Origin of the sequence: Streptomyces sp. NPDC014870, from assembly GCF_043081505.1 — a bacterium.
Lineage (GTDB): Bacteria > Actinomycetota > Actinomycetes > Streptomycetales > Streptomycetaceae > Streptomyces.
The window spans coordinates 335,429-393,099 of sequence record NZ_JBIBWQ010000010.1 but is presented as its reverse complement, the minus strand read 5'-3'; the positions used below and the strand labels follow the sequence as shown (position 1 = coordinate 393,099).

General features: G+C 72.9%; 36 protein-coding genes and 1 pseudogene (2 of these 37 running past the window's edge). 17 read left to right on the top strand and 20 right to left on the bottom strand.

Features of this window, described 5'->3' with window-relative positions:
- Both ACF09C_RS28515 and ACF09C_RS28510 read right to left on the bottom strand, forming a co-directional pair.
- Window positions 1-527: the 5' portion of an NAD(P)H-binding protein gene (locus ACF09C_RS28515; RefSeq protein WP_392095540.1), read on the bottom strand. Its footprint begins 316 nt before the window's first position; only the first 527 of its 843 coding nucleotides appear in the window; its start codon is at window positions 525-527; its stop codon lies off the left edge, out of view.
- A complete protein-coding gene (locus ACF09C_RS28510; RefSeq protein WP_392095538.1) occupies window positions 524-970 on the bottom strand; it encodes a nuclear transport factor 2 family protein in 447 nt (148 codons plus the stop codon). Before ACF09C_RS28510 ends, ACF09C_RS28515 begins: the two co-directional genes overlap by 4 nt.
- A gap of 90 nt (window positions 971-1,060) precedes the next feature.
- Here ACF09C_RS28510 and ACF09C_RS28505 point away from each other — a divergent pair, with 90 nt between their 5' ends.
- Window positions 1,061-1,660, top strand: coding sequence for a TetR/AcrR family transcriptional regulator (locus ACF09C_RS28505; protein ID WP_392095536.1), 600 nt, complete (start codon window positions 1,061-1,063; stop codon window positions 1,658-1,660).
- Between the two features lie 362 nt (window positions 1,661-2,022).
- Here the strand turns inward: ACF09C_RS28505 and lysA are convergent, their stop codons facing one another.
- From lysA to ACF09C_RS28490, 3 genes are all read right to left on the bottom strand, one after another.
- Window positions 2,023-3,354 carry a diaminopimelate decarboxylase gene (gene lysA, locus ACF09C_RS28500; RefSeq protein WP_392095580.1) on the bottom strand — a complete coding sequence of 444 codons (1,332 nt, stop codon included), beginning with the start codon at window positions 3,352-3,354 and terminating at the stop codon, window positions 2,023-2,025.
- Between the two features lie 45 nt (window positions 3,355-3,399).
- Window positions 3,400-3,804, bottom strand: coding sequence for an SAV_915 family protein (locus tag ACF09C_RS28495; protein WP_392095534.1), 405 nt, complete (start codon window positions 3,802-3,804; stop codon window positions 3,400-3,402).
- A 255-nt stretch (window positions 3,805-4,059) separates the two neighbouring features.
- Window positions 4,060-5,061, bottom strand: coding sequence for a multicopper oxidase domain-containing protein (locus tag ACF09C_RS28490; RefSeq protein WP_392095532.1), 1,002 nt, complete (start codon window positions 5,059-5,061; stop codon window positions 4,060-4,062).
- A 195-nt stretch (window positions 5,062-5,256) separates the two neighbouring features.
- Between ACF09C_RS28490 and ACF09C_RS28485 the strand changes: the two genes are divergently transcribed.
- Window positions 5,257-7,752, top strand: a complete 2,496-nt coding sequence (locus ACF09C_RS28485) for a ThuA domain-containing protein (RefSeq protein WP_392095530.1) — start codon at window positions 5,257-5,259, stop codon at window positions 7,750-7,752.
- 65 nt (window positions 7,753-7,817) lie between these two features.
- Window positions 7,818-9,968, top strand: coding sequence for an OmpL47-type beta-barrel domain-containing protein (locus ACF09C_RS28480; protein WP_392095578.1), 2,151 nt, complete (start codon window positions 7,818-7,820; stop codon window positions 9,966-9,968).
- Window positions 9,969-10,053: 85 nt separating this feature from the next.
- Here the strand turns inward: ACF09C_RS28480 and ACF09C_RS28475 are convergent, their stop codons facing one another.
- Together ACF09C_RS28475 and ACF09C_RS28470 are read right to left on the bottom strand one after the other, a co-directional pair.
- Window positions 10,054-11,790 carry a SpoIIE family protein phosphatase gene (locus tag ACF09C_RS28475; RefSeq protein WP_392095528.1) on the bottom strand — a complete coding sequence of 579 codons (1,737 nt, stop codon included), beginning with the start codon at window positions 11,788-11,790 and terminating at the stop codon, window positions 10,054-10,056.
- A gap of 165 nt (window positions 11,791-11,955) precedes the next feature.
- Complete coding sequence (locus ACF09C_RS28470) at window positions 11,956-12,528, bottom strand: dihydrofolate reductase family protein (protein ID WP_392095527.1); 573 nt, start codon at window positions 12,526-12,528, stop codon at window positions 11,956-11,958.
- 191 nt (window positions 12,529-12,719) lie between these two features.
- On the opposite strand from ACF09C_RS28470, the gene ACF09C_RS28465 reads away from it, so the two are divergent.
- The gene (locus ACF09C_RS28465) at window positions 12,720-13,847 is read left to right on the top strand and encodes a PP2C family protein-serine/threonine phosphatase (RefSeq protein WP_392095525.1); all 1,128 of its coding nucleotides are present in this window, start codon (window positions 12,720-12,722) and stop codon (window positions 13,845-13,847) included.
- Window positions 13,848-13,849: 2 nt separating this feature from the next.
- On the opposite strand, the gene ACF09C_RS28460 is transcribed toward ACF09C_RS28465, so the two are convergent.
- Both ACF09C_RS28460 and ACF09C_RS28455 read right to left on the bottom strand, forming a co-directional pair.
- A complete protein-coding gene (locus ACF09C_RS28460) occupies window positions 13,850-14,635 on the bottom strand; it encodes a class II aldolase/adducin family protein (RefSeq protein ID WP_392095523.1) in 786 nt (261 codons plus the stop codon).
- Window positions 14,632-15,624, bottom strand: coding sequence for a C-terminal binding protein (locus tag ACF09C_RS28455; protein ID WP_392095521.1), 993 nt, complete (start codon window positions 15,622-15,624; stop codon window positions 14,632-14,634). The genes ACF09C_RS28460 and ACF09C_RS28455 overlap by 4 nt, the downstream gene beginning before the upstream one ends.
- Window positions 15,625-15,820: 196 nt before the next feature.
- Here ACF09C_RS28455 and ACF09C_RS28450 point away from each other — a divergent pair, with 196 nt between their 5' ends.
- From ACF09C_RS28450 to ACF09C_RS28415, 8 genes are all read left to right on the top strand, one after another.
- Window positions 15,821-16,720: an Lrp/AsnC family transcriptional regulator gene (locus ACF09C_RS28450; protein ID WP_392095519.1), complete on the top strand. Its 900-nt coding sequence runs from the start codon at window positions 15,821-15,823 to the stop codon at window positions 16,718-16,720.
- Between the two features lie 217 nt (window positions 16,721-16,937).
- Entirely contained in the window at window positions 16,938-18,599 is a 1,662-nt protein-coding gene (locus ACF09C_RS28445; RefSeq protein ID WP_392095517.1) for an amidohydrolase, read from the top strand.
- Between the two features lie 172 nt (window positions 18,600-18,771).
- Complete coding sequence (locus ACF09C_RS28440) at window positions 18,772-20,109, top strand: MFS transporter (protein ID WP_392095515.1); 1,338 nt, start codon at window positions 18,772-18,774, stop codon at window positions 20,107-20,109.
- 211 nt (window positions 20,110-20,320) lie between these two features.
- A complete protein-coding gene (locus tag ACF09C_RS28435; RefSeq protein WP_392095514.1) occupies window positions 20,321-21,694 on the top strand; it encodes an AMP-binding protein in 1,374 nt (457 codons plus the stop codon).
- 84 nt (window positions 21,695-21,778) lie between these two features.
- Window positions 21,779-23,095 carry a ricin-type beta-trefoil lectin domain protein gene (locus ACF09C_RS28430; RefSeq protein WP_392095512.1) on the top strand — a complete coding sequence of 439 codons (1,317 nt, stop codon included), beginning with the start codon at window positions 21,779-21,781 and terminating at the stop codon, window positions 23,093-23,095.
- A gap of 65 nt (window positions 23,096-23,160) precedes the next feature.
- Window positions 23,161-23,361 carry a DUF5988 family protein gene (locus ACF09C_RS28425; protein ID WP_362418495.1) on the top strand — a complete coding sequence of 67 codons (201 nt, stop codon included), beginning with the start codon at window positions 23,161-23,163 and terminating at the stop codon, window positions 23,359-23,361.
- Window positions 23,362-23,415: 54 nt separating this feature from the next.
- Window positions 23,416-24,498, top strand: a complete 1,083-nt coding sequence (locus ACF09C_RS28420) for an ABC transporter substrate-binding protein (RefSeq protein ID WP_392095511.1) — start codon at window positions 23,416-23,418, stop codon at window positions 24,496-24,498.
- A gap of 133 nt (window positions 24,499-24,631) precedes the next feature.
- Window positions 24,632-25,591, top strand: a complete 960-nt coding sequence (locus tag ACF09C_RS28415; protein ID WP_392095510.1) for an ankyrin repeat domain-containing protein — start codon at window positions 24,632-24,634, stop codon at window positions 25,589-25,591.
- Between the two features lie 92 nt (window positions 25,592-25,683).
- Here the strand turns inward: ACF09C_RS28415 and ACF09C_RS28410 are convergent, their stop codons facing one another.
- From ACF09C_RS28410 to ACF09C_RS28400, 3 genes are all read right to left on the bottom strand, one after another.
- Window positions 25,684-27,063 carry a M1 family metallopeptidase gene (locus ACF09C_RS28410; RefSeq protein WP_392095508.1) on the bottom strand — a complete coding sequence of 460 codons (1,380 nt, stop codon included), beginning with the start codon at window positions 27,061-27,063 and terminating at the stop codon, window positions 25,684-25,686.
- A gap of 42 nt (window positions 27,064-27,105) precedes the next feature.
- Window positions 27,106-31,011, bottom strand: a complete 3,906-nt coding sequence (locus ACF09C_RS28405; RefSeq protein WP_392095506.1) for a Pls/PosA family non-ribosomal peptide synthetase — start codon at window positions 31,009-31,011, stop codon at window positions 27,106-27,108.
- Between the two features lie 248 nt (window positions 31,012-31,259).
- On the bottom strand, window positions 31,260-33,098 hold the full coding sequence (locus ACF09C_RS28400; RefSeq protein WP_392095504.1) for a glycoside hydrolase family 15 protein: 1,839 nt from the start codon (window positions 33,096-33,098) through the stop codon (window positions 31,260-31,262).
- A 192-nt stretch (window positions 33,099-33,290) separates the two neighbouring features.
- On the opposite strand from ACF09C_RS28400, the pseudogene ACF09C_RS28395 reads away from it, so the two are divergent.
- Window positions 33,291-34,451 (top strand): annotated as a pseudogene (locus tag ACF09C_RS28395) (serine hydrolase domain-containing protein).
- 96 nt (window positions 34,452-34,547) lie between these two features.
- Complete coding sequence (locus tag ACF09C_RS28390) at window positions 34,548-35,102, top strand: hypothetical protein (RefSeq protein ID WP_392095502.1); 555 nt, start codon at window positions 34,548-34,550, stop codon at window positions 35,100-35,102.
- A 34-nt stretch (window positions 35,103-35,136) separates the two neighbouring features.
- Here ACF09C_RS28390 and ACF09C_RS28385 read toward each other — a convergent pair whose 3' ends face one another.
- From ACF09C_RS28385 to ACF09C_RS28365, 5 genes are all read right to left on the bottom strand, one after another.
- Window positions 35,137-36,342 (bottom strand): cytochrome P450, encoded by a 1,206-nt coding sequence (locus tag ACF09C_RS28385; RefSeq protein WP_392095501.1) that lies wholly within the window; start codon window positions 36,340-36,342, stop codon window positions 35,137-35,139.
- Entirely contained in the window at window positions 36,339-38,015 is a 1,677-nt protein-coding gene (locus tag ACF09C_RS28380; protein ID WP_392095577.1) for a phytoene desaturase family protein, read from the bottom strand. Before ACF09C_RS28380 ends, ACF09C_RS28385 begins: the two co-directional genes overlap by 4 nt.
- A 38-nt stretch (window positions 38,016-38,053) precedes the next feature.
- Window positions 38,054-39,724, bottom strand: a complete 1,671-nt coding sequence (locus tag ACF09C_RS28375; protein ID WP_392095499.1) for a phytoene desaturase family protein — start codon at window positions 39,722-39,724, stop codon at window positions 38,054-38,056.
- Window positions 39,714-49,349 carry an amino acid adenylation domain-containing protein gene (locus ACF09C_RS28370; RefSeq protein ID WP_392095497.1) on the bottom strand — a complete coding sequence of 3,212 codons (9,636 nt, stop codon included), beginning with the start codon at window positions 49,347-49,349 and terminating at the stop codon, window positions 39,714-39,716. Before ACF09C_RS28370 ends, ACF09C_RS28375 begins: the two co-directional genes overlap by 11 nt.
- Window positions 49,350-49,572: 223 nt before the next feature.
- Complete coding sequence (locus tag ACF09C_RS28365) at window positions 49,573-50,442, bottom strand: sterol desaturase family protein (RefSeq protein ID WP_392095575.1); 870 nt, start codon at window positions 50,440-50,442, stop codon at window positions 49,573-49,575.
- Between the two features lie 392 nt (window positions 50,443-50,834).
- Between ACF09C_RS28365 and ACF09C_RS28360 the strand changes: the two genes are divergently transcribed.
- A complete protein-coding gene (locus tag ACF09C_RS28360; protein WP_392095496.1) occupies window positions 50,835-52,238 on the top strand; it encodes an FAD-binding protein in 1,404 nt (467 codons plus the stop codon).
- A 105-nt stretch (window positions 52,239-52,343) separates the two neighbouring features.
- On the top strand, window positions 52,344-53,387 hold the full coding sequence (locus ACF09C_RS28355) for a LacI family DNA-binding transcriptional regulator (RefSeq protein ID WP_392095494.1): 1,044 nt from the start codon (window positions 52,344-52,346) through the stop codon (window positions 53,385-53,387).
- Between the two features lie 20 nt (window positions 53,388-53,407).
- Here ACF09C_RS28355 and ACF09C_RS28350 read toward each other — a convergent pair whose 3' ends face one another.
- From ACF09C_RS28350 to ACF09C_RS28340, 3 genes are read right to left on the bottom strand one after another with little or no spacing between them, the layout of a single operon-like run.
- Window positions 53,408-54,118 (bottom strand): TSUP family transporter, encoded by a 711-nt coding sequence (locus ACF09C_RS28350; protein ID WP_392095492.1) that lies wholly within the window; start codon window positions 54,116-54,118, stop codon window positions 53,408-53,410.
- The gene (locus tag ACF09C_RS28345) at window positions 54,115-55,533 is read right to left on the bottom strand and encodes an amidohydrolase family protein (protein WP_392095490.1); all 1,419 of its coding nucleotides are present in this window, start codon (window positions 55,531-55,533) and stop codon (window positions 54,115-54,117) included. Before ACF09C_RS28345 ends, ACF09C_RS28350 begins: the two co-directional genes overlap by 4 nt.
- Window positions 55,530-56,999, bottom strand: coding sequence for a uracil-xanthine permease family protein (locus ACF09C_RS28340; RefSeq protein ID WP_392095488.1), 1,470 nt, complete (start codon window positions 56,997-56,999; stop codon window positions 55,530-55,532). Before ACF09C_RS28340 ends, ACF09C_RS28345 begins: the two co-directional genes overlap by 4 nt.
- Before the next feature lie 149 nt (window positions 57,000-57,148).
- Between ACF09C_RS28340 and ACF09C_RS28335 the strand changes: the two genes are divergently transcribed.
- Window positions 57,149-57,671, top strand: partial view of a 4'-phosphopantetheinyl transferase family protein gene (locus ACF09C_RS28335; protein WP_392095487.1) — the 5' portion only. It continues 227 nt past the right edge of the window; only the first 523 of its 750 coding nucleotides appear in the window; the start codon lies at window positions 57,149-57,151; its stop codon lies beyond the right edge, outside the window.

The window sequence follows — 57,671 nt, the reverse complement described above, 5'->3', positions numbered from 1 at the left end:
ACGGCGACGGCCGCGATGTCCTCGGCGTCGACGAAGCCGACCCGGCCGGTCCCGGTGGCGGTGCTGATGACGCCTTCGGCACGGATTCCCTGTGCGTGCACATGGTCGCCGGTGAAGTTCTGCATGAACCAGGACGGCCGCAGTACCGCCCATTCGTCGAAGACGCTCGGCAGCGCCTGGTGCACCTGGCCCACGGCCGGCCCGCCCTCGGGGACGGCGGAGGAACTCAGCAGCACCGCGCGCCGAACGCCGGCGGCGCGGGCCCTGCGCAGGAAGGGCAGGACGACGCCTGCCGGATCGGGGTCGCCCACGGGCGGGATCACGTAGACGCGCTCGATGGTGTCGAGGGCGGCGGTGTGGCTCGCGGGGTCGTACCAGTCGAAGCGGACCGGCTCGGCTCCGGCGACGGGCGTGCCCCGGCGGCTCGCCGCCCTGACGGCGTGGCCCGCGGCGGTCAGCCGCACGCAGGTGCGGCTGCCCGTGGTCCCGGTGGCGCCGATGACGAGGGTGGTTCCGGCGGTGGTCATCGGCTGCTCCCGGCGAGGTCGACGCCGGCGTCGAGGACGGCGAGGGGGTTCCAGTAGTCGCGGTAGGAGGTGAAGCGGCCGTCCTCGACGGTGACGACGGCGATGTACGTCATGTCGAAGGGCCGGTCGCCGTCGACGAGCCGGCCGACGCCGCGCATCTCGACGACGAGCGTGCGCGGGTCGGTGGTCTCGTGGATCCGCAGGTCGGCCTCGGGAAAGTCGTGGAGGTCGACGGTGGCCGGGTAGGGGCGCATGTAGGCGGCGATCGCCTCGCGTCCGTCGAGTCGTGACGGCATGCCCGGGGGCGCGAAGGGGAACTCCATCACGCCGTCCTCGGCCCAGAGGCCGACCCAGCCGGGGATGTCCTTGTCGAGCAGGAGCCGCAGGCTGTGGCGGTAGAGCTCCGCGGGCGGGGTCGACGGGGGTGACGGGGTTACGGACATGGGTATGCTCCGTTCACAGAGAATACGGACCGGCGGTCCGCTTGTACGAACGATACGGACCCCGGGTCCGCTTTTCAATCGGAGGAGTTCGTGACCCTGCCTCAGCCCGAGCGGAGGACCCGCAAGGACGCGGCGCGCAACCGACAGGCCGTCCTGGAGGCCGCCGACGCCCTCTACGCCCGCTCCCGGAGCCCCGAGGAACTGACCATGGCCGACATCGCCGCTGCGGCCGGCGTCGGCAAGGGCACGCTCTTCCGCGCCTTCGGCGACCGCGCGGGCCTGCTCCGCGCGCTGTACGAGGCCCGCCTCGAGCCGCTCCGCGAGGCCGTCGAGACGGGCCCTCCGCCCCTGGGCCCCGCCACCCCGCCGCAGGACCGCGTCCCGGCCCTGCTCGACGCCCTCGTCTGCTTCAAGCTCGACAACCGCCCGCTCGCCCTGGCCCTGGAGGAGAGCGGGAGCACGACCGGCCCGTACCAGGCCGCGCACTACGACGACTGGCACGACCGGCTCCGGTCCGTCCTGGAACAGATCCCCGGCCTCCCCCACCCCGCCTTCACCGCCCACGCCCTCCTGGCCGCCACCCGCGCCGACCTCGTCGAGCGCCTGGCCACCCAGGAGGAAATCCCGCGGGAGCTCCTCCGGGCCCAACTGGCGGCCTACGCGAGCAGAGTCGTGGGCACGGACGGGTAGCCGAGCGGAGATCCGGAGCGTCGGGGGCGCGGTTTCTCGTGAACGGGGACCGCCCGGCCTTGCCCCTCGCTCGGCCGGGCGGTCCTCTCCGGGGTCGACCGTCCCGGTGGCAGGTTCCTCACGCCCGTCCGGGCCCCCGCTTCCGGACCGGGCGTTCTCCGGCGGTGATGGTCGATCACCCTCCGGCCCACGCCACGGACGGTCGCCCGTCCCCCACGTCGATCATCCTGCGATCGATTTCGGTCGACAACGGTCCTCCCTGACGGGGTCCTGACGGTGCCAGGGTCCGGATTCACGCGTTGTTGACGGCCCTCGCCCGCGGCGGCGCCATTCCCGTACCTCGGGGGTCCGTGCCCTGCCCCCTACAGGCCGATGTCACGGCGGTTCATGTCGTCGAGGGACTCGCGACGGACGAGGGTGCGGGCCGTGCCGTCCTTCACGGCGACGACGGGCGGGCGGCCCACCAGGTTGTACCCGGAGGCCATGGACAGGTGGTACGCGCCGGCCACCGGCACGGCGAGCAGGTCGCCGGGGTGGACGTCCTCGGGCAGCGGGACCTCCTCCGCCAGCACGTCACCGGCCTCGCAGTGGCGGCCGACGACGGTGACGAGCCGGGGCGCGGACGTGGGCTGACGGCCGATCAGGCGGGGTGTGTAGCGGACCCCGTAGAGCGCAGGCCTGGGGTTGTCGCTCATGCCGCCGTCGACGGCGACGAAGGTGTGCGACCCGGTGCGCTTGACCGAGAGGACCCGGTAGACGCAGACCCCGGCCGGACCCACGACCGCCCGGCCGGGCTCGATCGTCAGACGTGGCACGGCGAGCTTCGCCCTGCCGCAGCCCTCGTGCAGTTCGGCCAGGACGCGGCCCGCGAGCACCCGCACGTCGAGGCTGGCCTCGCCGGGCCGGTAGGCGATGCCGTGCCCGCCCCCGATGTTCAGCTGCGGCAACTCCAGACCGTACTGCTCCCTGATCCGGGCCATCAGGCCGATCAGGCGCCGCACCGCGGCGACGTACGGCTTGGCGGAGGTGATCTGCGAGCCGATGTGGCAGTGCAGTCCGACGAGTTCGAGCCGTGGCTGGTCGAGCGTCCGGGCGACCGCGTGCTGCGCGGAGCCGTCCGTGATGGACAGACCGAACTTCTGGTCCTCCGTCCCGGTCCGGACCTTGGCGTGACCGCCCGCCGCGACCCCGGGCACGACACGCAGCATGACCCGCTGGCGGGAGCCCCTCGGCACGATCGCGGCGAGGCGGGCGATCTCCGAGGTGCTGTCGACGACGATCCGGCCGACACCGAGGCGTACGGCGGTGTCGAGGTCCTCGGGGCTCTTGGCGTTGCCGTGCAGCACGATCTTCTCGGGCGGGAATCCGGTGGTGACGGCGAGCGTCAGCTCCCCCGCCGAGCACACGTCGAGGCCCAGGCCCTCCTCCTGGACCCAGTGGGCCATGGCCCGGCACAGGAACGCCTTCGCGGCGTAGACGACATCGGCCTCGGGGAACGCCGTGCGATACGTACGGCAGCGCTCCCTGACCTCGTCCTCGTCCAGGACGTAGACGGGGGTGCCGAACCGCGCGGCGGTCTCGGCCAGCGACACACCGGCGACGCTGACGTCGCCGCCGTGCTCGGGGCGCGTCGAGCGCGGCCAGACCGACAGCCCGTCGGTCTCGGTCTCGCGCGGGGCGGGCGCCGGCACCAGGGGTGACGTCGAGGACGACGTGGTGGAAACGGACACGACGCCCCCTCAGCCGATCAGAAGGTGGACGCAGGAGACGAGGGCGGCGGCGCCCGTCACCCGGAGGACGCCGACATGCCCCGGATCCCACCTCCGCAAGGAGTTCTCGTCGTCGTGGGGCTTGGCCACCCTGGGGGCGCAGAGCTGCGGATCGACGGTGAGGGCGGTGACACCGAGGGGCGCCACGAGGGAGCGCAGTGCGGGCTCGGAGAGCCTGACGCGTGCGTGGTCCGGGCCGAGCGTGGCGGTGAGCCTGGCCTCGGACGTGAAGGCGACGGCCGTGCGGTCACCCAGCGGGGTACGGAAGAGGCGGGCGCACAGGCCCGCGGGTCCCGACCGGACGGGGACGAGAAGAGGTCCGGCCGGGACGCGATCGGAAGGCTCGGGATCCTCGGAGAATTCGATCTCAGACATGACGCTGCCCCTCGAAGACGGTGTCGAAGACGTGTGCCGCACGGCCGGCCGGCCGTGCGTGCTCCGAGACGAAGCTATGCCCGCCGGTCCGGGCGCCGACCACCCCGCTGACGGGCGCTTGACGGGATTCGCCGGAGCCGTAACGCGCTCCTGACGGGGCCCGGTTCGGCTCGACGCCGGGCCCCGGCGGGCCCGGTCGGGGCCGGGCCCCGGCGGGCGCCCGGCCGTGGCGCGTGCCGGGAGCCCGCCTCCGCCTCAGTGCTGGTGCGCACCGCCCGTGGTCTTCGCGGCCGCCGCGCCGTGGGACCCGTGGTCTCCGTGGCCGGGGACGGTTCCGTCCGGCTTGGCGACCAGGAAGAGGCCGGCCATGCCCATGTCGGAGTGGCTCTGGACGTGGCAGTGGTACATCCAGGCGCCCGCCCCCACGTGCTCCCCCGCGATGACCTGGAAGCCGAAGGAGTCCGCCGGGCCGGTGATCTTGTTGTCGATCACCCGGCTCACGTCCTCCGGGCCGGCCAGGAGGCCCGTGCGGTTGTCGGCCCAGCGGTGACCGTGCATGTGGAAGGTGTGGTAGTACTCGCCGTGCGTGATCATGATGATCTCCACCCGGTCCCCCACCGTGGCGAGGAAGTTCGGTGGGTCGGCCGCGGGCCGGTTGTTGATCGTCATGTCGTTGAAGACGATCGTGAACTGCTTGTCCGGCAGGACATCGCCCTTGCGGCGCACCACCAGGCCGCCGTAGAGACCCTTGCGGATGCCTCCGGTGCCGTGGTCCGTGCCCACGACGTGGTCGTGGTAGTGCCAGTACCCGGCGCTGCCGGGGCGCCAGGTCCCGTCGGGGCGGCGGCCGGGCGTGTGGGTGCGCCAGGTGTACGTGCGGGTGGCGCCCGGCTCGACGTGACTTCCGCTCATCCGCGTGCCGTCGTTGTCGATGTCGTAGTCCACGCCGTGCGGGTGGAGGCTCACGGCGACGTCCATCAGGTTCTCGAACTCGATGTGCAGGGTGTCACCCTCGATGATCTCGATCAGCGGTCCCGGCACCGTTGCCTTGCCCTTCTCCAGGCCGTACGCCATGCGGCCGTCGGCCAACTTCTCGGCGTACAGCTTGAGATGGCGTATCTGGCCGCCCGCCGGGGCAGTTCTGGGTGGTGCGGCCGGTGCGGCGTTGGAGGCGGAAGCGAGAGACAACGATGTCACGCCGGTCGCGGCGACGGCCCCGCCCGCGAGCAGGCGGCGGTTGAAGCTGCGTCTGTCCATGTCGAACTCTCCGGGCTTCGGGGGAGATTGACGGGTGCGGAGCCCCTGGGGACGGCCCACACGGTAGCGGGGCGGCCGTCGTTTATCCACATCCAGGACAAAGTCGGTCCGGTTGCGGTCATAGCCCTTGGCGAACCGCGCAAAGAGGTCTAGCTTCAACGGCTGTTGTCGTGACCTCAGAGGGATGGGTGACCCATGATGCGCACACCACATCACCGCGCGAGATCAAGAACAGGCCTCGCCGTGGCGGCACTTGGGGCAGGCGTGCTGACCGCCTCCCTGCTCGGCACGGACCCCGCCTCGGCCAGACCGTATCCGGATCCACCGTCGGCCATGGCGCCGACAACGTTGTCTCTCCCGTCTCCACCGGGCGGCGCGAACGTACGGGTCCTCGTCTTCCACGCCTCGGCGACCGCCGAGTCCCCGACGGTCGACGCGGGGATCGCCGCCGTCGAGTCCATCGGTCTCACGGGCCCGACGGCCGGGCGCTTCCGTACCGAGGCCACCGACGACCCGGCCGTCTTCACCGACGCCAGGCGCCTCGGCCGCTTCAACGCGGTGGTGTTCCTGACCGGCGGCGGCGATGTGCTCGACCCGGAGCAGGAGGCGGGGCTTGAGGCCTACATGGAGGCCGGCGGCGGGTTCGTCGGCGTCCACGAGGCCGCGCGCACCGAGCCGTACTCGTCCTGGTTCACCGGACTCGTCGGCGCACGGCCGACCGGCGCGCCGAGCGGCACGCAGCGCGCGGTGGTGGAAGTCGGCGACCGGCAGCATCCGGCCACCAAGTCCCTTCCGCTGGAGTGGAAGCGGCCCGACAAGTGGTTCAACTGGGACCGCAACCCGTCCGGCACCGTGCACACCGTGGCGCGGGTCCGGGAGGGCTCGTACCAGCCGGCGGCCAAGCCGAACGGCTGGGACCACCCGGTGTCCTGGTGCCGTGACTACGACGGCGGCCGCTCCTTCTACACCGCGATGGGCGGCACCGTCGACAGCTACGCGGAGACGGACTTCCGCGACCATCTGCGCGGCGCGATCGCCTGGACGGCCCGTATCTCCCAGGCGGACTGCAAGGCGACGATCGACGCCAACTACACCGCCGAGCGGGTCACCCAGCCGAACAAGCCCGGCCAGAACGACCAGATCGGCGAGCCGCACGGCCTGGTCGCCGCCCCCGACGGGCGGATCCTGTACATCGGCCGCGGCGGCGCCGACTCGAGCGTGCCGGTGGTCACCGACTGGAACAACCCGGACATCGGCAAGGGCAACGGCGAGATCCACGTCTACGACCCGAAGACGAAGCTGGTCACCAAGGCCGGCGCGCTCACCGTCTTCGGCAACAAGGGCGGCGGGGACGAGCTGATCAAGAACGAGGAGGGCCTGCTCGGCATCGAGCTCGACCCCGACTTCATGACCAACGGCTGGGTCTATCTGCACTACACCCCGCACTCCCGGATCGACCGCGCCGCGCACATGGGCGAGCGCAGGGTCTCCCGCTTCACCCTCGACCTCGCGACCAACAGGCTCGACCTGGCGAGCGAGAAGGTGCTGCTGAGCTGGCCCGTGCAGATCCACAGCTGCTGCCACGCGGGCGGCGGGATGGCCTGGGACTCCAAGGGGAACCTCTACATCGCCACCGGGGACACCAACTCGTCCGGATCCAGCGGCGGTTACTCGGGCAACAACCCGGCGCCGAACTTCCAGGGCGTCTCCTTCGCGGACGCGCGCCGCACCGCGGGGAACACCAACAACCTCAACGGCAAGATCCTGCGGATCCACCCCGAGGACGACGGCACCTACACCCTCCCCGCGGGCAACCTCTTCACCGGTGAGGAGACCGAGGAGGGCGGCGGGAAGACCCGCGGCGAGATCTACGTGATGGGCGTGCGCAACCCGGCACGGATCTCCGTCGACAGGACGACCGACATCCTCTACGCGGGCTGGGTCGGCCCCGACGCGGGCGCGCCGTCGACGACCTGGGGCCCTGCGAAGTACGACACGTTCGCCGCGATCACCAAGGCGGGCAACCACGGCTGGCCGTACTGCATGGGCAACAAGCAGCCCTACCGGGACCGCGGTCTGACCGATCCGAGCAAGCCGCTGGGCTGGTACGACTGCAACGCCCCGAAGAACGAGTCTCCGAACAACGACGGCCTGGTGAACCTGCCGCCGGTCACGTCCAACACCATCTGGTACTCGCCGCAGGGCGGCGGAGTGGACTACCCGCGGGACGCGAACGGCGTCCCGAGCTACAAGCAGGAGGAGCAGAAGCTGCTGCTGCCGTGGCTCAAGGGCGGTGGGCAGGCCACCATGAACGGTCCGCTCTACCGCTACGACGCCGCGAGCGACTCGACGGTGAAGTGGCCGTCGTACTGGGACGGCAAGTGGTTCGTCGGTGACTTCTACGACGGGGACCAGCCGCGGCACGCCGTGCTGACCGATCCGAGGACGGTCGGCAAGGGCGGACTGCCGGTGCACGCCGAGTCGTTGAAGAAGATCGTGCCCGTGGGGCAGGGCGGCATCCGCAACCTGATGGACTGGAAGTTCGCCCCGGACGGCTCGCTGTACGTCCTCGACTACGGGCGGGGCTTCTTCACCTCGCACCCCGACTCCGCGCTCTGGCGCGTGACCTACAAGGGCGGCGGGCCCACCCCGGCCGCGGACCAGCTGGCACGGAAGGCGGCGGCGCAGTGACCAGGAGACCGAGTTCGAGACACCGGGGCCCGAGCCTCTGGGCGGCGCTCCTCGCGGCCCTGGCGATGGTCGTGGGGCTGACGTCGGCGTCCGCCTACGGCCGGAGCGACGACGGCCGCAGGTCGGCCGCGGCGCAGGTGCTGACCTGGAAGGCGGGCGATCCGATCGACCGCTACCTGGAGTTCCCGACCACGGCGGTGGCGGGCGCGACGACCATCGTCTTCGAGAACAGCACGGCCAGTGGCAACACCACCGGCATGCCGCACACCCTGACGTTCGACGTCTCCGACCCCGAGTACAACAACGACGTCCCGCTGAACATCCTGGCCAACCCGAGCGACGCGAACGGCGGCCGGCACACGGCCGAGGTGACGCTGACCCCGGGCCGGTACCTCTTCAAGTGCACGATCCCGGGCCACGGTCAGATGCAAGGCATCCTCACGGTCACCGAGGGCGGCGGCGAGGACACCACCGCGCCGGAGACCACGGCGAAGGTCGAGGGCGACCGCAACGGAGACGGAGCGTACGTCGGGCAGGCGACGGTCACCCTCGGCGCGACGGACGCCGGTTCGGGCGTCGACAAGGTCGAGTTCGCGGTCGGCGCGGACGGCCCGTGGCAGCCGTACACCGTCCCGGTCGTCGTCGACCGGGTCGGGGCGCACACGATCCGGTACCGGGCGAGCGACAAGGCGGGCAACACGGCCGCCGAGAGGACCGCCGCGTTCACGGTCGTCGCCCCGCCCACCGACGACACCACGGCGCCGGAGACCTCGGCGACCGTGACCGGCGAACAGGACGACCAGGGCCGCTACCTCGACATGGCCACGGTGACGGTGACCGCGTCCGACACCGGCTCGGGCGTCAACACCATCGAGTACGCGATCGGCGACGGCGCCTGGCAGCCGTACACCGCGCCCGTGATGGTGCACGAGACGGGCACGCACACCGTCCGCTACAAGGCGACCGACAAGGCGGGCAACGCCGCCACGGCGAAGACGGTGAACTTCGCGGTGGTCCCCACGCCCGATCCCGACACGACCGCCCCCGAGGTCTCCGCCACGGTCTCGGGGCAGCGCGACTCCGACGGCGCGTACCTCACGAGCGCCATCGTGACGCTGTCGGCGACCGACGCGGGCTCGGGCGTCGAGCGGATCGAGTACTCGCTCGACGGCGGCCCCTATCTCGCCTACACGGCCCCGGTGTTCGTCGACCGCGTCGGCCGTCACACGGTGCTGCACCGGGCGACGGACAAGGCAGGGAACACCTCCACGGCCGGCAGCGTCGCGTTCACCGTCGCCGAGGGCGGCGGGGTGCCCGCGCCCCAGTGCCCCGAGTTCGACGAGCGGTCGACGGTCATCGTCGGGACGGTCGACACCGGTGTCCCCAACCGGATGACGAACCGCCGCTGCACCATCAACGAACTCATCGAGGACGAGAAGGACTGGTCCTCGCACGCGCTGTTCCTCAAGCACGTCGACACGGTGGTCGACCGGCTGCTCGCCGACGGTGTCATCGACACCCGCGAGCACAGGAAGATCTACCGTGCCGCCAAGCAGTCGGGCATCGGCAGGCCGGGCCAGACCGAGGGGTACCGCGATCTGTTCGACGGCACGCCCGCGTCCTTCTCGAAGTGGCAGCACGTGGGCGGCGGAAAGTTCGACCTGTCCGCGGACGGCGCCATGACGAGCAGCACCACGGTGCCGGGCATGGGCATGCTGTGGTTCCCGCAGCGGCAGTACGGCGACTTCTCGCTCAAGCTCCAGTGGCGCGACGACGCCCCGGGCGCCGCGAACGCCAACGGTGGTGTCTTCGTGCGTTTCCCGTACGTCCACGACAACCCCGAGGAGTCGCGCCCGGAGTGGGTCGCCATCAAGTACGGCCATGAGATCCAGGTGCTCGACCGGCCCGACGGGGACATGTACAAGTCGGGTTCGATCTACGGCTTCGACCGCGTGGGCCTGGCCGGCGCGGGCGTGACGCCCAAGGGCACCTGGAACGACTACGAGATCCGGGTGGAGGGCCAGCACTACTCGGTCTTCCGCAACGGCAAACTGATCAACGAGTTCGACAACATGGGTGGGCAGCTCTTCCAGCCGCCGCGGGGCGACGACCCGGGCACGGACGGACGGCGGTACGCCTCCGGCTACATCGGCCTCCAGGTCCACGGCACGACGGACGTCATCTCGTACCGCAACATCCGGGTGAAGCAGCTCTAGGACCTGATCCGCCGGACAGGCCCTGAGCCCGGGCGAACCGCGGAGCCCCTCCCCCGGACCGGGAGGGGCTTCGCCGTGCCCGCGTTCAGGACGGCAGGTTCTGCTCCGCCCAGACCACCTTGCCCGTCTCGGTACGGCAGGTGCCCCAGCGGCGGCAGAGCATGTTGATGAGCTGGAGGCCCCTTCCGCCCTCGTCGCTGAGGTCCGCGTGCTGGATCTGGGGCAGGTCGGGGCCGGTGTCCGAGACCTCCACGAGGAGGCGTTCGCCCCGCAACAGCCGCAGCCTGCCCGGGCCGTTGCCGTACCGCAGGGCGTTGCCCACGAGCTCCGACACGACGAGTTCGCAGACATCGGCGAGCTCCGTCAGCTCCCACTCGGACAGCTGGTCGGTGACCAGGCGCCGGGCGACGGACGCGGCGCGCCCCTCCCTCGGCAGCTCCCACTCGCGCAGCTCGTCCGGGGTGCCCAGGGCGGTCGTCGCGCCCAGGAGGACTGCCTCGTCGAAGCGGGGTGCGTCGGCCGGGGCGCGCTCGAGGAGGCCACCGCGTTCGAGTGCCTCGGGTGTCAGACCGGCCGCCGCGGCCCGCAGCCGCTCCAGCTGGTGGTCCAGGTCCGCCCGCCGGGACTTGACGAGACCGTCGCTGTAGAGCACGAGTCGGCCGCCGTCCGGCACCTTCAGCCGGATCGGGTCGTACGGGATCACCCCGGCGCCGAGCGGGGCGCCGACCGGTACGTCGACGAACTCGGCGCCCCCGTGTCCGTCGAGGAACAGCGGGGGCAGGTGCCCGGCGCTGGCCAGGGTGTACGTGGCGTCGGCGGGGTCGAAGACCGCGCAGAGGAACGTGGCGACCTGCTCGTCCTCCAGGTCACGGGTGGCGAGGTCGAGCCGCGCGAGCACGCGCTCGGGCGCCATGTCCAGGGTCATCAGGGTCCGGGCGACCGCCCGCAGCCGGCCCATCGTGGCGGCGGCGGGCAGCCCGTGGCCCATGACGTCGCCCACCATCAGGGCCGTACGCCCGCCGGGCAGGGCCATGACGTCGTACCAGTCGCCGCCGACGCCGTGGTGCGCGGTCGAGGGCGCGTACTCGGCGTGGACGCGCAGGCCCGGGGTCACCGGGGTCGCGCGCGGCAGCAGGCTGCGCTGGAGCGAGACGACGCGCTCGCGCTCGCGCCCGTACAGCCGGGCGTTGTCGATGTAGACGGCGGCCTGGGAGGCCAGGTGCTCCGCGAGCGCGAGGTCGGTGGAGGAGAACGGCGGGGTGCCACGGCCGCGCACGAAGTCCGCGCTGCCGAGCAGCAGGCCGCGGGCGATCAGCGGGACGGCCAGGTAGCTGTGCACTCCGGTGGAGCGCATCGTCTCGGCGGCGCTCTCGGTCGGCGCGACCCGGAGGAAGTCGGCGTCCCCCATCCGGCTCACGAGCACGGGCCTGCCCTGCCGCAGGCAGTAGCGGTGGAGCAGGGTCTCGTGGGCCTCTTCGGACCGGACGGAGGTCTCGCCCACGGGCGTGGCCTCCAGGGTGGACAGCTCGTCGACGGCGCACAGGGCGATGGCCCGCATGAGGGGCACGCCCGTGCCCGTCCATCGTGAGCCCTCGTCGCCCCGCAGGACGCTCTCCAGGATGTCGACGGCGGCCCCGTCGGCGAAGCCGGGCACGGTGAACTCCGCCAGCTCCTGGGCGGTGCGTTCCAGGTCCAGGGTGGTGCCGATCCTGGAGCCCGCGGAGTTCAGCCAGGCGAGCCGCCCCCGTGTGCTGATCCGGTCCAGGGGGACCTCGCCCGCGCTCGACGCGAGCCGCTTGAGGGCCCCGGCCGAACGGAACAACGCCGTACCGTTCCCGGCCGAAGCGCGGCGCGTCAGGCGCCGTCTCCCGTTGCCGCCACTCACTCTTTCGGCCTCCAGACAGGAATTCGACCGCTGTTGGTGCCCAGCATGCACCTCTTCCCCGCCGATTGGGACGATCTCGACGGGCAGCGTTCGTCGACGACGTCAGCGGACGACGTCGAAGACCTGCTTCTGCAGCCCGTTGGGGTAGGCCTCGTACTCGACGAGCTTCAGCTTCTGGACGTCCTTGTCGGTGGTGCTGAAGAGCCGCTTCCCGGCGCCGAGCAGGAGCGGGAAGACGAGCAGGTGGTAGCGGTCGATCAGGCCGGCGTCCGAGAGGGCCTGGTTGAGGGTCGCGCTGCCGTGGACGATGATCGGGCCGCCCTCGGTCTCCTTGAGCGCGGCGACCTCGTCGAGCGAGCGCAGGATCGTGGTGTCGCCCCAGTCGGAGACCAGCCGGTCGTCGGTGAGGGTGGTGGAGACGACGTACTTCGGCATCACCTTGTACTCGGCGAACTCCTCCATGGCCGGCCAGACGGGGCTGAACGCCTCATAGCTGACCCGGCCCAGCAGCATCGCGGCGGCTTCCCGCTGCTCGCGCCCCTTGATCTCGTACGCCTCCGGGAGGAACTCGGCGTGCTTGAAGGTCCAGCCGGAGTTGCGGTAGCCGGGCTCGCCGCCCGGCGCCTCGACGACACCGTCGAGCGAGATGAAGGCCGTGCTGATCAGCGTGCGCATGTGGTTTCCCTGACGGTCTTGGTCGTGGAGCCGGTCGATGGGCATCAGCATCACACCTCACCCCGGGCGACGCGGGGACGTCGCGGCATGGCGTCGCAGCGCTCCGTCCGGCAGCGCTCCGTCTCGCAGCGCCACCGGGCCGCCCGCATACTGGTACGGGAATCCTCCCCGCAGGAGGGCCAGGAGGGCCTGTGGACCCGAGACTCCGAGGCGTCTCCCACCGCCCCTGGGGCGACGCACCCGACGGCACGGCGTGGCGGCTCCTGTGCGTCCTGCCGTTCCTCCTGGTGGGCCTCGGGGTCGCCTTTCAGCTCGCCACGCCGAAGGAGCTGACCGGCACCCCGCTCTTCGTCTCCGCCCCTCTGCTCGCGGCGCCGCTCTTCACCGCGTGGACGACCGCGCTCTTCGGTGGCGCCGGGCTGATCGCGATCCTGCTCCTGCACACGTCGATGCCGACGATGGGCGGCAGCGGTGCGGATCTCGGGCTGCTCACGGAGTCCGCCACGATCGTCTTCGTGACGGCGATCGCCGTTCTCCTCCACCATGTCGTCCGGCGCAGCCGCGAGCGGCTCGCGACGGCCAGGGGTGTGGCGGAAGCGGCCCAGCGGGCCGTCCTGCCGACTCCGCCGAGCCGTGTCGACGGGCTGCGGCTCGGGGTGCGTTACGAGGCCGCCCAGGAGGACACCCTGATCGGCGGGGATCTCTACGCCGCGAGCGCCTGCCCGCACGGGGTCCGGCTGCTCATCGGCGATGTCAGGGGCAAGGGGCTCGGGGCGATCGAGACCGTGTCCGTGCTCCTGGGCGCCTTCTGGGAGGCGGTGGACCGGGAGCCGGAGCTGTGCGCCGTGATGGAGAGCCTGGAGCGCGCGCTGACCCGGGAGGGCGCCCGCCGCAGCGGCATCGACGACCTGGAGGGGTTCGCCACCTGCGTGCTCGTGGAGATACCGCCCGGTCACGAGGTCGTCCGCGTCGTCAACCATGGGCACCCGGAGCCGCTGCTGCTGACCGGCGGCGGCGTCACCGGCCTCACGCCCCGGGAGTTCGCCCTGCCGCTGGGGCTCGGGGGCGCCGACTCCGGCCCGGCCGCCGCCGACGTCTGGCGGTTCCCGCCCGAGGCCACGCTGCTGCTCTACACGGACGGGCTCTCCGAGGCCCGTGACGCCGCCGGAGCCATGTACGAGCCTGCCGAGCGGCTGCGCGGCCGCAGCTTCTCCTCGCCCGACCGGCTGCTGGCCGCGCTCGTGTCCGACGTGCGGCGCCACGCGGACGGCGGCGCGTCGGACGACATGGCGCTGCCGGCCGTGCAGCGACCCGCGTGAGGTCAGTCCTTGTAGTCGGGGCAGGTCCGGTCGAGCAGGCGCAGCATCGCCGCCCAGGCGAGGTCGTACGCCTCGTCGTCCTGGAAGTCCGCCGAGGCCTCGCCGGCCAGCTGGCGGGCGGTGTACTCGCAGATCTCGGCCGACGGGACGGTGAGGGCCGCGCCGCCCGCCTGCGCCGTGACCTGGATCTCGCAGGCGCGCTCCAGGTAGTACATGCGCAGGAAGGCCTGGGCCGCGCTCTCACCGACCGTCAGGAGGCCGTGGTTGCGCAGGATCAGGGCCGGGTGGCCGCCGATGTCGGCGACCAGCCGGCGCTGTTCGTCGAGGTTGAGGGCGACGCCCTCGTAGTCGTGGTAGCCGACGCGGTCGTAGAACTCCATCGACATCTGGTTCAGCGGAAGCAGTCCGCTCTCCTGCGCGGCGACGGCACAGCCCGCCTTGGTGTGGGTGTGGAGCACGCAGTGGGCGTCGGGGCGGGCCGCGTGGATGGCGCTGTGGATCACGAACCCGGCCGGGTTGACGGGGTACGGGGTCGGCTCGACCGGGTTGCCGTCCAGGTCGATCTTGACCAGGTTCGAGGCGGTGATCTCCTCGAAGAGGAGCCCGTAGGGGTTGATCAGGAAGTGGTGGTCCGGGCCGGGCAGCCGCAGCGAGATATGGGTGAAGATCAGGTCGGTCATCCGGAAGTGGGCGACGAGCCGGTACACGGCGGCGAGTTCGCGGCGCAGCCTCGTCTCCTCGTCCGCGGCGGCGGCCGTGAGCGGGGGAAGGGGTTCGGCGACGGTCATGCGGGGGCTCCTGCGGTGGTGGGGTCGACGACGGGCGTGAGGGGGCGCCCGGTGCGGTGCCAGGCGACGACGTTCTCGGCGGGGCGGCACACATAGCCGCGGCGTGAGGTGTCGGACAGGTAGGCGCTGTGCGGGGAGAGCTGGATCCGGGGGTGGCGGCGCAGCGGGTCGTCGGCAGGGGGCGGCTCGACCGGGAAGACGTCGAGGGCCGCGCCGGCCAGCCGGTGGGAGTCGAGGGCCGCCACCAGTGCGCCGGGGTCGACGAGTTCGCCGCGCGCGACGTTCACGAGGAAGCCGCCGGGGCGCATCCGTTCCAGGAGCGCAGCGTCGACCAGGCGGTTCGTGCCCGGGGTCAGCGGCACATGGAGGGAGAGGACGTCGGAGGCGGCGGCGAGTGCCCCGAGGTCCTCGTACCGTTCGACGCCGTCCGGCCAGTGGGCGGGGTCGGCGTGCGGGTCGTACGCCGCGAGCCGGCCGAAGACGGGGGCCGCGAGCGTCGCCAGCGACCGCGCGATCCGGCCGAGGCCGACCAGCCCCAGCGTCAGTTCGCTCGCGCGGCGCGGCAGAGGGGACTGTCCGGTGAAGTCCGCGTTCCAGCCGCCCGCGCGGACAACGGCGTCGGCCTGTGGCAGCCGCCGCAGCAGGGACAGCGTGGAGGCGAGCGCGTGCACGGCCACGTCCTCGGTCGCCACGTCGGGCAGGTTCGTCACCCACAGGCCCCTGCGGCGGGCCTCCTCCGTGTCGACCATGTCGTATCCGGCGGACATCGTGGCGAGGATCCGTACCCGGGGCAGCCGGTCGAGCAGCGCGGCGTCGATCCGCGCGTAGCCGACGATCAGGGCGTCGGCGTCGCGGGCGGTCTCGGCGAGGACGTCGGGATCCCGGCTTCCGGCGACGCGGACCTCGAAGCCCGCGTCCGCGAGCAGTCGTATGCCCGGCACCGGGTCCAGGTCCTCGGTGTCGGTGAACACGGCAACGGGACGGCTCACGGGACTCCCCTCTTCGCTCGGGTGGACGATTCGTTCGCCTGAATCGCCAACAAATTACGTTTCAGCAGTTTCAGATGTCCAGAGCAGCCAATACCGGAATCCTGTGACGCGTGTCACGATCGATTCAGCACCGTCGACCGGTGCCGGAGAATGACGACGGAACCCGCCCCGAGTCCCGAACGAGGGAGAACACCCTGTGGACCTGGACCCCATCGACCTGGCCATCGTGCGCGAGCTGCAGGCCGACGGACGCCTCACCTACGAGGCGCTCGCCCAGCGCGTCGGGCTGTCCCGGCCGGCGACCCGCGCCCGCGTGCAGCGCCTCTTGGAGCCGGGAACCGTCCGGGTGGTCGCCGTCGTCCACCCCGCGGTCCGCGGACTCACCGCCTCCGCGCACCTGTCGATCGACGTGCACGGCGAGGCGGAGCCCGTGGCGCGGGCGATCGCCGCGATGCCGCAGGCTCCCTTCGTCACCCTCACCGCCGGCCGGGCCGCCATCATGGCCGAGCTGCGCACTCCCGGCTTCGACGCGCTCGACCGGACGATCGAGGCCGTGCGCTCGGTCCCGAACGTCACGACGGTCGATCCGCTGATCAGCACCCGCCACCTCAAGGACCCCTACCTGATGGCGGACGACCCGACGGTCTCCGACCTCGACGACACCGACCTGCGCCTCCTCGACGCCCTGGAACAGGACGGGCGGCTGCCGTTCGCCGATCTCGCCGAGCGCGTCGGCCTCTCCCCCGGCGCCACCCGGGCACGCACACTCCGCCTCCTGGACGGCGGCGTCGTCAAGGTGCTGGCCCTGATCCGGCCCGAGGTCCTGGGCCTCGGCCTGCTCTGCGGCTTCGCGGTGCGTGTGGACGGCGCGCGCGAGCCGGTCGCCCGGCAGCTGGCGGACTGGGAGCAGGTCTCCTTCCTCTCGGCCTGCGTCGGGCGCGCGGAGCTGGTCGGCACCATCACCGCCGACTCCCTCGGCTCGGCGCGGGCCACGCTCGACGCCGCCCGCGCGCTGCCCGGCGTACGGGGGGTGGAGAGCTGGGTCCACCTGGACCTCGTCAAGGAGCGCTACGACCTCGGCACCCCCGCGCCGTAGCGGCCCGGACGCCCTTCCCACGATGCGCCGAGCACCCGCCTCGCGGCGACACCGTCGGCCGCGACACCCCACCACAGACGATCCGTAGGCGAAACGATCCCAGACCTACGAAGAGTTTTTTCCGTTCACCTCTGGCCAACGCGTCGTTCGTTCCCTATCGTCCTCACGAACGATTCAGCCGTTCTGGCACCCCCTTGGCCGAAAGCAGGCTCCCCTCATGCACCACCCCCTCCCCCGGAACCGCGCCGAGCGCACTCTCCTCGTCACCGGTGCGGCCGTCGCCGTGCCGGGCACGGACGAGCGGGCCGAGGCCCTCGCCGTCCGCGGCGACCGTGTCGTCCACGTCGGCACGGCCGCCGACGCCCGCGCCGCGCTCGGTGGCAGCCCGGACGAGCACCTGGAGCTCGACGGCGGCCTGGTCCACCCGGGCTTCGTCGACGCCCACTGCCACCCGGTGATGTACGGCCAGGCGCTCGCGTGGGTCGACTGCCGCCCCGAGCGCGTCCCGGACATCGAGACCCTCGTCGCGGTGCTGACCGAGGCGGCCCGCGAGCTGCCGGCAGGGGTCCCCGTCCGCGGCTTCGGCTACGAGCACCGCCGTCTCGCCGAGCGCCGCCACCCCACCTGCCACGACCTCGACCGGATCGCCACCGACCGCGAGGTGTACGTCATGAACGCCTCCGGTCACGGCGGCGTCGTCAACTCCCACACCCTGCGCGCCTGCGGCATCGCGGCCGGCACTCCGGACCCCGAGGGCGGCTCGATCGGGCGGTTCGCCTCCGGAGAGCCCGACGGGCAGCTGTGGGACGCCGCCTGCGACCTGCTGACCGGCCCCGGCGGCGTGAAGATCGGCAACCACGGCCCGAACTTCCACCTCTCCGAGCCCGACGCGATCATGGCCGACCATCTGATGCGGGCCCAGGAGACCTTCCTGGCCGCCGGGGTGACGACGGTCGGCGACGCCCAGGCCTCGCGCCGGGAGATGGAGACCTATCTGCGGGCCCGCGCGGACGGCTCGCTGCGCATGCGCGTCTCGGCGTACCTCACCTCCGCCCTGCTCGACACCGCCCTCGACCTCGGCGCGGTGCGCGGCTTCGGTGACGACCTGTTCCGCGTGCAGGGCGTGAAGTTCTACGCCGACGGGACGCTCGGCGGCTGGACCGCGTACTTCCCCGAGGGGTACGCGGCCGACTGCTGCCACCACGGGCAGCTCTACCACTCGGCCGAGGAGTACGCGGAGCTCGTCGCGAAGGCGCACCGGGCCGGGCTCCAGACCGCCACCCACGCGCAGTCCCCGTTCGCGATCGGCATGGTCCTGGACGCGATCGAGAAGGCCCAGGCGGACGTCCCGCGCGCCGACATGCGCCACCGCATCGAGCACTGCGGCCTGCCGACCGACGAGCAGATCACCCGCATGGGCGAGCTGGGCGTCGTCCCCGTCATGCAGCCGCAGCACCATCTCCGTACCGGCGACGGCACACTGACGGCCGTCGGCGACCTCGGCCACCGCTACAACCCGGCAGGCCCCTGCCTCCCGGCCGGCGTCCCGGTCGTGTTCAGCTCCGACGCGCCCGTCGCCCCGCCCGCACCGCTGGAAGCGGTCTCCGCGGCGGCGACCCGCCGCACCGTGCTCGGCACGGTCCTCGGCGACGCGTCGCTGCGCGTCTCCGTCGCCGAAGGACTGCACGCCCACACCGCCGCCGCCGCGGCGGCCCTGCACCGTGAGCACGCCGTCGGCGCCCTCGCGCCCGGGATGCTCGCCGACTTCGTCGTGCTGGACGCGGACCCGCTGCTCGCCGACCCGGCCGCGCTCACCTCGATCGGCGTGCGCGAGACCTGGATCGGCGGCGAGCGCGCCTGGGCGGCCCCGGGCCGCTGAGGCCCTGGAGGCCCCGTTGACCGCGTAGCCCCCGGTGCCCGGCAGCTCCCCCGCTCCCGGCCGCCCCGCTCCCTCCCCTCGCCCCACTCCCCCGCACCGCCGTCACCGCGTTCCCCCGCCGTACCCCCGTCCCCACAGCTCCCCCTGCTCACCGCCCAGCCGGAGGCCCCTCGTGTCCCAGTCCCCAGCGGCACGCCCGCAGAACCCGATGAGAGCCGCACTCGCCGCCCTCGTCGGCACATCCATCGAGTGGTACGACTTCTACGCGTTTGCGACTGCCGCCGCGATCGTCTTCGACGACGTCTTCTTCCCCGCCGACATGCCCCCGGCGCTGCGGACCCTGTCCGCGTTCGGCACCTTCGCGGTCGGCTTCCTGCTCCGTCCTCTCGGCGGCATCGTCTTCGGGCACATCGGTGACCGGGTCGGCCGTAAGAAGACCCTCGTCATCACACTGCTCATGATGGGCGTCGCCTCCTTCGCGATCGGTCTGCTGCCGACGTACGCCCAGGTCGGCGTCCTCGCCCCGATCCTGCTCATCGTGCTCCGCCTCATCCAGGGCATCGCGATCGGCGGTGAGTGGGGCGGCGCGGTCCTCGTCGCGGTGGAGAACGCGCCCAAGGGTCGAGCCACCTTCTTCGGCTCCTTCGCCCAACTCGGCTCCTCCGTGGGCGCCCTGCTGTCCACCGGCGCCTTCTCCCTGATGAACCTCTGGGGCGACGAGGCCTTCGACAGCTGGGGCTGGCGCGTGCCGTTCCTCGCCTCCGCCGTCCTCGTCGTCATCGGCCTCGTCATCCGGCTGAAGCTGGAGGAGGCCCCGGTCATGGAGGAGATCCGGGCCCAGAACACCGTCGAGACGAAGCTCCCGCTCGTGGAGGTCCTCCAGACCTCCTGGCGCACTGTCCTCGTCGGAGTCTTCGCGCTCGCCACGGCGACCGGCGGCTACTACGTGGTGACCAGCTACCTCCTGGCGTACGGGACGGGCGAGCTGGAGCTCTCCGAGTCGATGCTCCTGAACGGCCTCTCCCTGGCGGCCTTCCTGGAGCTCGTCGTCACCCCCGGCCTGTCCTGGCTCGGTGACCGCATCGGCGCGCACAAGGTCGTCGTGGCGGGCCTGGCGGGCGTCATCGTCCTGTCCGTACCCCAGTTCCTCGCGCTCGGCACCGGGAGCGTGGTCCTCATCTACCTGAGCATGCTGGCGATGCGGCTCGTGATGTCCGCGCTGTACGGGCCGATCGCGGCGATCCTCGCCGAGGGCTTCGAGCCCCGGGTGCGCTACACCGGGATTTCGCTCTCCTACCAGATCTGCAACATGATCTTCGGCGGCTTCGCCCCGCTGGCCGCGGTCTCGCTCACCGCGCTCGTGGGCGGCCACTACTGGCCGGCGGCGGCGCTGCTCATGGCCATCTCCGCGATCGGCATCTGGTGCACGCTGCGCCTGCGCCGACTGGGCGCGCCCGAGGCTGGCGACGTGGCACCGCGCCCGGCGAAGGCGACCGTGCCGGTGGCGTGACCGGAGGGGCGGACCGGGGTCATGGGCATCCGTGCCCGTGGCCCCGGCCGCGCCGTGTGTCCGGCGGAGCGGATTGGACGTTCCACCGAGGGAGTTCGGCGTCCCTGGTCGGGAACGCTCCTTGTTCGTCGAGGGCTTCGGCGTTTTGGATGGCCAAGATCGGAAGGATCCGCGGCGGTTTCGGATCCGAGGCAGGCACGGAAAGAAGCTCATGGCATCCATGCTCGACGGCTGCACGCCCTGGCCCGAGGAGTTCGTCGACCGCTATTGGTCGGTCGGGCTCTGGCGCGGCAACACGCTGGACAACCTGCTGCGCGGCTGGGCCCTGCAGTACGGACCCCGGACCGCGCTCGTCCACGGTGACACCCGCCTCACGTACGCGGCCCTGAACCGGCGCGTGGACCGCAGGGCCGCCGGGTTCCGGCTGCGCGGCCTGCGGCCCGGGCAGCGGGTGGTCGTCCAGCTGCCGAACGTTCCCGAGTGCGTCGTCACCGTCTTCGCGCTGATGCGCGCCGGGGCTGTCCCGGTGTTCTGCCCGCTCGCGCACCCCGCGTCCGGGGTGGCCGAGCTCGTGCGGGTCACCCAGGCCGTCGGCTATGTCGCCGCGTCGGACCACCCCTTCTTCGACCACACGGCGCTCGCGGCGGACATCGCGGCCCGGTGGCCCTTCCTCCGGCGGGTGTTCACCCTGGAGGCGCCCGGGGACGCGTCCCCGTACGGCGGTCTGACCACCGACCCGTCGGGCTGCCAGTACAGCCCCTTGTCCTCCGTCGACGCCGCCCCCGAGCCGGCGCTCGCGCAGAGCGCCGACCAGGTGGCCTTCTTCCTGCTGTCGGACCGCGGCACCGAGCGGCCGCCGCTCGTTCCGCGCACCCACGACGACTTCGCCTGTCAGGCACTGGCGGCCGCCGGTCTCGTGGCGCTCACCGAGGACGACGTCTGTCTCGTCGTGCCGCCCGCCGAGACGCCCTTCGCGCTCGGCTCCCCCGGCATCGTCGGCACCCTTTCGGCCGGCGGCACCGTGGTCCTGGCCGGCACCGCGGATCCCGCCGAGTGCCTGCCGGTCGCCGAACGGGAACGGGTCACGGTCATGTCGGTGCCGGCCGAGGTCGCCCGGGTCTGGCTCGACACCCATGCCACCGTCCCGGCCGACCTGGGCAGCCTGCGGCTCGTCCAGCTCGACGGCGCGCCCGCGGACCGGGCGACCGCCGAACGGGTCGCCGCCGCGTGGGGCTGCCGCCCGCAACAGGTCTTCGGCATGGCCGAGGGGGTGCTCCTGCTCACCCGGCCCACCGATCCGGACGGGACCGCGCTCGGCACACACGGCCGCCCGCTCTCGTCCGACGACCAGATCCGGATCGTCGACGCCGACGGCGCGAACGTGCCCGACGGGGAGCCCGGGGAGCTCCTCGCCCGTGGGCCGTCCATCCCGCGCGGCTACTACCGGGAGCCGGAGCGGAACGCCCGCTCCTTCACCGCCGACGGCTGGTTCCGGACCGGCCGGCTCGCGCGGCGCACGGCGGAGGGCGACCTGGAGGTGACCGGACACCTCCCGGGCCGTGACGCGGAAGAAACGCACACTTGACCTGAACACGACATGGACGGTTGACTCGCTTCAGGATCTGGTCCAGACCAGCACTCGAATCACGCACCCGAATCGAGGCCCCCCATGTCCCTGCTCTCGCGCGCCCGCCCCCGCGCCGCACGGCTCGTGGCGCTCGCCACCGCCGCGGTGACGCTCGCACTCGGCTGGGGGCCGGGGCCGGCCATCTCCGCCACCCCGCCGGCCACCTCCGCCACCCTCGGAACCGCTCAGCGCATCGCCCCGGCGGCGGGCGTCCAGGCCGTCACCTTCGAGGACACCTTCGACGGCCCGGCCGGCGCCGGGGTCGATCCCGGCAAGTGGCAGACCGAGACCGGGGACAACGGCGGCAACAACCACGAGCGCCAGTGGTACACGCCCGGCGCCGCCAACGCCGCGCTCGACGGCCAGGGCAACCTGGTCATCACCGCACGCCGCGAGAACCCGGGCAACTACCAGTGCTGGTACGGCCGGTGCGAGTACACCTCGGCCCGGCTGAACACCGCCGGCCGGTTCACCCAGACGTACGGGCGCGTCGAGGCCCGGATGAAGGTGCCGCGCGGGCAGGGCATGTGGCCCGCGTTCTGGATGCTCGGCCACGACATCGGCCAGGTGGGCTGGCCGAACAGCGGTGAGATCGACATCATGGAGAACGTCGGCTACGAGCCCTCCACGGTCCACGGGACCCTGCACGGCCCCGGCTACTCGGGCGGCGGCGGCATCGGCGCCGCGTACACCCTCCCGGGCGGCCGTGCCTTCGCCGACGACTTCCACACCTTCGCGGTCGACTGGTCGCCGGGCGCCATCACCTGGAGCGTGGACGGGCAGGTCTTCCAGCGGCGCACCCCCGCCGATCTCGGGGGTCGGCAGTGGGTCTTCGACAAGCCCTTCTTCCTGATCCTCAATCTCGCCGTGGGCGGTGACTGGCCCGGCAACCCCGACGGCTCGACGCCGTTCCCGAACCACCTGGTCGTCGACCACGTCCGCGTGACCACCTCGGACGGCGGAGGCGGCGGCCCCACCGGAACCTTCACCGGCCTCGCCGGCAAGTGCCTGGACGTGGCGGGCGCGCAGACCGCGAACGGCACCCCGGTCCAGCTGTACACCTGCAACGGCACCGCCGCCCAGCGCTGGACCCTGCCGGGCGACGGCACGGTACGGGCCCTCGGCAAGTGCCTGGACGTCGACGCGGCCTCCACCGCCCCAGGGGCCAAGGTCCAGCTCTGGGACTGCAACGGCAGCGGCGCCCAGCGCTTCGACCACAACGGCACCACCCGGGACCTGGTGAACATCCCGGCCGACAAGTGCGTGGACGTACGCGACAACAACCCGGCGGACGCGACCCCCGTCCAGACCTGGTGGTGCAGCGGCAACGCCAACCAGAAGTGGACCTTCACCGGCTGACCTCCCGAGGCCCCGGACGCCCTCCCCGGCATGCGGGCCACGGTGGAAGTCGCAAGACTGGTGCCATGGCGCACAAGGCATTCCTGGAGGGCGGCCCGGCCGACCTGCCGGCCCGGGTCGTCCCGATCGAAACCCCCGGCCAGGACCTGAAGATCCCGTACCGGGGCGGCTACGAACACTTCAGGGAGACCCCCCGCCGCGAGGACACGGCGGAGGGCACCCTGCGGGTGTACGAGTGGTGGGAGCGTACGGAGATCGCCGAGTGATCGACCGGGGACGGGGGTTGCCCGGAGGCACCGGCGGAGGATCCAATGTCCGGCATGATCACCCGGATCCAGCCGCACACGATCGGCGCTCTCGTTCCGCTCTCCCGCCCCGGCTGGGTCGAGGCGGGCCGCCACCTGCTCGCGGGCCTCGAACTGGCCGTCGGCGAGGTCAACGAAGCCGGCGGGGTCGCCGGTCGCCCCCTTGAGCTGGTCGTCCGCGACACCGCCGCCGATCCGCGGCGGGCCGAGGCGGCCGTGGACGAACTGGCCGAGCTGGGCGTGGCCGCCCTGGCCGGCGAGTACCACAGCGTCGTCGCCCGCGCCGTCGCCGCTCGGGCGGACGCGCTGGGGGTGCCGTTCCTCTGCTCGTCGGCCGTACTCGACGCGCTCACCGACCACCCGACGGACCGGGTGGCCCGACTGGCCCCGGCCCAGTCCCACGGCTGGCGGATCTACGCGGACTTCCTCCTCGGCGCGGGCCACACCCGCATCGCCGTCGCGGCGGAACCGAGCGTCTACTGGGCGTCAGGCACCCGCATCCTGCGGGACCACCTCGCGCCGCGCGGCGGCACCGTCGTCGAGCTCGACGCCCGCGCACTCACCCCCGAGGCCCTGTGCGACGCCCTCGTCGCCCAGCGCGCGACGGCGCTCCTCCTCCTGGTCGGTCACCCGGACCCGACGGTGCCGATCGTGACGTCCGTCCGCGACGACCCGCGCCTCGCCGACCTCCTCATCGGCGCGCCCGCCGGACAACCGGAACTCCCCTCCTGGGAGACGTCCCTGGGCAAGGCCGGCGCCGGCATCCCCTTCCTCCGCTACCTGCCCGAGCGCCTCGGCCCCCTCGGCGCCCGCGTCGACACCGCCCTGCGCGACCGGCTGGGCGAAGCCCCCTCCTTCGTCGCCTTCGAGGGCTACGACACGATCACCGTCCTCGCCGAGGTCCTCCGCTCCCACGGCACGGACCGGGCCGGCATCGCCGCGTCCTGGCCGCACGTCACGGCCGAAGGCACCCGCGGCCCGATCCGCTTCTCCCGCACACCGGGGATCGGCGTCCGGCAGTGGACCTGGCCCCCCGTGCAGGTCGTCGACCGCGATCCGACGGATCCGGACCGCTTCCGGGTCCGCCACACCGGCTGATCAGGGAGCGGAGCGCAGCGGCGGTGCCTGCCACGTCATCCCCGGCGGCTGTGCCCATGGGAACGGGAGCCTGGCTGCCGCGCAGAAGGCGATCAAGAGCGCTGTTGTCAGATCCTCCTGCCACTGTGGACCCATGGTGACGAAGAGCGGCCGTGGGTGGCACGGCATGGGGTGGGACTGGACGGACCATCAGGAGATCCGGGGGCGGCTGGAGCAGGGGGCGGATCCGGAGGAGTGGAGTGGCGGGCGGCCGTTGCATCGGGCGGCGGTGTTCGGATCGCCCGAGGTCGTCGGGGAGTTGGCGCGGCGGGTCGCGGACGTGGACGCGCTGGAGAACGGGGTGACGGCGCTGTGGGAGGCCGTCGTCTCCAGGAAGTCGGAGAACGCGCGGGCGCTCGTCGCCGCCGGGGCGGATCCGTGGCGGCCCTCGCTCGGTGGCTGGTCGCCGGGGCGGTTGAGTCTGGCCGGGCCGACACCGGGGCTGTTCGCCGTGCCGGACGGTGTGCGGCTGAGCGATGCCGAGCGGGCGGCCGGTGAGGAGGCCGCGCGCCTCGTCGCCGCGCTGGGAACGTTCCACTACGAGGGCACGGGCCTGGCCTGCGTGGCCGGCATCGATGCCGCCGAAGCGGTCAGGCGGCTGGAAGCGACGCCCGCGGACGAGGAGTTCGGCGACGAGGTCATGGAGGATCCGTACGCGTACGACATGGAGGAGACCCAGTGGCTCATCGGGGTGACGACCGTGCCGGGCGGCTGCGTCGTGACCCAGCCGTGGGGGTACGCGCCGCAGATGCCGGGCGTGCTGCGGCGGCTCTCCGCGGGTACCGTCTGCTACGGCCTGTACGCCAACCCCAAGAGCGGCAACCAGGGCAGCATCGCCCGCGACGGCGTCCTCGAAGCCGGGGACCTGCACCCGGGCGGCGGCCCGTACGAGGGCGACACCGCCGAGCAGGTTCTCTCCTCGTATCTCTACCAGCTCAATGCGGTGGCCTACGCGTGCGCCCAGGTGGGACTGCGTCCCGACGACGCCCGCGCGGTCGTCGGACCCGCCGATCGGTGGGTCGAGCTGCCGCCGCGCGACTACTGGGACCGCTGACCGCCACGTTGTGCACGGCGCACAGACCGCGCCCCGGCACACGCCACCCGGACGGGCTGCCGCGTCCTGCCCTGACGGGCGGGGCCTCCGGGCTACCCGCCGTTCGTCGGCGGGTAGCCCGGACGGGCCGGGATCGGCGCCGCGCCCCGGGCGGACGGCAGGGGTGGCAGGGACGGTCGGTACAGCCAGGCCCTCAGCAGGTCGTCCACCGGCTCGGTGGCGTAGCGGGCCACGTGGGCGGTGAACCCGGCGGTGGTCACCACGCCGTTGCGGTGGACGGTCGCCCAGTCGCGCAGCATCCGGAAGAAGGCCGCGTCGCCGAGGGCGCAGCGGATCGCGTGCACGGTGAGACCGCCACGTTCGTAGAGCCGGTCGTCGAACATGAGCTTGCGGCCCGGGTCGGCGAGGACCAGGTCCTGCGGCTGCGTGGCGAGCAGCCGGTGCGCGACGGCGGCCAGCTCCTGCGCGGAGCGGCCGCCGGAGCGCTCCGACCAGAGCCACTCGGCGTACTTGGCGAGACCCTCGTTGAGCCAGATGTGCCGCCAGTCGGCGATCGTCACGCTGTTGCCGAACCACTGGTGCGCGAGCTCGTGGGCGATCAGGCGCTCGGAGCCGCGCGCGCCGTCGACGTGGTTGGCACCGAAGAGGGAGAGGCCCTGGGCCTCCACGGGGACGTCGAGGTCCTCGTCGGCGACGACGACGGTGTACTCGCCGAAGGGATACGGCCCGTACAGCTCGTCGAAGAGCCGCATCATCGCGGGCTGTCGCGCGAAGTCGCGGGAGAAGCGGGGCAGCAGGTGCGGCGGCACGTGGGCGCTCTGCGGCACACCGCCGAGCCCGGGGTCGCCGAGCAGCACCGTCTGGTGCATGCCGATGGAGAGGCCGACGAGATAGCTGGAGGTCGGCGCGGACTGCTCGTACACCCAGGTGGTGGTGGAGGACCTGGTGGTACGGGTGAGCAGTCGGCCGCCCGCCACCACGGTGTACGCGGACGGGGTGTTGACCGAGATCTGGTACGAGGCCTTGTCGGCCGGGCGGTCGTTGCAGGGGTACCAGGAGGGCGCTCCGACGGGCTGGCTGGCGACGAGGGCGCCGTCGGTCAGCTCCTCCCAGCCGAGGCCGCCCCAGGGGCTGCGCACCGGCTTGGGGTTGCCCGCGTAGTGCACCTCGACGGTGAAGGCGGCGCCGGCGGGCAGCGGCTTGGCCGGCCGGAGGCGGAGCCGGCCGGCGCGGTGGGTCCAGTGCGGGGCCTTGCCGTCCACGAGGATCCGGCCGACCTTGAACTCGCCCAGGTTCAGCTGGAACTCGGTGAGCGGGGCCCGGCCCGCTATGGCGCTGATCCGGGCCGTCCCGGCCAGCCGGTTCGGGCCGGGCCGGTACTCCAGCGCCAGTTCGTACCGGTGCACTCGGTACCGGGAGTCGCCGTTGGCCGGAAAGTACGGGTCCGACGCCGTTGTCTGCTGGCCGCTCACTGCCGCTTACGCTCCCTGCCCGTGCTGTGCTCGTACCGCCCGTCAGGGCCGCCACGCCTCGATCGGATTGCCCAGCCAGCGGGTGTCGGCGGGGACTGATTCCCCGGCCATCACGAGCGAGGCGGGACCCAGTGTGCTGCGGGCCCCGACCGAACTGCCGGGCAGGACGATTCCGCCCGGGCCCAGGGTGGCGCCCTCGCGGAGGACCACAGTATCCGTCCTCAAGATCCGGTCATGGAAGAGGTGAGTCTGCAGGACACAGCCCCGATTCACGCTGGCCGCGGCGCCGAGCACCACCAGGTCGGTCTCCGGGAGCCAGTAGCTCTCGCACCACACGCCCCGGCCGACGCGGGCCCCGAGTCCGCGCAGCCACAGGTTCATCACGGGTGTACCGGGCACCGAGCCGATCAGCCACGGCACGGCGAGGACCTCGACGAAGGTGTCGGCGAGCTCGTTGCGCCAGACGAAGCCGCACCAGAGCGGGTGCTCACCGGTCCGGTGCCGGCCGACGAGCAGCCACTTCGCCGCTGCCGAGACGAGGCACGCGGCGACCCCGGCGGTGAGCAGGACCGCCCCGGAGAGCAGCGCGGCGCCCGCGATCCCGAGCCCGTCCGTCGCGGCGATGGCGCACAGCGCCGCCACGGTCAGGATGGCGAGCGCGGAGGAGCAGAACACCGGGACGAGCCGGCACAGCTCGACGAGGCCGCGCGCCCACAGCAGGCGTGCGGGCGGGTCGTACGTCCGGCTCCGGTCGGAGTCGGCGGCGGAGCGGGGCAGCTTCACGGGCGGCAGCCCCAGGTAGGAGCTGCCCTTCTTGGCCTTCTTCGGGGTCGCGGACAACACCCCGACCAGGCCGTCGTCCGGCACCGTGCGGCCGGGCGCGGTCATGCCGGAGTTGCCGAGGAACGCGCGGCGGCCGATCTCGGAGTGGCCGATCCGCACCCAGCCACCGCCCAGCTCGTAGGGCGCGGTCAGGGTGTCGTCGGCGAGGAACGCGCCCTCGCCGACGGTGGTGAGGCTGGGCAGGGCGAGCACCGTGGACACCTCGGCGCCCCGGCCGATCTTCATGCCGAGCAGTCGCAGCCAGACGGGGGTGATCAGTCCGGCGTAGAGCGGGAAGAGGGTCTCCCGCGCCAGGTCCATCAGCTGGGTCACGGTCCAGGCCTGCCAGGCGACCCGGCTGTGCGTGGGGTGGCTGCCGGTGCGCAGCCCGATGCTGAGGAGCCGGACGGAGACCAGGACGAGCGTCGCGTACGCGAGTCCGTAGGCGAGCGCCGCGGGGACGACCGCGATCAGCGCGCCGGTCAGGGCGGCGCCGAGTCCGGCGCCGGCGGGCACGAAGCGGCTGACGACGAGCAGCGCCGGCAGGGCGGCGAGTACGGGCAGGAGGGTCAGCCCGAGGCCGGTCGCGCCGTACAGGGCCCGCCAGTGGACCGCGCGCGGCGGGCGCTCCTTGGGCCAGTTGCGCTTGGCCTTGCCGAGCTTGACGGCGGGCGCGCCGGCCCAGCGCTGGCCGGTCGGGATCTGTCCGGCGACGGCCGAGCCGGGGGCCACCTCGGCCCGCTTGCCGACCCGGGCGCCGGGGAAGAGCATGCTGCGGGTGCCGACGACCGCGCCCGCGCCGACCTTGACGGGGCCGATCTCCAGGCGGTCGCCGTCCAGCCAGTAGCCGGAGAGGTCGACCTCGGACTCGACCGCGCAGCCGCGGCCGAGCTTGAGCAGGCCGGTGACGGGCGGCAGCGAGTGCAGGTCCACCTCGGGGCCGACCTTGGCGCCCAGGGCGCGGGCGTACCGCTCCAGCCAGGATCCGGTGAGGGAGGTCGCGCCGACGTACTCGGCGAGCCGCTCGGCGGTCCACAGCCGCAGGTGGACGCTGCCGCCGCGCGGGTGGCGGCCCGCCTTCACGCCGCGCAGCAGGAGCCGTGCGCCGCCCGCGGCGACGGCGATCCGGCCCGGCGGGCTGAAGAGCAGGGCGGCCCCGGCGGCGATCAGCCACCAGGAGGCGGTCGGCGCCCACGGGTAGGGCCCGAACCGGTGCAGGACGTTGCCGAGGGCCAGCAGGGCGACGGTCCAGCGCAGGCCGATCACGGTGAACAGGGGCAGCAGCAGGGCCGTCTGCGCGAGCCTGGTCCGCAGCGGTACGGGGGCGATGGTGCGGGCCGCGCCGTCGTCCTGGACGGACTTCTCCAGGCGCCGGGCCAGCTTGCGCAGGGTGGGCTGCTGGTAGATGTCGAGGACGGCCGCGCTCGGGTAGCGGGTGCGGAGCCGGGTGGTGAGCTGGGCGGCGGCGAGGCTGTTGCCACCGATGGCGAAGAAGTCGTCGGTGGCGCCGGTGACGGCCACGCCGAGGGTCTCGCTCCACTGTTCCGCGAGCCAGGCCTCGGTGCCGTAGAGCTGCTCGGCGGGTCCGGTGGTCTCGAGGTCGGGCAGCGGCCAGGGCAGCGCGTCCCGGTCCACCTTGCCGGAGGTACGGGTCGGCAGCTCGGCGACCGGGGCGAGCAGCGGCACGAGGGCGGCGGGCAGCTCGGCGCGCAGCCGCTCGACGGCGGCGGCGTGGTCCCAGCCGTCCTGGGTGACGAGGTAGCCGACGAGCAGCTGGTTGCCGCTGCGCGCGGTGCGGACGGCGGCGGCCGCGCCGGCGACGCCGGGCAGCGACTGCAGGGCGGCGTCCACCTCGCCCAGCTCGATCCGGCGTCCGCCGAGTTTGATCTGCTCGTCGCCTCGGCCGAGGAAGACCAGGCCCTCGGGTTCGGCGCGGACGAGGTCACCGCTGCGGTAGGCGCGCTCCCAGCCGAGGGACTCCAGCGGGGCGTACTTCTCGGCGTCCTTCGCCGGGTCGAGGTAGCGGGCGAGGCCGACGCCGCCGATCACCAGCTGGCCGCTGCCGCCCATCGGGACCGGTTCGCCGGACTCGTCGACGACGGCCAGCTCCCAACCGTTCAGCGGGAGCCCGATCCTGATCGGCTCCTCGCCGGTCATGAGGGAGGCGCAGGCGACGACGGTGGCCTCGGTGGGGCCGTAGGTGTTCCAGACCTCGCGGCCCTCGGTGACGAGCCGCTGGGTCAGCTCGGGCGGGCAGGCCTCGCCGCCGAAGATCAGCAGCCTGACCTCGTCGAGGGTCTCGGGCTCCCAGAGCGCGGCCAGCGTCGGCACGGTGGAGACGACGGTGATCTCCTGCTCCACCAGCCAGGGGCCGAGGTCGGCGCCGCTGCGGACCTGGGAGCGCGGGACGGGCACGAGGCAGGCGCCGTAGCGCCAGGCCAGCCACATCTCCTCGCAGGAGGCGTCGAACGCGACGGAGAGCCCGGCCATGACCCGGTCGCCGGGGCCGATCGGCTCCTCGACGAGGAAGAGCGCGGCCTCGGCGTCCACGAAGGCGGCGGCGCTGCGGTGGCTGACGGCGACGCCCTTGGGCTTGCCGGTGGAGCCGGAGGTGAAGATGATCCAGGCGTCGTGCTCGGGCCCCGGCCGCCCGGCGGGGGCGGCGTCGGCTGCGTCTCGGGTGGCGTCGATGCACCCGTCGGCCCCCAGCACGGCACGGACGGCGGCCTCGCCGAAGACCAGCTCGGCCCGCTCGTCGGGGTCCTCCGCGTCGACCGGCACATAGGCGGCGCCGGCCGCGAGGACGGCGAGGATCGACGCGTACAGCTCGTTGGTGCCGGAGGGGACGCGCACGCCGACCCGGTCGCCGAGGCCGACGCCCGCGGCGGACAGGGCGCGGCGCCTGCGCTCGACGTCGGCGGCGAGCCCCCGGTAGGTCAGCCGGGTGGTGCCGTCGTCGAGGGCCGGCTCGTCGGGGTGGGCCCGGACGGACTCCTCGAAGATGTCGATCAGGGTGCGGGCGGGTGCGGCGGGCCCCGCGGAGAACCGGGCGTGCTTCCCGGTCTCCTCGCCCGCCTCCGCGTCGTCGAGGAGGGTGAGCTCACCGCTGTGAGATGTGACTGCCATCGGCCCTCGCGTCTCGTTCCCGGCGTCATCCGGGTCGCCGGGCGGAGCCCGGGTCTGCCCAGGTTGTTCCGTTCCGGCGCCAAACAGCCCGCCAGTCTAGTCCGTCAGGGAGGAATTCCTCGTCGATACCTTGCGCGTGGCCGGGAAGGAGCGGTATTGGGGCCCCGCGCACGCCGGTATCGAGGCGGTCGTCGAGGCTCTCGCCGGGGCGTCCGCCGCGATCTCCGCCGCAGCGGTCGTCGAGGCGGTCACCGGGGCGGGTTCCAGGCCTCGGCGGCCCTGTCGAGCTCCTCGTCGAGGGCCATGGCCGCGGTGATCAGGGCGAGGTGGGTGAAGGCCTGCGGGAAGTTCCCGAGCTGCTCACCGGTCGGGCCGATCTCCTCGGCGAAGAGCCCGACGTGGTTGGCGTAGGTGAGCATCTTGTCCATCGCGTACCGGGCCTGGTCGAGCCGGCCCGCCCGGGCCAGCGCCTCGACGTAGAGGAAGCTGCAGAGGGAGAAGGTGCCCTCGGAGCCGCGCAGGCCGTCGGGCGACGCCTCCGGGTTGTAGCGGTAGACGAGGCTGTCCGTGACGATCTCCCGGTCCATCGCGTCCAGGGTGGCCAGCCAGGAGGGCGCCCTCGGCGAGATGAAGCCGACCAGCGGCATGAACAGCAGGGACGCGTCCAGGACCTCGCTGCCGTAGTGCTGGACGAAGGCCCGCCGCTCGGGGTTCCAGCCGCGCTCCATGACCTGGGTGAGGATCGCGTCCCGCTGCTCGGTCCACCGTGGCAGATCGGCGGGGCGGGCGTACTGGGTGGCCAGACGGATGCCCCGGTCGAGGGCGACCCAGCACATCACGTGGCTGTACGTGAAGTCCTTGCGGCCGCCGCGGGTCTCCCAGATCCCCTCGTCGGGCCGGTCCCAGTGGTCGGCGAGCCAGTCGAGGAGCGCGGCGAAGCCCTTCCACGCCTCGTACCCGGCGAGCTCGGCGAGGTCCGCGGAGTGCGTCATCGCGTAGGCGAACTCGCCGTAGACATCCAGCTGGAGCTGGTCGGCCGCCCCGTTCCCGGCCCGTACGGGAGCGGAGTCGCGGTACCCGGAGAGGTGGTCCAGGATCTCCTCGGGCAGCTCGGGGTCGCCGTCGATCCGGTACATGATCTGCATCGGTTCGCCACCGGGCCGGCGGGGCACACGGAAGCGGGCGCCGAGCCAGCGACGGAAGGCGTCGGCCTCGTCGAGGTAGCCGAGGTCGAGCAGGACGCGCATGGAGAGGGACGCGTCGCGGATCCAGGTGTAGCGGTAGTCCCAGTTCCGCTCGCCGCCGATCTGTTCCGGCAGGCCCATGGTGGGCGAGGCGATGGGGGCTCCGGTGGGGGCGTAGATGAGCAGCTTCAGGGTGATGACCGAGCGGTTGACCATGTGCTGCCAGCGGCCCCGGTAGCGGCAGCGGCGGATCCAGCCGTGCCAGTACGCCTGGGTCTCCCGTTCCGCCGCCTCCAGCGCCGGCGCGGTGACGGGCGCGGGTGGGGCGGCGCCGGGCGAGGCGGTCTCCAGGACGATGCCGGCCCGCTCTCCCTGGCGGAGGGTGACGGTGGCGCGGACGTCCTGGCCGTCGGCGTGCAGGGGGACGGAACTGCTCAGATGGACGTCGAGGCCGGGGCCGTGGAAGGTGGCGGCGTGGCCGTCGAGGGTGAGGGTGTGCGGGGCGCGGCCGTAGTCGAACCGCGGCCGGCACTGGACGTCGAAGGTGAGCGTCCCGCGGACGACGCGCAGGACGCGGACCAGGCGGTGCCGGTCGGTGGCCTCCTCCGGACGCTCGGCCACCGGCATGAAGTCGACGACTTCGCCGACCCCCTCCGGGGTGAGGAAGCGGGTGATCAGGACGGCCGTGTCGGGAAGGTAGAGCTGGCGGACCGTCACGTCGTCCAGGACGGGAGCGATGGTGAAGTGGCCGCCGCGTTTCTCGTCGAGGAGGGAGGCGAAGATGCTCGGCGAGTCGAAGCGGGGGGCGCAGAACCAGTCCACCGCGCCGCCCGCGGAGATCAGGGCCGCGCTCTGGAGGTCGCCGATCAGGCCGTGGTCCGCGATCGGTGGGTAGCCGGGCACGCAGGACCTCGCTTCCGCCGCTCTTCTTCTCTGCGCGTCCACGCAACCCGTCGCCGTCCGGGTCGGCAACACGTGGGGGCCGACCGGGCGAACGGGCGCGCCGCACGGTCGGCGCACGCCCCTTTCCCGACGGTCCGACCAGTCGGTATGTTGCGGGGAGCGCCGAGCCGACCGCCGAGCCCTGGAGGCCCCATGCACGAGCCCGCGATCGAAGGGCACTGCGACCCGCGCTTCGCCGCCGTACGGGAGGCCTTCGAGGCCAACTTCCGTACCCGGGACGAACTCGGCGCGGGCGTCGCGGTCCAGGTGCGCGGCGAGACCGTGGTCGACCTGTGGGGCGGCTGGGCCGACGGCGCCCGTACGCGTCGCTGGGAACGGGACACCGTCGTCAACGTCTGGTCGACGACCAAGGGCGTGACCGCGCTCTGCGCCCATCTCCTCGCGGACCGGGGTCTGCTCGACCTGGACGCGCCGGTCGCCTCGTACTGGCCCGAGTTCGGCGCGGCGGGCAAGGAGGCGCTGCCCGTGCGCTTCCTACTCTCCCACCGCGCGGGCCTCTCGGGCCTGCGCGAGCCGCTCACGCTCGCGGAGTTCTACGACTGGGAGGTGACGACCGCCCGGCTCGCCGCGACGGAGCCGTGGTGGGAGCCCGGTTCGCGGTCCGGCTACCACGCGATGACGTAGGGCTTCCTGGTCGGTGAGGTGATCCGGCGCGTGAGCGGACGGCTGCCTGGCGCGTTCCTGCACGAGGAGATCACCGGGCCGCTCGGCATCGACTTCACGATCGGGCTGCCGGAGAAGGAGGCGGACCGGGTTGCCGAGCTGGTGCACCCCCGGGTCGCGTCGGACGCCGAGCAGGCAGCCGTCTTCGCCCAGCTGGAACCCGCGGCGCAGGCCGCCCTGGCCAACCCGCCGGTCGGGGCCGCCCAGGCCAACAGCGCCGCGTGGCGTGCTGCCGAGGTGCCGGCGGCCAACGGCCACGGGACGGCCCGCGCGGTCGCCCGGCTCTACGGCGCCTTCACCGAGCGCGGCGCAGCGGGCGGAGATCGGATCCTCTCCGAAGCGGCCGCGGAACGGGCCCGCGAGGGCCAGGGACCGTGTCGGGACCTCGTACTCGGCGCGGGCTTCGCCCACGACACGGAGTGCGGCCTCGGTCTCTGGCTCAGCGGCCCCAACGCCTCCTACGGCCCCAACCCGCGCGCCTTCGGCCACGACGGCTTCGGCGGCTCCTGCGGCCTCGCGGACCCGGAGGCGGGGGTCTCGCTCGGCTACGTCATGAACCGCATGGGCCCGCGCATCGCGGACGACCCGCGCAAGATGGCACTGGTCGAGGCGGTGTACGCGGCGCTCTGACGCCGGGCCGCCGGCACCGCCCGGCCCCGCACCGGGCAGGAACCGTGGGAGAGTACCGCCTGACGGGGATCGAGAGGGGCGGGGGACATTCTCACCATGACGCGAGCCGAGGTGCTGCTCATCGGGGGACGTGCCGGGGTCGGCAAGACGACGGTCGGGTGGGAGGTCTCGGCCCGCCTGCGGGCGGCGACGGTCGCCCATTGCGTCCTGGAGGGTGACTACATGGGCCAGGCGCATCCCGCCCCGGAGGGCGACCCGCACCGGGTCGCCCTTGGCGAGCGCAATCTGACAGCGGTCTGGTCGAACTACGCGGAGCTGGGCTACCGGCGCCTCATCTACACGAACACGGTGAGCGTCCTGGCCGCGAACACGGCCATGTTCCAACGCGCCATGGGCGCGGACGTCAGGATTGTCCGGGTTCTGCTCACCGCCTCCGACGACACGGCCGGCGAACGCCTGAGGGGCCGGGAGCTCGGCTCCGAGCTGGAGCAGGAACTCCTCGGCAGCGCCCGCAAGGCCCGCCTCCTGGACGAGCAGGCGCCCGAGGACACCCTCAGGGTGGCCACGGACGGCCGCTCGGTCCCGGACATCGCGGTCGAGGTGGCGGCAGCCACCGGTTGGCTGTCGCCACCCGACGCACGGCGCGTGTGACGGGGTCCCGTTCAGGCCCTCGCCGACCGGGTGGTCACCAAGCGACCGGGAGGGCCCTCAGTCCGCTGAAGAACTCCCGTGACCGCCAACGCAGTTCCCGCTCCGGGACCGCGAGGTGCAGGCCGGGGAGGCGGGTCGTGACGCGTTCGAGGGTGATCTGGAGCTCCAGACGGGCCAGATGGGCGCCCAGGCAGTAGTGGATGCCGTGGCCGAAGCTGATGTGCGCGGCGCCGGGCCGGTCGAGGACCAGTCGGTCGGGGTCGGGGAAGACGGCCGGGTCGTGGTTGGCGGCGGCCTGGGAGACGACGACGGCCTCGCCCTCGCGGATCAGGACGCCGCCCAGTTCCACGTCCTGCCGGGCGTAGCGGGGCAGGGTCAGGCCGTTGAGCAGGGGGACGTAGCGCAGGAGCTCCTCCACTGCGCGCGGGATCAGTTCGGGCCGCGCGCGCAGGGTCGCCTGCCACTCGGTGCCGTCGCCCCGCGCCTCGGAGGGCAGCAGCAGGACCGCGAAGAAGTTGGCGATCTGGTTCGTCGTCGTGACGAAGCCCGCGATGAGCAACTCCCCCAGCAGCCCCGTCAGTTCCTGCTCCGTCAGAGCGCCGTCCTCGTGCGCGCGGACCAGGAGGGTGAGCAGGTCGTCGGCGGGGGCCCGTCGGCGTTCCTCGATCCAGCCGTGCATCCGGGTGAAGAAGTCCTTGCCGTGCTGTTCGAGGGCCTCGGGCGTCTCGCTGCCGGAGCAGATGACGTCCGCCCAGGCCCGGACGGCGGGCATGTCGGCGGTGGGGACGCCGATCAGTTCGCAGATGAGGGTCATGGGCAGGGGGAAGGAGAGGTCCTCGACCAGGTCGGCGGGGGGCCCGGCGTCCTCGATCCGGTCGAGCAGTTCGTCCGCCACCGCACGGATGCGGGCGCGCAGGCCCTCCATGCGGCGTGCGGTGAACTCCTTGGCCAGCAGCGCCCGCAGCGGCGTGTGGCGGGGCGCGTCGAGGGCGATGAGGCCGCCGCCGGCGCGGGGCATGGGGTCGATGCGGGGGTGGTCGCGGCGGAGCGCCTCGGCGAGGGAGAACCGGCCGTCGGAGAGGACTGCGCGCACGTCCTCGTAGGAGGTGGCGAGCCAGGCCTCGTCGCCGTACGGCAGGCGGACCCTGGTGAGCGGTCGGCCGCGCAGTGGCGCGTACCCGGTGGAGAGTCCCAGCCCTTCGTCGGTCCAGAAGGGGTACGGGAGCGGGGTCGCGGTCATGGGGCGGTGCCTTTCTCGGCGGAGGGTGCCTGCGGGCGCGGGCCGACTGGGACGAGGACGTGGGTGGGCGGGGGTGCGCTGGTGTCGACGTCGGCGGTGAAGTCGAGGCCGTCGTCCCGGCAGACGAACTGCATGACCTGGCGTCCGGCGGCGGCAGCCCGGATCAGGCCACCGGTAGTGGCCCACACCCCGGAGAGGTAGAAGTTCCGCAGGCCCGGCAGGACGGGGCCGTTCTTCCTGACGAGTTCCTCCATCGCCTCACCGCTCTCCACGAAGGGCTGCCAGCCGAGGAACGTGCCTTCGTAGCTGCCCGTGTAGCGGATCTGGGTGAGGGGCGTGCTGGTGTCCCGTACGGCGATGGAGTCCCTGAGGCCGGGGTGGCGGGCTTCGAGGAAGTCGACGACGGCGTCCCTGGTGCGGCGTTTGGCCACGGCGTACGCCTTGCCCCGCCGCACCGGCAGAGTGTGCAGCTCCGTTCCGCGGCGGGGTCGGCTGAGCCGTTCGGGGCCTTCGGCCAGTTCTCGCCAGGGGGCGGTGTCGGAGAAGTAGGTGGCGTAGACGACGGTCGTGTCCCGGGGGGACAGCTCGGGGTAGAAGCGGCTGCGGAACTGGATGTTGAGGCTGGGGTGCCGGAGGCCGACGAGCCGGCCGGCGGTCTCCTCGTCGAGGAGGTGGGTGGTGGTGGGGTCGGCGTCCGGGAAGGGGCGGCGAAGGCCCAGGAAGACGCTGACATAGCCGGGGAAGACCATCCCGGGCCGCTGGATGGTCTCCCGGAAGAGCGTCGCGTACTCCTCGTCCAGATAGCGCCCGTCGAGGAGCTTCAGGAGCGTGTGGGGGCCGTCGCAGGCGGAGACGACGATGTCGGCGTAGTGCTCCTCGCCGTTCGCGAGCCGGACGCCGATCGCGCGGTCGTCCTTGACGAGGATCTCCTCGACGAGGGCGTTGTAGGTGATCTCGCCGCCGAGCCGCCGATAGCGCTGCTCGATGGAGCGGGCGAGGCCGAGCGAACCGCCCTCGGGGACGCCCGCCGACCGGTGGGCCTGCGCGGCCATCTGGAAGTAGAACGGCAGGACCGGGAAGCCGGGGTGCTTCTCGTACAGGATGTAGTTGAACGCCTCCCTCAGGAGCGGGTCCTTGAAGCGGGTCGAGTACTCCGTCATCAGCACGGACATCGAGGTGCGGAAGAGGTTGAAGTACGGCACGAAGCCGGCCAGCATGCACCAGCGCTCGCGACGGCTCATCAGCGCCACGGGCTTGAGGAAGGGGTAGGCGGGCAGGCAGGTGATGAACCTGCGCAGGCCCGCGCAGAAGGCCCTGATGGGGCGGGCGTCGGCGGGCGACAGATCGAGCAGGTGCGCTTCCAGGCGGTCGGGGTCGCAGTAGAAGTAGACGGCCCTGCCGTCCGTGCCGCGCACGGTGTTGAAGACGTCGAAGTGGCGCATCTCCTTGCCCTGGAGCGCCCCGAGTTCGAGCCAGATCTGGTGCATCTCGTTGCCGGGGCCGTTGCCGAGGAGCCAGCTGACGCAGGCGTCGAAGGTGTAGTCGCCGCGGTCCCAGCCGGTGCAGCAGCCGCCGGGGATCTCGTGCATCTCGAAGATCCGGGTGCGGTAGCCGTTCATCCGGGCGTACGCGCCGGTGGAGAGGCCGCCGAGCCCGCCCCCGATGATGATCATGGTTTCGCGGCGTGTGCGCTGTGTCTTCGTCACGGCGGTCACCTGACCCTGCGGGACTCGAGCTGGGGCAGCCGGCCGAGCCGGTCCGGGTGCCAGGGGGTGGTGTCGGTGGACTCCCAGGCCTGGAACTCCAGGCCGAGGTCCCGGCAGAGGTACTGGGTGACGAACCGGCCGCTCGCGGCGGCGCGGATCAGGCTGCCGCCGCCGAACCACTGGCCCGCGAGGGAGAGCCCGGCGAGACCCGGCAGCCGCATCCGGTCCTTGTTGATGAGGGCGGTGATGACGTCGTCGGCCGGGGTGAAGGACTTCCAGCCGAGGATGGAGCCGCCGCGCACTCCGGTGTAGCGCTCGGTCGTGACCGGGGAGGCCACGTCGACGACCTCGATCGCCCGGCCGACGCCCGGGTGGTGACGTTCCAGGAAGCCCCGGACGAAGTCGGCGACCTCCTGCTTGCGGGCCCAGTACGCCCTCCGGTCGGTGCGGCGCAGGTGCTTCCACGAGTCGTAGTCGCTGAAGTACGTGCAGTGCACGACGGACTTGCCCGGCGGGGCGAAGCCGTCGGAGTAGCGGGAGCGCATCTGGACGACGAGGCTGTTCTGCAGGACGCCCGGCAGGGTCTTGCTGTCCTCGTCGGAGAGCAGATAGGTGACGCTGTGCCGGGCGGTGGGGTCCAGCTCGTCCTTCAGGCCGACGAAGGCGGAGACGACTCCCGGGTAGACGACGTCCGGGCTCTCGGTCATCTGCGCGAACAGCTCCTCGACCCGTGGGCTGGTGTAACGGCCCCCGAGCAGCCCGTGGAGGGTCGTCTCGCCGTCGCAGGCCGCGACCACGTGGTCGGCGTAGTGGCGTTCGCCGCCACGCAGTTCGACGCCGATCGCGCGGTCGTCCTCCACCAGGATCCGCTCGACCCTGGCCCGGTAGTCGACGCGTCCGCCGAGTCCGGTGTAGCGGTCCTCCACCGAGCGGGCCAGACCCAGCGAACCGCCCTGCGGGAAACCGGCGTTGAGGTGGTAGGCGCTGGCCATGTTGAACAGGTACGGCAGCAGCGGGAAGACTTCGTGGTCCTGGAAGAAGATGAACGGGAAGGCGCGGCGCAGCAGCGGGTCCTGGAACCGTTCGCAGAAGGTCTCCATCCGGGTGACCGCCGTCCGCCACAGCATCAGGAAGGAGGGCAGGACCGCGCGGAGCGTCGCGAGGCGCTCGCGCGGGGACTGGAGCGGCGAAGGGGTCAGGAACGGGTAGAGGTTGATCCGGGTGAAGCGGCGCAGGTCCCGGCAGAACGCCCGGATCGGGCGGGCGTCGGCCGGCGAGAGCTCCAGGAGGTGGGCCTCCAGCCGGTCGGGGTCGTTGTAGAAGGTGACCGAACGGCCGGTCTCGTCGGTGACGGTGTTGAACATCTCGAAGTTCGCGATGCTCTTCCCGTCGAGCGCGCCGAGCTCCCGCCAGACACGGGCGGCGTCGTTGCCGCGGCCCGTCCCGGTGAGCCACTCGATGCAGTAGTCGAAGACGTAGTCCTGGCGCGACCAGGCGGTGCAGCAGCCGCCGGGCAGCACATGCCGCTCGAAGATCCGTGTCTCGGCGCCGCTCATCTGGGAGTACACCCCGGTGGAGAGGCCGCCGATGCCACCGCCGACGATGATCACCCGGGGCGGCTCGCCCGGCGGCCGGGCCGCGCGCCGCTCCCATACGGTCCTCTTCTCACGCGACATCGGTCTCCCCCTCCGTCGTGGACGCGGCGGCGAGGAAGGTCAGCCCCTCGCGCGCGGCGGCGGCGATGTCGTCGTCGAGGGCGGCCCTGGCCAGGGACGCGTTGCGGGCCGCCGGCTTCTCGTCGAGCATCTCGGCGTGCAGTCCTGAGCCGCGCACCAGCCGGTTGCCGGTGGTGGAGGCGGCGGCCCAGCTGCCGCGCTGCCCCGCCGCGTACAGCTCGGCCTTGGCCTCGTCGGCGATCACGGTGACGGCCGCGGTCACCGTCCCGAGGTTCGGGGTCCGGCCGCAGTACTCCAGGTAGTCCCTGGCCTGTTCGAGCGTCTGCGCGGTGACCGTCTCGGATCCGGTGTGGCGGCGCAGATGGTCGCGGAGCTCGTGCTCGAAGGCCTCGACGTGCTCGGCGGCGATGCCGTACGCCTCGGTGATCCGGTACGAGTCCAGAATCACCACGTGCGACACCTCGCGGCCCCGCCGCTCCAGCTCCTTGGCCACCTCGAAGGCGAGGTTGCCGCCGAGGGAGTAGCCGAGCAGCGGGCACGGGCCGGTGGGGCTGAGCTCCTCGACCAGATCGGCGTAGCGGGCGGTCTTGTCGCCGTCGACGTGGTTGAAGGCGATCAGCTCGTACGAGGGCAGGTGCGCGGCGAAGTGCCGGTAGACGAGACCGTGACCGCCGGCCGGCGGGAAGCAGAACAGGGCTTGGCCCGCACCGGTGTTGAACGTGAGGTGCGGCAGGGTTCCGGAGACCTCGCCGGTGACGATGGACTCGACGGTGCGGGCCATCCCGTGCAGCGTGGTGACCTTGAAGAGCAGGCCGACCGGGATGGCGATGCCGAATTCCTTCTGGAGGTGGTGGATGAGTTCGATGAGCGTGATGGAGCTGCCGCCGGAGGTGAAGAAGTCGCTGCTCAGTCCGATCCGTTCGATCCCGAGCACCGCCTTCCAGTGGGCGGCGACGCGCTCCTCGTAAAACGTCACGGGCGGTTCGTGGTCCTCCTCGGCGGCGCCGTCCAGGGGCGCGGGGAGCGCCGCCGGGTCGACCTTGCCGTTCGGGGTCAGGGGCAGGGAGTCCAGGACCGTGAGACGGGCCGGGATGAGGTACGTGGGCAGCTGGGCGGCCAGCCGTCGGCGCAGGGCACGCGGGTCGGGTGTGGTGTCGTCCGTCCCGACGACGTACGCGCAGAGCGCCGGCTCGCCCGCCGGGCCGGTGCGGACCGTCACGAACGCCTGGGCGACGCCGTCGGCTTCGAGCAGCAGCGACTCGATCTCGCCCGGCTCGATGCGGTGGCCGCGCAGCTTGATCTGGGCGTCGGCGCGGCCGAGCAGGTGGATCCGGCCGCGGTCGTCGCGGCGGGCGAGGTCCCCGGTGCGGTAGAGCCGTTCGGGGACCGCGTCGGGCCCGCGGTCGAGGGTGAGGGTGACGAAGCGCCGGGCGGTCTGCTCGGGGTCGCCGGTGTAGCCGAGGGCGAGGCCGGGGCCGCCGGCCCACAGTTCGCCGACGACACCGGGTGGTACGGGCTCGTGGCGGGCGTCCAGGACGTGCAGGACGCAGTTGGGCAGCGGGGCGCCGACGGGGACGGTGCCGTGGGGGTCGAGGCCGTCGGTGGGGCCGTCGAAGCAGGCGCTGTCGACCGTCGCCTCGGTGAGGCCGTACGAGTTGATCACACGGGTCTCCGGGCCGCAGAGCCGGCGCAGCCGCTCGTACTCCGCGACCTTCCAGGTGTCGGAGCCGACGATCATCAGGCGCATGAAGTCGAGGCGGTGACCGCCCTCCTCGCAGTGGACCGTCAGGGCGCGGGCGGTGGCGGGCACGAACTCGGCGCAGTCGACCCGCTCGGCCGTCATCGCCTCGTACAGCCGTGCCGTGTTGAGCAGCAGCTCCCGGTCGGCGAGGACGAGCCGGCCTCCGGAGCACAGCGCGCGGACGAGGTCGCCGGTGAAGACGTCGAAGGAGACGGCGGCGAGCTGGAGATGGACCCCCGGCTCGGCGGCGAGGCCGTACTCCTCGCGCCAGGCCGCCTGGACGGCGGCGAGGGCGCCGTGCGAGACGCGGACGGCCTTGGGCCGGCCGGTGGAACCGGAGGTGTGGATGACATAGGCGGGGGTGTCGGGATCGTGGGGCAGCTCGTCGAGGGGCTCGTCCGGGCCCTCGGCGCACACATCGGTGAGGAACTCCGCGCCGAGGGCCGCGAGCCGCTCCGGGCCGTCGGGCTCGGCGACGACCAGCGCGGCCCCCGCGTTGGCGGTCATGGCGGCGAGCCGGTCGACCGGGTGGCCGGGGTCGAGCGGCAGGTAGGCGGCCCCGGCGCGCCAGACCCCGAGGAGGGCCACGATCAGCTCGGGCGACTTCGGCAGGCAGACGGCGACCACGTCTCCGGCGCCCGCTCCGCGCGCCCTGAGCCGGCCGGCGAGCGCCGCGGAGGCCCGCTCCAGCTCTCCGTACGTCAGGTGGCGCGCCGCTCCCCCGGTACCGGCCGCGGGCACGGTCACGGCGACCGCGTCGGGCGTGCGGGCCGCCGCGTCCTCGAACAGCCGGTGCACGGGCCGGTCCTGGGCGATCACCGGGCCCCGGGCGCCTCGGCCGTGCAGGAGTTCGTGGCGCTCGTGGACGCCGAGCATGTCGAGCGCGGCGACCGGACGGTCGCCGGGGGCGCGGGTGAGGGCGTCCAGGAGCGTGCGGTAGTGCTCGGCCATGCGGCGGACGGTCCTGGGCCGGAACAGGTCGGTGTTGTACTTCAGGACGCAGTGGAAGCGGCGTTCGCCCTCGTCCTCGTAGGCCGACAGGGTGACGTCGAACTGGCCCTCCTCCTCGGGGAGTTCGATGTAGTCCAGGTGGTAGCCGTACTGCTGCGAGGACACCTTGTGGGCCAGCAGGATGAACATGGCCTGGAAGACCGCCGACCGGCTCGGGTCGTGCTGGAGGCCCAGCTTCTCGACGAGCAGCACGAAGGGGTACTCCTGGTGGTCCAGGCCGCCGAGGACGGTCCTGCGGACCTGGGCGAGCAGCTCGCCGACGGTCGGGTCGCCGGCCAGGTTCACGTGCAACGGCAGCGGGTTGACGAAGTAGCCGTAGACGGAGCCGAGTTCCTCGTCCGTGCGGCCGGTCACGGGGCTGCCGACGACGAGGTCGTCCTGTCCGGAGTGGCGGTGGAGCAGGAGGTAGTACGCGCAGAGCAGCACCATGAAGGGGGTGACGCCGTGCTCGCGGGCCAGGGTGTGCACCCGGGCGCTCAGCTCCTCGTCGAGGACGAAGAACTCTGACGCTCCGTTGTGCGTCTGGACGGGTGGCCTGGGTCCGTCCGTGGGCAGGGCGAGCGGCGGGATCTCGGCGGGCAGGGCGCCGCGCCAGTACTCCAGCATGCGGTCGGCGTCCGGGGAGGCCAGGAAGCGGTTCTGGCGGTTGAGGAAGTCGAGGTACCGGGCCGGGACGGGCGGCAGCTCGGCCGGCCGGCCCGCGCGCATGCCCTCGTAGAGCGCGAGCAGTTCCTCGATGAAGGTGAAGGTGGAGATGGCGTCCGAGACGATGTGGTGGACCGCCTTCATGATGACCCAGCGGTCGGGGCCGCGCCGGAAGAGCCGGAACCGCATCAGCGGATCACGGGCGAGGTCGTAGGGCTCGCGGTACTCCGCGACGATCAGCTCACGGATCTCGTCCCAGGGCAGCCCCTCGACGTCGAACACCTCGAAGTCCGGCTCCATGGTGTCGGAGACGGTCTGGACCGGGCGGCCGTCGTCCAGGACGAAGTTCGCCCGCAGGACGGGGTGCCGGGCGACGAGCGTCCGCACGGCGTCCGCCATCAGCTCGGGCTCGATCACCGTGCGGACCTCGACGGCGCCGCCGATGTTGTACGCGTACCCGTCGGGGTTGAGCTGCTTGAGGAACCAGAGCGCCTTCTGGTTCTGGGTGAGCGGGTGCCGGTTCGGGTCCTCGTGCAGCTCGACGGTGACCGCGCCGCCCTCGGTGCCCGCCTCCCGCGCCGCGAGGGTCTCGGTGGCCGTGTGCAGCTGGGCGATCAGCTCCCGCACGGGGGCGCCGCTGAGCAGGGCGACGACGGGCAGCGCGACCCCGGTCTCCGCCTGGATCCGGGCCCGCAGCTCCATGGCGAGGAGCGAGTCGAGACCGAGTTCGCCGAGCCCGGCGTCCGGGTCGATCCGCTCGGCACCCACCCGCAGGACCGTCGCGGCGGGAGCCAGGAAGTGCTCGGCCACGAGCCGGGCCCGCTCGCCCTCGTCGTCGGCGGATCGGAACCAATCGAGATAGCCGCCCTGCCCGTCGGTCCCGCCCTGCCCTGCGGCGGACGCGGCGGCTTCGGCCGCGAGACCCGCGACCAGCGGGGGCGAGGTGGGGTACCAGGCGAGGAAGGTCTTCCAGTCGCTGATGGTGGCGATCAGCAGCTGGGCCCGGTCCTGCCCGAACACCCGCTCCAGGACGGCCGTTCCGGCTGCCGGGGAGAGCGAGCTCATGCCCCGGACCAGGCGGTAGTGCTCGACGAGGCTCAGCTCCTCGATCATGCCGGTCGCCCACGGGCCCCAGTTCAGGCTGAGCGCGGGCAGGCCGCGGGCCCTGCGGTGGTGGGCGAGGGCGTCGAGGAAGGCGTTGCCCGCCGCGTAGTTGGTCTGGCCGGTGGTGGTGAGCAGCGCCGCGACCGAGGAGAAGAGCACGAAGTGGTCGAGCGGCTCGTCGCGCAGCAGGTGGTGCAGGAGCCAGGCTCCGGCGACCTTCGGCGCGAGGACGGCGTCGAAGGAGACGCGGTCCATGTCCTGGACCGGGATGTCCCGTACGTGCCCGGCGAGATGGAAGACGCCCCGGACGGGAGGGGCGTCCCGGTCGCGGCGGTCGGCCAGCCACGCGGTGAGCGCGGCCTCGTCGGCGATGTCGAGGGCCGCGTGGACGGGATGGGCGCCGAGCGCCTCCAGCTCCTTGACGAAGCGCGCCCCGGAGCCCGCCGGTGACTCGGGGTCGAGGGCCCGCCAGGTGGCGCGGTCGGGCAGTGCGGTGCGGCCCACCAGGATCAGGTGCCGGGCGCCCTGACGGACGAGGTAGCGGCAGAGCAGCCGGCCGAGGGCGCCGAAGGCACCGGTCACCAGGTAGGCGCCGTCCGTGCGGAGCCGGGGCGGCAGGGGGCGGGTGAGGCCCTCGGGCCGGACGAGACCGCTGACCAGCCGACGTCCTGCCCGCAGCGCGACCTCGTCCTCGGGGGACTCGGGTCGGTGCGGTGCGAGGACCTCGCGCAGGAGGGCGTGGGCGTCGACTTCGGGATCGGGGGCGGCGTCGGCTCCGGGGGCGACGTCCGCTCCGGGGTCGGCGTCGGCTCCGGGGTCGGGGTCGTGGGCGGCGGTCATCCCCTCCAGGTCGATCAGCTTGCCCGGGTGCGCGATCAGTTCCTGGTGCCGGAGCACCCGGCCGATGCCCCAGGCCGGGGCGCCGAGGGGTTCGACCAGGTCTCCGGAGACCGCCGCCTGGGTGCCCCGGGTGACCAGGTGCAGGGACGCGGGTGCGGCGAGCTGTCCGGGGTCGTCCCGGAGCGCCTGCGCGAGTGCGACGACGGAGTAGGCGCCCAGCGCGCCGTGTTGGTCGAGGTGCTCGCGGCGGGTGGCGTCGAGGGCGGGCAGGTCCAGGTTCCACAGGTGTACGACGGCGTCGACGGCACGCCCGTCGCGCGCGGCCAGCTCGGCGAGGAGCCGCCGCAGGTCGTCCGCGTTCCCGGGGACCACCTCGGAGGAGCCGCCCTCGCCCGCACCGAAGGCGTACGTGTCGCCCGGCCGGACGAGATGGCAGGAACCGCCACGCGCTGTGAGGAGCCGCTCCAGGGCATCGGCCACTCCCCCGGGCCGGTCGGCGAACAGCAGCCAGTTTCCGGGGCCCGGCGTCTCGGCCTCTTCCAACGGCGCTTCGGACCAGCCCAGTTCGGCGAGCCAGCCGTCGATCGTCGCCAGTCCGACCGTGGCCGAGGCCTGTTCGACGTCCGCGGCCCGGAAGCCGTGGACGTGGCCGACGCGTTCGCCGTCCTCGGTGTGGAGGACGATGTCGCCGATCAGTTCGTCGTCCGCGCGCCGGGTGACGGTGGCGTGGGCCCACAGGGGCCGGTCGCCGATCGGCGTCGTCCGCACCTCGTCGATGGAGAGCGGCAGCAGGATTCCCGTACCGGAGGTAGCGGGTGTACCGGATGCACCGGACGTACCGGCTGCGGTCTCGTCCGGGAGCCCGGCCAGGAGAAGCGCCTGGAAGCAGGCGTCGAGGAGGGCCGGGTGGAGCTGGTGGCCGGCCGCGCCGCCGCCGACGCCCGCGGGCGGCCGGATCAGCGCGAGCGCCTCGCCCTGCCCATGCTCGCCGCGCCCCTGCCAGGCCTCGGCGATGCCCTGGAACGCGGGGCCGTAGTGGTAGCCGCGCGCGCCGAGGGTCTCGTAGCAGGCGGCGGAGTCCATGGACCGCTCCGCGCGCTCCCGGACCGCCACCAGGTCCGCGGGCGTGCGGCGGGGCGCGGGCGCCCCGGCACGGACGACTCCGACGGCGTGGACGGTGGCGGCGTGGACGGCGGTGGCGTCGGCGCCGCCGGCCGCCACGGTGAACGCGGCCGACCGGGCGGAGAGCGACAGCTGGACGGCCTTGGGGGCGTCGTCGGGCAGGAAGAGGGCCTTGCGCAGTTCGATGTCGCCGAGCACGACGTCCTCGGCGCCGGTCACCGCCCGGACGGCCTGGGTGGCCATCTCGACGTATCCGGCGGCAGGGAACAGGGTCCGCCCCTGGATGCGGTGGTCGGCGAGGTAGGGCTGGGTCTCGACATCGAGCGCCACCTCCCACGTGGGTTCGGCGGTGTCGAGCCGGCGGCCGAGCAGCGGGTGGTCCTGCCGGCCGAGGCGCACGTCCGCGACCGGTTCCGGTTCGGCCCAGTAGCGGTCGCGCCGCCAGGGGTAGCGCGGCAGGGGTACCGAGCGGCCGCGCGGGTGGAGGGCGTGCCAGTCGACCGGGCAGCCGAGGGTGTGGAGCGCGGCGAGGGAGGTGGTGAAGCGGAGGGCCTCGTCCTCGGCACGGCGGATGGAGGGCAGCGTGGTCGCGGTCGCCTCACCGGCCTCGGCCGCCTGCTGGAAGCACTCCTTGATGGAGTGACCGAGCACCGGGTGGGGTCCGATCTCCAGGAAGGTGCGGTACCCGTCGGCGGCGAGGGCGTCGACGGCCGCGCGGAAGCGCACGGTGTCGCGCACGTTGTTCCACCAGTACGCGGCGTCCAGCTCGGGGCCTTCGGCGCGGCCCTCCCGACCGGTCAGCCGGAGCGGCAGCCGGGCGCGGCGGGGTGCGATGTCGGCCAGTTCGGCGAGCAGTTCGTCCTTGATCGCGTCCATCGCGGCCGAGTGGTACGGCACTTGTACGTCGAGGAGCTTCGCGAACACCCCGTCCACCCGCAGGGACGTGGCGTACGCGCCGAGCGCGGCCTCCTCGCCGGCCAGGGTGAGGGCGCCAGGGCTGTTCACGGCGGCGACCGACAGCCGGTCGCCGAAGGGCTCGGCCCTGCGCAGGGCCTCGTCCTCGGGAAGCCCCACGGCGAGCATGGTGCCGGTGCCCGCCAGCCGGTGCTGGAGGCGGCTGCGGGCCAGCACGATGCGCACGGCGTCGCGGAGGCTGTACACCCCGGCCTCGTAGAACGCCGCGATCTCGCCCGTGCTGTGGCCCACGACGGCGGAGGGGTGCACGCCGTGGGCCCGCCAGAGCGCGGCGAGGCCCACCTGGACGGCGAAGTTCGCGGGCTGGGCGAGCCAGGTCTCCGCCATCCGGGAGGCGTCCTCGGCCGCGTTCAGCTCGGCGACGAGGGACCAGCCGGCCTGCGCGGCGATCTCCCGGTCGACGGCTTCCACGGCCTGCCGGTAGACGGGCCGGGTGGCGAACAACTGGCGCCCCATCGCCCACCACTGGGGTCCCATGCCGGTGAACACCCAGACGGGTTCGGCCTGTCGGCCCTCGCGCCGCCTGCCGGTCACCACACGGGGGTGTTCCTCGCCCCGGCCGTACGCGGCGAGGGCCTCGTCCACCTCGTCGGGCGAGCCGTACACGACGGACAGCCGGACGTCGTGGTGCTGGCGGCGGTGGGCGAGGGAGTACGCCAGGTCCGGGAGGCACGCGCGCTCGTCGGGGGCGGCAAGTTCCGCGCGGACGGCCTCGGCGAGTGCGGGCAGGACGGCGGCGTCGCGGGTGCTGAGCGGCAGCACGGAGGGCGTGGGGGCGGCCGTGGTGACCGTGCTGTCCGTCGCCTCCATCAGGTCCGTCGGGTCCGCGGCGTCGGACACGGGTGCGGCTTCGAGCAGGACGTGGGCGTTGGTGCCGCCGAAGCCGAAGGAGTTGACCCCGGCGCGTGCGGGTCCCTCGTGCGCGGGCCAGGGCGTGAGCCGGTCGGGGATCGCGTACGGCGCCGTGTCGAGGTCGATGGCGGGGTTGATCCGCTCCAGGTTGATGTGGGGCGGGATGAGCCGGTGCTCGATGCTGAGGGCGGTCTTGATGAGCCCGGCGATGCCGGCGGCGGACTCGGTGTGCCCGATGTTCGTCTTGACCGAGCCGACGTAGCAGGCGTCGCCCGGCCTGCGCCCGATCGCGAGGACCCGGGCCAGCGCGCCCGCCTCCACCGGGTCGCCGACGGGCGTGGACGTCCCGTGGGCCTCCACGTACTGGAGGTCTCCCGGCGTGATGCCGGCCCGCTCGCAGACCTGCTCGATCAGGGTGACCTGGGCGTCGGCGCTGGGGACCGTGATGCCGTTGGTGCGGCCGTCCTGGTTGACACCGGTCTCCGTGACGACGGCGTGGATCCGGTCTCCGTCGCGCATGGCGTCCGAGAGCCGTTTGAGGACGACGATCCCGACTCCTTCGGCGCGGACGTAGCCGTTCGCGCCGGCGTCGAAGGTGCGGGAGCGGCCCTCGGGGGAGAGGAAGCCGCCCTTCGTCTCGGCGATCGTGTACTGCGGGGTCAGATGCAGCAGCGTGCCGCCCGCGAGGGCCAGCGAACTCTCGCCGCGCCGCAGGCTCTCGCAGGCGAGGTGGACGGCGACGAGGGAGGAACTGCACGCGGAGTCGACGGAGAGGCTCGGCCCCCGGAAGTCGAAGCAGTGCGAGAGCCGGTTCGACACCATCGTCATCATCGTGCCGGTCGCGGTGTGCGCGCCGAGGGTGTCGAAGCGCAGGTCGGCGAATTGCAGGATCTTGTAGTCGAGGGTGAAGGCGCCGACGAAGACGCCGACGTCCTGCCCGGCGAGCTCGGCCGGCTTCTGCCCGCCGTCCTCCAGGGCCTCCCAGCTCACCTCCAGGAGCTTGCGCTGCTGCGGGTCCATGGAGTGAGCCTCGCGCGGGCTGATCCCGAAGAACTCCGGGTCGAACTCGTCGAAACCGTCGATGTATCCGCCTCGCCCACCGACCAGCCGACCGGGTTTGGACTTGTCACGGCTGCCCAGTGAGGCGACGTCGTACCGGTCGGGCGGTGTGGGCGTGAGGCAGTCCTTCCCGTCGACCAGGTTGCGCCAGAAGCCGCGGTGGTCGTTGGCGCCGCCCGGGAAGCGGCAGCCGATCCCGATGATCGCGACCTTCTCCGCGGGCTTGGGAAGGGCGGCGGAGGCGGCGATGTGGGCATGGCGGAGCGATTCAGGCATGAGCGGTCCCTTGATGCGCGTGGTGAGCGGAGAAGGCGTGACGGACGGGCGGACGGGCGGACGGGCGGGCGGATGGGCGGACGGAACGGAACGAGGCGTCACGGCGAGTGGCCCGGTGTCGGAGCAGCGCATGGCGCCAGGACGCCGCGTTCGCGCCGGCGGGGAGCGCCCCGGGGTAGGGCGCGAGGAGGAGGACCGGGGTCCGGGAGGACCGGAGAGCCGGTCAGCCGGCGGGGCGCCGCCAGGGATGGGCGAGGGTCGCCAGGACGGCGCCGGTGTCGGGGAAGGAGGCCGGGTCGGTCAGACCGACGGACTCCGGTTCACGGCCGGGGCGCCAGGTGAACGTGCCGAACACCCGGTCCCAGACCGACAGATCGGAGGCGTAGTGCCCGGCTTCGGAGAGGTCGGTGCTGTGGTGCAGCCGATGCTGCTCCGGCCCGGAGAAGACGTGGTTGAGCCGACCGAGCCGTACGCGGATGTTGGCGTGCACGAAGTACCCCTGGGCGACGACGAAGAGACCGACCGCGAACACCGCCCGCTCGGAGAACCCGACCAGGGCCAGGGCCAGTTGGACGAAGCCCTGGGAGATGACGACGTCGAGCACGTGGTTGACCCCGTTGTTGCCGGCGTTGACCTTCGCGGGCACGTGGTGGACGCCGTGCAGCCGCCACAGCCAGGAGTACGTGTGCCCGGCGCGATGCACCGCGTAGCTCGCGAGCGAGCCGAGGAGCAGGGCCACGGGTATCTCGGCCCACAGGGGCAGCCAGGGATCGCGGCGGGCGAGCTTGCCGACGGCGTACAGCACGAGGTTCTGCCCGAGAGTGCCGCCGAGGGCGGTGAGGACGTAGTACACGCCGTACCACCCCCACTCCCTGCGCTCGGGCTGCCAGGAACGGTCGTACGGAATGAGGAACTCGAGCAGCACGAGATAACCGAGCACCGAGAACTGGAAGAGCAGAACGGCGCGCCCCGGGTCCCAGCCGCGTCCCTCGGTGAGGAGGAAGACGGCGGCGACCGCGAGCAGCAGGACCGGCTGGACGGTCACGGCCAGGGCATCGCGCGCCGATAACCGGGGCATGGCACTCCACTTCATGGGGACGGCGTCGCTGCGGGGATGGGACACGGGGGCTCCCCGGCGCGGAGGAAGGCGTCGGGGCTTGATGACAGTATGAATTCGTACGACTACGCACGGCAACGTCCCCCGGCCGGCGCACGGTGTCGCGCGCGCCGGTGTCAGTGATCCGAATGCCACCGGTGCGCACTCCAGAAATCTGTCTCAACCAGGCTTAATCCCCGGGAAGTTGATCATCCGGGCGGCGGATGGCCGGGCGGATCGATTCACCAATGGATCACCACCGGACGCACTCCACAAGCCGTCCCAATTGCGAGGAGCGAGGGATCAACTCGGGCATTCGGTAGACCAACTGGCGCAGAAATGATCACAATGTGAAGGAAGCGTGCAGCCCAAGTCGATCAGGAGTCACCGTGACCACTCCCCACAGCCCCACCCCCCGGCCGAGCACGGCGGACGCGTCGGCAGACGCTCAACACGGCGCCGTGCCGGCCGCGTTCGAAGCGGTGCCGCCGCTCGACGGGGAGCTGTGCTTCGACGACGCCGCCCTCGAAGCGGCCTCCGGCGACTTCGGCCGAATGGTCCGCCAGGCCCCCGCCGCCGTTCTGAAACCCGGCTCGGCCGACGACGTCGCGGTGATGGTCCGCCACTGCCGTGAGCGCGGACTGAAGATCGCCGGCCGGGGTCAGGGGCACTCCACCCACGGCCAGGCCCAGGTGCCGGCCGGGCTCGTCGTCGATCTCGGCTCCCTCGACGCCGTGGAGATCCGCGACGACACGGCGGTCGTCCAGGGCGGGGCGCTGTGGAGCACCGTGGTCCGGGCCGCCCTGCCCCTGGGGCTCACCCCGCCCGCCTTCACCGACTACCTGGAGCTGTCCGTGGGCGGCACGCTCTCCGCCGGCGGACTCGGCGGACAGATAGGTCACCACGGCACGCAGGTCGACAACGTCCTCGAACTCGAAGTGGTCACCGGCGAAGGCGAGCTCACGACCTGCTCGCCCACCGAGCGTCCGGACCTCTTCCGGGCGGTCCTCGGCGGCCTCGGCCAGTGCGCGATCATCACCCGCGCCACCCTCGCGCTGGTTCCCGCGCCCCGCTCCGTGCGGTTCTACGTCCTGACGTTCCCGAGCGTCGCCGCACTCACCGCGCGGGAGGCCGAGCTGATCAAGGAGGGCCGCTTCGACTATCTCATCGGTCAGGCCAGGCTGACTGCCGACGGCTGGATCCACTTCATCGAAGCCGCCTCCTACGACGCGACCGCCGAGGACGACGCCCGGCTCACGGACGGCCTGGGGCACACCTCGGTCGAGGTCCAGGACATCGCGTACTTCGACTTCCTCAACCGGATCGCCCCGACGATGGACCTGTTCAAGTCGATCGGCGAGTGGCAGCGCCCCCACCCCTGGTACGACAGCCTGCTCCCCGCGTCCACCGTGGACGAGGTCGTCACGGAGACGCTGGCCGGCCTCAAGCCCGGCTCGATCGGCGCGAGCGCGGTCATCCTCCTGTACCCGATCCTCACCGCCAAGTGCCGGACCCCGCTGCCGGTCATGCCGGACGAGGAGCTCGTCTACCTCTTCTCGCTCCTCAGGACCGCTTCCCCCGGTGCGGACTCCGCCGAGGAGATGGTCGCCGCGAACCGTGCCCAGTACGACGCCACGGTCGCGGCGGGCGGCACCTGGTACCCGATCGGTTCGGTGCCGCTCACCACGGACGACTGGGTCCGCCACTTCGGCGCCTTCTGGCCCGAGTTCCAGGAGGCCCGCCACCGCTACGACCCCGACGGCATCCTCACCCCGGGCCAGCGCATCTTCTGACCCGGACGGGCCCGGTCCGGCACGGGGCCCGGCCGGTCGGCGAAGATGGAGGGGTCACCCCGTCCGGGGTCACCCCGTCCCTCGACACGAGGAGCGTCCGCCCTGATGTCCACCACCGGTTCCGGTCCCGGTACGAGGCCTCCGACGATCGCCGATGTGGCCAGGGTCGCCGGTGTGTCCCGTACGACGGTCTCGCACGCCCTCAACGGGCTCGGCAAGGTCGACCCGCGGACCCGGGAGCGCATCAAGCAGGTCGCCGCGGAGCTCGGATACCGGCCCAATCTCCGGGCCCAGCGGCTGCGGCGCGGGGAGGCGAAGGCCATCGCCCTCGCCTCCTCCATGCCGTTCGCGGTGGCGGGCGGGCCGTCCCGGCTGGGCTTCTACATGGAGGTCGCGGCCGCGGCCGCCGAGAGCGCCCTGCTGCACGACTACGCGCTGGTGCTCGTACCGCCCGTGCAGTCCGGGTCGGCGCTCTACTCGGTGGACATCGACGGGGCCATCGTGGTGGAGCCCGACGCGGACGACCCGGCGGTCGCCGCCCTCAAGGAACGCGGGCTGCCGTACGTGACGCTCGGCAGGCCCGTGTCGGCGACCGAGGACGTGCCGTACGTGGATCTGCGCGGCGGCCTCGTCGCCGAGCTGCTCCTGGCCCACCTCCACGCGCAGGGGGCCCGGCGGCCCGCCCTGCTGGTCGGCGCCGGCCGGCGGCACTCGGCCGTGGACGCCCGCGCCGCCTACCAGCGGCTCGCGGCGGAACACGGCTGGACGCCCCTGGTCGCGACCGCCCCCGAGGCCGGCGGCGAACAGGCCGGCTACGAGCGGTGCGCGACCCTGCTCGCCGAGCACCCGGAGATCGACGCGGTCTGCGCGATGGTGGACGCCTTCGCGGTGGGCGCGGTCCGGGCGATCCGGGACAGCGGGCGCGCCGTGCCGGACGACGTCATGGTCGTCACCCGGTACGACGGCCTGCGCGCCCGGACCTGCGAACCGCCCCTGACCGCCGTGGACCTGCACCTGGACCGGGCGGCCGCCGACGCGGTGGCGCTGCTCCTCGGCCGGCTGCGCGGGGGCGCCTCCGCGGACGCCACCGCGCTCGTGACCACGGTCCCGGAGCCCCGTGTCGTCGCCCGACGTTCGTCGGGGGCGTGAGCACTCCCTGACGGCGCCGGTCAGAGACCGAGGATCAGCAGGGCCCCCGAGACGAGGGCGAAGCCGAGCACGAAGTGCCGCATCCGCCGCGCGTCGATCCGGTGGTGGGCCAAGCGGCTCAGCCAGGCTCCCGCGGCGATCGCGGGAGCCAGCGCCAGGGCCAGGACGAGGTCGGCGGGCCGCCCCTCCCCCGTCGCGAACAGCAGCAGCAGCGAGGCGACTTCACCGACGAGGAAGCAGACGGCGACGGTGGACCGCAGTTCCGCCGGCGGCCGGTGCTGGTAGACGAGGGCGAGCGGCGGGCCGCCGACCCCCGTCGCCGTCTCCGTCAGGCCCGTCACCGCGCCCGCGCCCACATAGGCGGCCCGCCCCGGCGTGAACGCGGGCGCCACCAGGCTCACGACCGCCGCGAGCACGGTGGCGAGGCCCACGAAGAGCCCGAGGCCGCGCTCCGGGATCAGCCACAGCAGCGCGAGGCCGCCGGGGGTGGCCCCGAGGCGCGCGGCAGTGATCCAGCCCGCCCCGCGCAGGTCGAGCGAGGACCGTTCGCGCCAGGCGACGTACAGATTGAGCGGGATCATCGCCGCCAGGACGAACACGGGGAGCAGCCGCGGATCGATCAGGCCCGCCACCGGGGCCACGATCAGGGCGAAGCCGAGGCCGCTGCTGCCCTGGACGAAGGCGGCGGCCGTCACGGTGAGGGCGAGGATCGCCAGCGTCCCGGCCGTCACCTCGCGCTCCTCACGGCCCGTGCCGTCCGCTCCGCCCGCGCGGCGGTCGAGGTCGGGTGGACGCGGGTGATGGCGGCGCCGCCCACGGCCGTACGCGCCAGTTCGGCGGCCCGGCGCACGAGGCCGGCCCCGTCCCAGTCGACGGGCCGTCCTTCCCACAGGCGCAGCCTGCCGGCGACGAACACCGCGGTGATCTGGTCGCGGTTGCCGCGCCGGACCAGCTCCCAGGGCAGGTCCCAGGAGAGCGCGAGCTCGGGGGTGGTCGTGTCGACGAGGAGGAAGTCGGCGGCGAGGCCCTCGGCGATCGTGCCGGTCCGCGGGGCGAGGCCCACGGCGTCGGCTCCACCGCGGGTGGCGTGCTCCAGCCAGGTCCAGCCGGCGCCGCAGGAGGAGTCGCCGGTGGCGAGCCCGTAGGCCAGGCGCTGGGCGAACTCGGCCGCGTCGGCGAGCCGGAAGCCGTCGCCGCGCGTTCCGTCGGTGCCCAGGCCGAAGCGGATGCCCCGCTCGGCCATGGCGGTGGCGGGCGCGACGGCGTTGCCCTTCCAGGCGCTGGCGACGGGGTTGTAGCTGACGGCGGTCCCGGTGTCGGCGAGCAGGGTGAGTTCGCGCGGGGTGAGGAGGGTGGCGTGCGCGGCCAGCAGGTGGGGGCCGAGGACGCCGAGTCCGTGGAGGTGCTCCAGGGGCCGCAGTCCGTGGCGTACGAGGGAGCGTTCGACGCCCGCGAGGTGTTCGTTGACGTGGATCTGGAGGACCGCTCCGGCCTCGGCCGCGAGACGGGCCGTGCGCCGGAGGGTCTCCTCGGTGGCGGCCTCGGGGATGGAGACGGCGAGGGAGGCGTGGATCAGCGGGTCGCCCGCGTAGCGCGCGAGGTGCTTCTCGGCGCCCTCCGGGTCGACCTGGTCCGCACCGTCGGCGTCGTTGCGGACCAGGCCGAGGACGCACCGGATGCCGGCGTCGCGGGCCGCGCCGGCCACCACGTCGACGTCGACGTCGGCGCGGGTTCCCGCGTCGGCGACGGTGGTGAAGCCGCCGCGCAGGGCTTCGAGCGCGGCCAACTTGGCGGCGACGTAGGCCGCTTCCTCGTCCAGGGCGCCTTCCAGCGGCACCCACACCCTGCGGAAGATCTCGGACGGCTCCCCGAAGGCGAGCGCCGCACCGAAGCTCTGGGTGAGGTGGTGGTGGGCGTCGACGAAGCCGGGCATCAGGAGGTGCCCCGGGAGCGGGACCGGATCGAGGTCGGGGTGGGTGCGGGTCAGCTCCTGGAGGGGTCCGACGCGCTGGAAGGAGCCGTCGGCGACCACGACCGCGTGACCGTCGGCCGGGCCCTCGGGCAGCAGGACGGCGTCCGGGGCGAGCAGGAGTGGCCGGTCCACACGGGCGAGAACGTCATGGGTGAGCTGCTCGGGCTGGTTCATCGGTCGCTTTCCGTACGGGGGCGGGCGAGGGTCGGTCGTCCGGCGAGGCGCGGCCTGACGTGGTGGAAGAGGATGTTGAGGACGGCGGCGACGAACGCGCCGACGGCGACGCCGCTTTCGAGGAGGATTTGGAGGTTCGGCGGGAAGCCGCCGTACACGCCGGGAACGAGGATCGGGAGCAGCCCGAGCGCGAGGGCGACGGCGCAGACGAAGGTGTTCGTGTGCGTGCCGAGGTCGGAGCGGCCGAGCATCTGGACGCCGAGCACGGTGATCACGGCGAAGACGACCATGGCCGTGCCGCCGACGACCGCGGCGGGGACGACGCTGATCATCCGGGTCACGGGGGCGAGGAAACCGATCAGGATGAGCACGACGCCGGCCGCCGCGGTGACGAAGCGGCTGCGGACGCCGGTGACGCGGACGATGCCGATGTTCTCGCCGCTGGTGACCATGAGCGGCAGTCCGAGGAAGCCGCCGAAGAGCGAGGTGAGCGCGTCGCCCCGGACGGTCTTGGGGACGTCGGCGCGGGTGTCGATCTCCTTGCCGACGGCCTCCGCGTTGATGACGGTCTGTCCGGTGGCCTCGGCCATGGAGGCGAGGCTGTAGAGCATCAGCGGCAGGGCGGCGACGAGGTTGAACTGGGGCGAGCCGAACGGCATCAGCTGCGGCAGGGTGAGCAGCCCGCCGTCGGTGACGGGGTCGAGGTCGACGGTTCCGAGGGCGGCGGCGAGGCCGGTGCCGGCCAGCAGGCCGAGCATGACGGCCAGTTGGCGCAGGATGCCGCTGAAGAGCAGGTAGAAGCCGACGGTGAAGCCGATGGTGGCGAGGCCCAGACCGAGGTTCAGGGGGTCGGCGAAGCCGGGTGTGCCGGGGCGGCCGGTGACGAGGACCGCGCCGACCTTCACCAGGTTGACGCCGACGATGACGATCATCGTGCCGATGACGAGGGCCGGGAAGCAGGCCAACAGCCGTGAGAAGAGGGGCAGGACGAGGAAGCAGAAGGCCGCGGTGAGGATCACGGCCCCGGTCGCGGTGCGCAGACCGTGCTGTTCCGCGATGGCGAGGAAGAGGATGAGGGGCGCGCCGCCCGGCAGCATCACGAAGGGCAGGCGGGGCCCGAACTTCCAGGGGCCGAGCGACTGGATCAGGGATCCGACCCCGGAGAGCACGAAGGCCGCCGAGAGGAGGTTGACGGTGAGTCCGGGGTCGAGGCGGAGGGTCGCGCTCATCAGGAAGATCGCCGAGATGGGGGTGGCGGCCATGACGAGCACGTGCTGGACCCCGAAGAGCAGGATCCGGCCGAACGGGCGGGACTGGTCGACGGGGTGGGGCGTGCCGGGAGCCGGCGGCTCGGGCACGGACGGCTCGGGGGTCTCCGAGGCGGGTGCCTGGGCTGCGGCGGGTTCGGGCGTCTCGGGGGCGGGGGTTCGTCGTTCCGTGCCGGGGTGTTGCTGGGGAGTGGACACGTAGGGGCTCCGTTCGGGCGTCGCTGCACGCGCGGATTTCAGCCGCGATCCGGCCCCGGGACGGAGGGCCAAATCGATTTGGCCAAATCGATTTGGCCGCCAGTATCCGAGGGCCCCCGCCCAGCGTCAAGGCCTCCTAGACTGTCCCCATGAAGATCGTGCCGCGGCTGCTCCCCCACTCCCCCGAGCTGGAGCCGCCCACGCCGCCCGCGCTGCCCGTTCCCGGTGAGGCGCCGCACGTGTGGCTCGTCCGGGCGCCCGAAGTCGACCTGTCCGCCGAGCGGATGGACGTGCTCGACGCCGGGGAGCGGGAGACCGCGCGGGGGTTCCGGAGCGACGCGGACCGGCGTACGTACGCCGAAGTGCACGTCGGGCTGCGGGTGTTGCTGGGGGGCTACCTGGGGATGAAGCCCCAGGACGTGCCGCTCGTACGGCGGCCGTGCCCCGAGTGCCGGGAGCCGCACGGGCGGCCCGCCGTCGAGGGCGATCCCCTCCACTTCTCCCTCTCGCACAGCGACGGCCTCGGCCTGCTCGCCTTCGCGGCGACCCCGGTCGGGGTGGACGTCGAGCGGCTCCCGGAGCCGGACACGGTCGAAGAGGTCGCGCCGATGCTGCATCCGCGCGAGGCCGAGGAATTGGCCGCGCTGCCCTCGGCCGAGCGGCCGCGCGCCT

What these genes read in the sequence shown, in the direction of transcription:
- ACF09C_RS28430 (WP_392095512.1), top strand. Translation starts at nt 21,779, where the DNA reads ATGTCCCTGCTCTCGCGCGCCCGCCCCCGCGCCGCACGGCTCGTGGCG.
- ACF09C_RS28495 (WP_392095534.1), bottom strand. Translation starts at nt 3,804, where the DNA reads ATGTCTGAGATCGAATTCTCCGAGGATCCCGAGCCTTCCGATCGCGTC.
- ACF09C_RS28345 (WP_392095490.1), bottom strand. Translation starts at nt 55,533, where the DNA reads ATGAACCAGCCCGAGCAGCTCACCCATGACGTTCTCGCCCGTGTGGAC.
- ACF09C_RS28415 (WP_392095510.1), top strand. Translation starts at nt 24,632, where the DNA reads ATGGTGACGAAGAGCGGCCGTGGGTGGCACGGCATGGGGTGGGACTGG.
- ACF09C_RS28435 (WP_392095514.1), top strand. Translation starts at nt 20,321, where the DNA reads ATGGCATCCATGCTCGACGGCTGCACGCCCTGGCCCGAGGAGTTCGTC.
- ACF09C_RS28490 (WP_392095532.1), bottom strand. Translation starts at nt 5,061, where the DNA reads ATGGACAGACGCAGCTTCAACCGCCGCCTGCTCGCGGGCGGGGCCGTC.
- ACF09C_RS28390 (WP_392095502.1), top strand. Translation starts at nt 34,548, where the DNA reads ATGACGCGAGCCGAGGTGCTGCTCATCGGGGGACGTGCCGGGGTCGGC.
- ACF09C_RS28485 (WP_392095530.1), top strand. Translation starts at nt 5,257, where the DNA reads ATGATGCGCACACCACATCACCGCGCGAGATCAAGAACAGGCCTCGCC.
- ACF09C_RS28405 (WP_392095506.1), bottom strand. Translation starts at nt 31,011, where the DNA reads ATGGCAGTCACATCTCACAGCGGTGAGCTCACCCTCCTCGACGACGCG.
- ACF09C_RS28370 (WP_392095497.1), bottom strand. Translation starts at nt 49,349, where the DNA reads ATGCCTGAATCGCTCCGCCATGCCCACATCGCCGCCTCCGCCGCCCTT.
- ACF09C_RS28445 (WP_392095517.1), top strand. Translation starts at nt 16,938, where the DNA reads ATGCACCACCCCCTCCCCCGGAACCGCGCCGAGCGCACTCTCCTCGTC.
- ACF09C_RS28365 (WP_392095575.1), bottom strand. Translation starts at nt 50,442, where the DNA reads ATGAAGTGGAGTGCCATGCCCCGGTTATCGGCGCGCGATGCCCTGGCC.
- ACF09C_RS28375 (WP_392095499.1), bottom strand. Translation starts at nt 39,724, where the DNA reads ATGTCGCGTGAGAAGAGGACCGTATGGGAGCGGCGCGCGGCCCGGCCG.
- ACF09C_RS28470 (WP_392095527.1), bottom strand. Translation starts at nt 12,528, where the DNA reads ATGCGCACGCTGATCAGCACGGCCTTCATCTCGCTCGACGGTGTCGTC.
- ACF09C_RS28420 (WP_392095511.1), top strand. Translation starts at nt 23,416, where the DNA reads ATGATCACCCGGATCCAGCCGCACACGATCGGCGCTCTCGTTCCGCTC.
- ACF09C_RS28355 (WP_392095494.1), top strand. Translation starts at nt 52,344, where the DNA reads ATGTCCACCACCGGTTCCGGTCCCGGTACGAGGCCTCCGACGATCGCC.
- ACF09C_RS28510 (WP_392095538.1), bottom strand. Translation starts at nt 970, where the DNA reads ATGTCCGTAACCCCGTCACCCCCGTCGACCCCGCCCGCGGAGCTCTAC.
- ACF09C_RS28425 (WP_362418495.1), top strand. Translation starts at nt 23,161, where the DNA reads ATGGCGCACAAGGCATTCCTGGAGGGCGGCCCGGCCGACCTGCCGGCC.
- ACF09C_RS28385 (WP_392095501.1), bottom strand. Translation starts at nt 36,342, where the DNA reads ATGACCGCGACCCCGCTCCCGTACCCCTTCTGGACCGACGAAGGGCTG.
- ACF09C_RS28460 (WP_392095523.1), bottom strand. Translation starts at nt 14,635, where the DNA reads ATGACCGTCGCCGAACCCCTTCCCCCGCTCACGGCCGCCGCCGCGGAC.
- ACF09C_RS28480 (WP_392095578.1), top strand. Translation starts at nt 7,818, where the DNA reads ATGGTCGTGGGGCTGACGTCGGCGTCCGCCTACGGCCGGAGCGACGAC.
- ACF09C_RS28380 (WP_392095577.1), bottom strand. Translation starts at nt 38,015, where the DNA reads ATGATCATCATCGGGGGCGGGCTCGGCGGCCTCTCCACCGGCGCGTAC.